39 protein-coding genes and 1 pseudogene (1 of these 40 cut by a window edge) are annotated in these 57,671 nt (G+C 69.4%); 19 read left to right on the top strand and 21 right to left on the bottom strand.

All coding sequences use genetic code 11. The features are described 5' to 3' along the window. On the top strand, nt 1–1,029 hold the 3' portion of the coding sequence (locus ABD810_RS12555; RefSeq protein WP_344938217.1) for an ROK family transcriptional regulator. It extends 228 nt beyond the left edge of the window; only the last 1,029 of its 1,257 coding nucleotides appear in the window; its start codon lies beyond the left edge, outside the window; its stop codon occupies nt 1,027–1,029. Here the strand turns inward: ABD810_RS12555 and ABD810_RS12550 are convergent. Then, a complete protein-coding gene (locus ABD810_RS12550; protein ID WP_344938215.1) occupies nt 947–1,669 on the bottom strand; it encodes a DUF2470 domain-containing protein in 723 nt (240 codons plus the stop codon). The two genes, ABD810_RS12555 and ABD810_RS12550, sit on opposite strands and share 83 nt — an antisense overlap. 91 nt (nt 1,670–1,760) lie before the next feature. Between ABD810_RS12550 and rpsD the strand changes: the two genes are divergently transcribed. Further along, nucleotides 1,761–2,375, top strand: a complete 615-nt coding sequence (gene rpsD / locus ABD810_RS12545) for a 30S ribosomal protein S4 (protein WP_344938213.1) — start codon at nt 1,761–1,763, stop codon at nt 2,373–2,375. A gap of 85 nt (nt 2,376–2,460) precedes the next feature. On the opposite strand, the gene ABD810_RS12540 is transcribed toward rpsD, so the two are convergent. Both ABD810_RS12540 and ABD810_RS12535 read right to left on the bottom strand, forming a co-directional pair. After that, a complete protein-coding gene (locus tag ABD810_RS12540; RefSeq protein WP_344938211.1) occupies nt 2,461–3,249 on the bottom strand; it encodes an ion transporter in 789 nt (262 codons plus the stop codon). A gap of 716 nt (nt 3,250–3,965) precedes the next feature. Beyond that, the gene (locus tag ABD810_RS12535; RefSeq protein WP_344938209.1) at nt 3,966–4,541 is read right to left on the bottom strand and encodes a nitroreductase family deazaflavin-dependent oxidoreductase; all 576 of its coding nucleotides are present in this window, start codon (nt 4,539–4,541) and stop codon (nt 3,966–3,968) included. Nucleotides 4,542–5,065: 524 nt separating this feature from the next. Between ABD810_RS12535 and ABD810_RS12530 the strand changes: the two genes are divergently transcribed. Together ABD810_RS12530 and ABD810_RS12525 are read left to right on the top strand one after the other, a co-directional pair. Continuing rightward, nucleotides 5,066–5,233, top strand: a complete 168-nt coding sequence (locus ABD810_RS12530; RefSeq protein WP_344938207.1) for a hypothetical protein — start codon at nt 5,066–5,068, stop codon at nt 5,231–5,233. 237 nt (nt 5,234–5,470) lie between these two features. Next, nucleotides 5,471–7,036, top strand: coding sequence for a hypothetical protein (locus tag ABD810_RS12525; protein WP_344938205.1), 1,566 nt, complete (start codon nt 5,471–5,473; stop codon nt 7,034–7,036). Between the two features lie 400 nt (nt 7,037–7,436). Here ABD810_RS12525 and ABD810_RS12520 read toward each other — a convergent pair whose 3' ends face one another. The 4 genes from ABD810_RS12520 to ABD810_RS12505 form a co-directional block, all read right to left on the bottom strand. Next, complete coding sequence (locus tag ABD810_RS12520; RefSeq protein WP_344938203.1) at nt 7,437–7,949, bottom strand: hypothetical protein; 513 nt, start codon at nt 7,947–7,949, stop codon at nt 7,437–7,439. 19 nt (nt 7,950–7,968) lie between these two features. Further along, the gene (locus ABD810_RS12515) at nt 7,969–13,785 is read right to left on the bottom strand and encodes a fibronectin type III domain-containing protein (protein ID WP_344938201.1); all 5,817 of its coding nucleotides are present in this window, start codon (nt 13,783–13,785) and stop codon (nt 7,969–7,971) included. Nucleotides 13,786–14,300: 515 nt separating this feature from the next. Then, a complete protein-coding gene (locus ABD810_RS12510; protein ID WP_344938199.1) occupies nt 14,301–16,271 on the bottom strand; it encodes a sensor histidine kinase in 1,971 nt (656 codons plus the stop codon). A gap of 313 nt (nt 16,272–16,584) precedes the next feature. Next, the gene (locus ABD810_RS12505) at nt 16,585–18,135 is read right to left on the bottom strand and encodes a glycoside hydrolase family 88 protein (protein ID WP_344938196.1); all 1,551 of its coding nucleotides are present in this window, start codon (nt 18,133–18,135) and stop codon (nt 16,585–16,587) included. A 392-nt stretch (nt 18,136–18,527) separates the two neighbouring features. Between ABD810_RS12505 and ABD810_RS12500 the strand changes: the two genes are divergently transcribed. The 7 genes from ABD810_RS12500 to ABD810_RS12470 all read left to right on the top strand — a co-directional run bounded on the left by ABD810_RS12500 (nt 18,528) and on the right by ABD810_RS12470 (nt 31,553). Further along, a complete protein-coding gene (locus tag ABD810_RS12500; protein ID WP_344938194.1) occupies nt 18,528–20,960 on the top strand; it encodes a PQQ-dependent sugar dehydrogenase in 2,433 nt (810 codons plus the stop codon). Nucleotides 20,961–21,039: 79 nt separating this feature from the next. Continuing rightward, complete coding sequence (locus tag ABD810_RS12495; RefSeq protein WP_344938192.1) at nt 21,040–22,446, top strand: glycoside hydrolase family 28 protein; 1,407 nt, start codon at nt 21,040–21,042, stop codon at nt 22,444–22,446. Further along, on the top strand, nt 22,443–23,678 hold the full coding sequence (locus tag ABD810_RS12490; RefSeq protein ID WP_344938189.1) for a CBM35 domain-containing protein: 1,236 nt from the start codon (nt 22,443–22,445) through the stop codon (nt 23,676–23,678). Before ABD810_RS12495 ends, ABD810_RS12490 begins: the two co-directional genes overlap by 4 nt. Before the next feature lie 11 nt (nt 23,679–23,689). Next, complete coding sequence (locus ABD810_RS12485) at nt 23,690–25,495, top strand: glycosyl hydrolase family 28 protein (protein WP_344938187.1); 1,806 nt, start codon at nt 23,690–23,692, stop codon at nt 25,493–25,495. A gap of 1 nt (nt 25,496) precedes the next feature. Further along, nucleotides 25,497–27,467, top strand: coding sequence for a glycosyl hydrolase family 28 protein (locus tag ABD810_RS12480; protein ID WP_344938184.1), 1,971 nt, complete (start codon nt 25,497–25,499; stop codon nt 27,465–27,467). A gap of 133 nt (nt 27,468–27,600) precedes the next feature. Then, the gene (locus ABD810_RS12475) at nt 27,601–29,766 is read left to right on the top strand and encodes a discoidin domain-containing protein (RefSeq protein ID WP_344938182.1); all 2,166 of its coding nucleotides are present in this window, start codon (nt 27,601–27,603) and stop codon (nt 29,764–29,766) included. A gap of 83 nt (nt 29,767–29,849) precedes the next feature. After that, nucleotides 29,850–31,553: an alpha-galactosidase D gene (locus ABD810_RS12470; protein WP_344938180.1), complete on the top strand. Its 1,704-nt coding sequence runs from the start codon at nt 29,850–29,852 to the stop codon at nt 31,551–31,553. Nucleotides 31,554–31,579: 26 nt separating this feature from the next. Here ABD810_RS12470 and ABD810_RS12465 read toward each other — a convergent pair whose 3' ends face one another. From ABD810_RS12465 to ABD810_RS12430, 8 genes are all read right to left on the bottom strand, one after another. Then, nucleotides 31,580–32,917: a glycoside hydrolase family 36 protein gene (locus tag ABD810_RS12465; protein ID WP_344938178.1), complete on the bottom strand. Its 1,338-nt coding sequence runs from the start codon at nt 32,915–32,917 to the stop codon at nt 31,580–31,582. After that, entirely contained in the window at nt 32,914–33,744 is an 831-nt protein-coding gene (locus ABD810_RS12460) for a carbohydrate ABC transporter permease (protein WP_344938176.1), read from the bottom strand. The genes ABD810_RS12465 and ABD810_RS12460 overlap by 4 nt, the downstream gene beginning before the upstream one ends. After that, nucleotides 33,741–34,685 (bottom strand): carbohydrate ABC transporter permease, encoded by a 945-nt coding sequence (locus ABD810_RS12455; protein ID WP_344938174.1) that lies wholly within the window; start codon nt 34,683–34,685, stop codon nt 33,741–33,743. The genes ABD810_RS12460 and ABD810_RS12455 overlap by 4 nt, the downstream gene beginning before the upstream one ends. A 3-nt stretch (nt 34,686–34,688) precedes the next feature. Then, nucleotides 34,689–35,981: an ABC transporter substrate-binding protein gene (locus tag ABD810_RS12450; RefSeq protein ID WP_344938172.1), complete on the bottom strand. Its 1,293-nt coding sequence runs from the start codon at nt 35,979–35,981 to the stop codon at nt 34,689–34,691. Further along, nucleotides 35,978–37,285, bottom strand: a complete 1,308-nt coding sequence (locus tag ABD810_RS12445; RefSeq protein ID WP_344938170.1) for an alpha-L-fucosidase — start codon at nt 37,283–37,285, stop codon at nt 35,978–35,980. The genes ABD810_RS12450 and ABD810_RS12445 overlap by 4 nt, the downstream gene beginning before the upstream one ends. An 80-nt stretch (nt 37,286–37,365) precedes the next feature. Continuing rightward, nucleotides 37,366–38,376 (bottom strand): LacI family DNA-binding transcriptional regulator, encoded by a 1,011-nt coding sequence (locus ABD810_RS12440; protein WP_344938168.1) that lies wholly within the window; start codon nt 38,374–38,376, stop codon nt 37,366–37,368. Between the two features lie 219 nt (nt 38,377–38,595). After that, nucleotides 38,596–38,823, bottom strand: coding sequence for a hypothetical protein (locus ABD810_RS12435; protein ID WP_344939021.1), 228 nt, complete (start codon nt 38,821–38,823; stop codon nt 38,596–38,598). 47 nt (nt 38,824–38,870) lie between these two features. Further along, on the bottom strand, nt 38,871–40,271 hold the full coding sequence (locus ABD810_RS12430; protein ID WP_344938166.1) for a S8 family peptidase: 1,401 nt from the start codon (nt 40,269–40,271) through the stop codon (nt 38,871–38,873). 233 nt (nt 40,272–40,504) lie between these two features. On the opposite strand from ABD810_RS12430, the gene ABD810_RS12425 reads away from it, so the two are divergent. The 3 genes from ABD810_RS12425 to ABD810_RS12415 all read left to right on the top strand — a co-directional run bounded on the left by ABD810_RS12425 (nt 40,505) and on the right by ABD810_RS12415 (nt 44,100). Continuing rightward, on the top strand, nt 40,505–42,484 hold the full coding sequence (locus tag ABD810_RS12425; protein ID WP_344938165.1) for a spermine/spermidine synthase domain-containing protein: 1,980 nt from the start codon (nt 40,505–40,507) through the stop codon (nt 42,482–42,484). 369 nt (nt 42,485–42,853) lie between these two features. Further along, nucleotides 42,854–43,207 carry a PadR family transcriptional regulator gene (locus tag ABD810_RS12420; RefSeq protein WP_344938163.1) on the top strand — a complete coding sequence of 118 codons (354 nt, stop codon included), beginning with the start codon at nt 42,854–42,856 and terminating at the stop codon, nt 43,205–43,207. Continuing rightward, on the top strand, nt 43,204–44,100 hold the full coding sequence (locus ABD810_RS12415; protein WP_344938161.1) for a hypothetical protein: 897 nt from the start codon (nt 43,204–43,206) through the stop codon (nt 44,098–44,100). Before ABD810_RS12420 ends, ABD810_RS12415 begins: the two co-directional genes overlap by 4 nt. A gap of 140 nt (nt 44,101–44,240) precedes the next feature. Here the strand turns inward: ABD810_RS12415 and ABD810_RS12410 are convergent. The 3 genes and pseudogenes from ABD810_RS12410 to ABD810_RS12400 all read right to left on the bottom strand — a co-directional run. After that, a pseudogene (locus ABD810_RS12410) lies at nt 44,241–44,822 on the bottom strand (IS30 family transposase); the annotation flags it as partial. 251 nt (nt 44,823–45,073) lie between these two features. Further along, nucleotides 45,074–46,660 (bottom strand): LCP family protein, encoded by a 1,587-nt coding sequence (locus ABD810_RS12405; protein ID WP_344938159.1) that lies wholly within the window; start codon nt 46,658–46,660, stop codon nt 45,074–45,076. Between the two features lie 325 nt (nt 46,661–46,985). Then, entirely contained in the window at nt 46,986–48,548 is a 1,563-nt protein-coding gene (locus ABD810_RS12400) for a neutral zinc metallopeptidase (protein WP_344938157.1), read from the bottom strand. A 201-nt stretch (nt 48,549–48,749) separates the two neighbouring features. Here ABD810_RS12400 and ABD810_RS12395 point away from each other — a divergent pair, with 201 nt between their 5' ends. Both ABD810_RS12395 and folP read left to right on the top strand, forming a co-directional pair. Next, nucleotides 48,750–49,619 carry a LysR family transcriptional regulator gene (locus ABD810_RS12395; protein ID WP_344938155.1) on the top strand — a complete coding sequence of 290 codons (870 nt, stop codon included), beginning with the start codon at nt 48,750–48,752 and terminating at the stop codon, nt 49,617–49,619. 83 nt (nt 49,620–49,702) lie between these two features. Next, nucleotides 49,703–50,539 (top strand): dihydropteroate synthase, encoded by an 837-nt coding sequence (gene folP, locus ABD810_RS12390; RefSeq protein WP_344938154.1) that lies wholly within the window; start codon nt 49,703–49,705, stop codon nt 50,537–50,539. Between the two features lie 48 nt (nt 50,540–50,587). On the opposite strand, the gene ABD810_RS12385 is transcribed toward folP, so the two are convergent. The 3 genes from ABD810_RS12385 to ABD810_RS12375 form a co-directional block, all read right to left on the bottom strand. Next, on the bottom strand, nt 50,588–52,015 hold the full coding sequence (locus ABD810_RS12385) for a pyridoxal phosphate-dependent decarboxylase family protein (RefSeq protein WP_344938152.1): 1,428 nt from the start codon (nt 52,013–52,015) through the stop codon (nt 50,588–50,590). A 92-nt stretch (nt 52,016–52,107) separates the two neighbouring features. Next, the gene (locus ABD810_RS12380; RefSeq protein ID WP_344938150.1) at nt 52,108–53,475 is read right to left on the bottom strand and encodes a sensor histidine kinase; all 1,368 of its coding nucleotides are present in this window, start codon (nt 53,473–53,475) and stop codon (nt 52,108–52,110) included. Further along, nucleotides 53,465–54,139, bottom strand: coding sequence for a response regulator transcription factor (locus ABD810_RS12375; protein ID WP_344938148.1), 675 nt, complete (start codon nt 54,137–54,139; stop codon nt 53,465–53,467). Before ABD810_RS12375 ends, ABD810_RS12380 begins: the two co-directional genes overlap by 11 nt. A gap of 216 nt (nt 54,140–54,355) precedes the next feature. Between ABD810_RS12375 and ABD810_RS12370 the strand changes: the two genes are divergently transcribed. From ABD810_RS12370 to ABD810_RS12360, 3 genes are read left to right on the top strand one after another with little or no spacing between them, the layout of a single operon-like run. Continuing rightward, entirely contained in the window at nt 54,356–55,525 is a 1,170-nt protein-coding gene (locus tag ABD810_RS12370; protein ID WP_344938146.1) for a LolA family protein, read from the top strand. Between the two features lie 59 nt (nt 55,526–55,584). Further along, on the top strand, nt 55,585–56,523 hold the full coding sequence (locus tag ABD810_RS12365; protein ID WP_344938144.1) for an ABC transporter ATP-binding protein: 939 nt from the start codon (nt 55,585–55,587) through the stop codon (nt 56,521–56,523). Then, nucleotides 56,510–57,484, top strand: coding sequence for an ABC transporter permease (locus ABD810_RS12360; RefSeq protein WP_344938142.1), 975 nt, complete (start codon nt 56,510–56,512; stop codon nt 57,482–57,484). Before ABD810_RS12365 ends, ABD810_RS12360 begins: the two co-directional genes overlap by 14 nt. Nucleotides 57,485–57,671 lie beyond the last annotated feature (187 nt).

Raw genomic sequence — 57,671 nt, 5'->3', positions numbered from 1 at the left:
GGAGGCGTCGTCCTGGTCGCGTCACTGGGCGCCAGCCGTACGCAGATCGCCCTGTGCGACCTCGCCGGGTTCGAGCTGGCCCGCACCGACCTGGAGATCGACGTCGAGAGCGGTCCGGGCGTGGTGCTGCCGCTGCTGATGGACGTCTGGGCCGACCTGCTGGCGGACCGGCCGATGCCGCAGGTCCGGGGGGTCGGCCTGGGCGTTCCCGCCACCGTCGAGTTCGCGGCCGGGCGCACCGAGAGCGCTCGCGTGATGGCGAGCTGGACCGGGGTGGAGATCCCGCCGCTCATCTCGGCGCGCTACCCGGTGCCCATCTTCGTGGACAACGACGTCAACGTCATCGCGATGGGGGAGTACCGCGCGGCGTACGCCCGCGAGGTGGCCGACCTGCTGTTCGTGAAGGTGTCGACACGCATCGGCGCCGGGGTGATCGCCGGGGGCGAGATCCTGCGCGGAGCGCTGGGCGCGGCCGGCGAGATCGGCCACATCCCGGTCCGCGACGGCGGGGGAGTGCTGTGCCGGTGCGGCAACATCGACTGCGTCGACTCGGTGGCCAGCGGGACCGCCATCCTGCGCGACCTGCGGGCCCGGGGGCGCGAGGTCCACTCGCTGTCCGACGTCGTCACGCTGGTGCGCGCGGGCGACGCCGAGACGATGACCGTCGTGCGCAGGGCCGGCCGGCTGCTCGGCGAGGTGATCGCCAGCGCGGTCAACCTGCTCAACCCGGCCGTGGTGGTGCTCGGCGGCGACGTCGCCGAGAACTTCCAGCCGCTGGTGTCCGGGGTGCGCGAGGTGGTCTACCGGCGCTCGACGGCGCTTTCCACCCGGAGCCTGCGCATCGAGCGCAGCCGGCTCGGGGCCGGGGCGGGCATCACCGGCTGCGCGCTCATGGTCATCGACAACGTCCTGGCCCCCGAGGTGGTCGACGCCTCCATCGACGCGATCAGCGGGGGCACAGCAGGCAGCTCAGGGCCTGCTCCAAGGCCTGCGGACCGTCGACCGGTGACGGCCAGGGCATCCGGATGAGCGTCGGGTCCTCGATGCCCGAGCGCATGGTCACTCCGTAGCGGTCGAGCTCCCACAGCCACACATCCGGAGTGGGCTCGCCGAGCAGGGTCTGGACGACCTTGCTGAGCTGGTCGCGGTGGGCCAGGTTCACGTGGCCCAGGATGCGCTCCGCGGTCTCCAGGACCGGGTCCGGCCCGGCGCCGAGATACTCCTCGGCGTCCAGCATCCCGGACTCCTGGCCGGTCAGGTAGATGACGTAGCCGACGTCGACGCGGAACAGGCGCGGGCCCGCCGGGTCGCCTTCCACGGCGGCGAACAGCGCCTCGTCCGGGAGGCGCCCGGCCACGGCCACCGCCGCGTCCCGCGCCTCCCCGGCCGGGACGGCCTGCGCCCAGCCGTGCACCTTCAGCAGGCCGCGCGGGTGCTCGACGCCACCGAGTGTGCGGGTGGCCGCGAGGTCCACGGTGACCACCACGTCGTCACGGTCCGCGACGGCGTGCAAGGGCTCTCCCGGCTTCACCAGCAGCAGTGGCCGTCCGCTGTCGTCGACCGCGCCCCTCGCCGCGTGCGCGGAGCCGTCGAGCGAGACATGGGTGGGAACGCAGGCCGTGGCCAGGCTCCGGATACGTTCGGAGATGGGAGGGACGGTCACGTGCATGGCGGGGCTCCTTGGGCTCGCGAGTGCGCGTCACAGCTAAATAAGGTTAGGCTTGCCTTAGTTACGAACACCTAATCACAGCGAGGTCATCGTGCGCTACACCGGTCCCAAAGTGCGCCTGTCCAGGCGGGCAGGCCTTCCGCTCACCAGGAAGGCCGTCCGCTACTTCGAGAAGCGTCCGTATCCGCCAGGTGAGCATGGGCGGAAGACCAACCGCCGTGCCGCCGGCGACTACAGCCTTCGGCGGATGGAGAAGCAGAAGCTGCGCTGGTACTACGACGTGTCCGAGAGGCAGATGAGGAGGTACTGGGACCTCGCGCTGCGCAGTCCGGGCCGTTCCGGGGGCGAGCTGGTCTCGCTGCTGGAGAGCCGTCTTGCCTCGCTGGTGCTGCGCTCCGGGCTGGCTCCCTCCATCTACGCCGCGCGCCAGTACGTCACCCACGGGCACATCGCCGTCGACGGCCGCAAGGTCGACATCCCGAGCTACCTCGTACGGCCCGGCCAGATCGTCACGGTGCGGCAGAAGTCGCGCTCGATGCAGCCCTTCGTGGCGGCGGCGGAGGGCGCCTACGCCGATCAGATCACCGCGCCCTACCTCGACGTGAACCTCGACGAGCTGACGTTCACGCTGCTGAGCAGGCCCGAGCGTCCGCAGGTGCCGGTGCTCGTGGACGAGCAGCTCGTCGTCGAGCACTACTCCCGCTGAGGTCGTCGAGCTTCGCTCCCGCCGGGGTCGTCGAGGTTTGCTCCCGCCGGGGTCGTCGGGCTTTGCTCCCGCCGGGGTCGTGAGGTCAGCGCAGGGAGGAGGCGTCCTGCGGTGCGGGCAGGGCCTCGCGCAGCGCCGCTATCTCGGCGCGCAGCGCGGCCAGCTCGAGGGCCACATGGTCGTCGGGACCATGCTCCCGCTGGTGCTCCTCCTCCATCGCGCTCACCACCACGGCGATGAACAGGTTCAGGACGACGAACGTGCAGATCAGCACGAATATCACGAAAAATACCCATGAGGATGGGTGCTGTTCCATGACGTCCCGGTTGATCTCCGACCAGCCGTCGCCGGTCATCGTCTGGAACAGCGTGAAGAGCGACGTGGGCAGGTCGCCGAAGTACTCAGGGGACGTCCCGCCGTACAACTTGGTGGCCATCACCGACGCCACGTAGAGCACCAGCCCCAGCAGCATGGCGATCGAGGTCATGCCAGGGACCGCGGTGAGCAGCGCCGCGACCACCCGCCGCAGGCTGGGCACCGCCGAGATCAGCCGCAGCGCCCGCAGGATCCGCAGGGCCCGCAGCACCGACAGCCCGCCCGCCGTCGGCATGAACGACACGGCGACGATGACCGTGTCGAAGACGTTCCACGGGTCGCGCACGAACCGCGCGCGGTAGACGTACATCTTCGCCAGCAGTTCGGCGACGAACACATACAGCGCGGCGTGGTCCACCACGTGCAGCACGACGCCGTACGACGCGACCGCAGAAGGCGAGGTCTCCACGCCCAGGGTGGCCGCGTTGAACAGGATGATGCCGATGATCGTGCGCTGGAACCACGTCGATTCGAGGATCTGACGAACACGATCACGCATGGGGGCGAGCACTCCTGGAGTCGGACGACCGAGATGCGCAAGATCCTAAGGTCTCCACGGACCTGGCACCGATCCGGCTCGGACCCTCCGGGAAGCGATCAGGCACGGTGTCGCTAACGGGGGGAGAACCTCTACGGCGAACCAGGGCAGGATGGGGTGAACGGCCAGAATGGGCCCCGACTCGCCCGCCCACCCCGGCTTCCCACCGCGCATGGCGCCAGGTACAGGGAACCGGGGCAGGATGGCGTGAACGGCCAGAATGGGCCCCGACTCACCCACCCACCCCCGGCTTCCCACCGCGCATGGCGCCAGGTACAGGGAACCGGGGCAGGATGGGATGAGCGGCCAGAATGGGCCCCGACTCGCCCGCCCACCCCGGCTTCCCACCGCGCATGGCGCCGGTACGTCCGCTCCCATACCCGCCGCCGCACCCGTGCCGCCGTCGCAGACAGCAGCCGACCGTCAAGAGCGATTAGGGGCGGTGTCGCTGACGGGGGAGAACCTCTACGGCGAACCGGGGCAGGATGGGGTGAACGGCCAGAATGGGCCCCGACTCGCCCGCCCACCCCGGCTTCCCACCGCGCATGGCGCCCGGGACGTCCGCTCCTACACCCGCCGCTGCACTCGCGCCGCCGCACTCGCGTCGTCGCACTCGCGTCGGCACCCGCGTCGTCGCACCCGCGACGCCCCGGTTGGGGGTGGCGATCTTCGGTGTGTTACGAGTTCGGTGTTTCCGCTGGTGACGGGGTGCGTGGTACTAGGCGGAAGACGCGGAGCTCGCGGCCGGAGCGTTCGGTGTAGTGGTCGTACACCGGCCAGTGAGCTTTGAGGGCGTCCCACGCCTGTTGGCGGTCGGGGCCGGTGAGCAGGCGGGCCGTAACCGGGACGACACGCCCCCGGATGGACACCGTGGCCTCCGGCGTCCTGATCAGGTTGCCGCTCCAGGCGGGGTGGTGTTCCTTGCCGAAGTTGCTTCCCACGATCAAGAAGGTGCCGTCGGCCTCTGGCAGGCAGGCGAGCGGGGTCTGGCGGGGCAGGCCGCTCTTGCTGCCGGTCGTGGTGAGCAGCAGGTGCGGGATCATCTGATCGCCCATGAGGACACGGCCGCCGCTGATCCGATTCAGAAAACGATCGGCCGGAGGGATGATCTTCGGTGCCACCCTGGAGAAGCCCCGGGTGGTCGTCAGCCACTGGAAGAACGGGCGGAGCGCGACGCTGACGCGCCTCATAATCCCGCCGTTGGGCGGCTGCTGCTGCGCCATGGCGACCTCACGTCCGGCTCCGGTACTCATCGGCCCGGCCACATTATCGCCCTAGCAAGCGCTAGTGCAAATCCTGCCGGATCCCCGCCAGGGCGCCCTAGCGCCAGGGGATACTGGCCGGCGCGAAAGGCGACTCGCCACCTGGAGCCAAGGGATCACCCGTCTGTGACACCGTGCCTGATCACCTCGGGCCGGCGGCCTCTTCAGTTGGATGGCGTCTGACGTGGTTCTGGCTCGGGCGGTACGGATGTGGTGCGGCATGGGTGCGGGCGACACGAGTGCCGTGGCGGATGAGGCGGCGGCGCGGGCGCGATGAGCCGGATGAGGAGCGCGTCTGGACGCGGTCGGGGTTCGGGTAGACGGCACGGTGGTAGCGGTAGGCGTGCGGCGGCGGGCGTGGGAGGGGACGTTCCGGGTGCCGTGCGCGGTGGGAGGCGGGGGTGGGTGGGTGAGTCGGGGCCTATTCTGGCCGCTCATTCCATCGTGTCTTGGTTCGCCGTAGAGGTCTTCTCCCGTTGGCGACGCCGTGTCTGATCCCGCCGGGGAAGGTCGCGTTGACGATCGATGGTGCCGCTGGAGAATGTCGCGCCGCCGATGTCGGCATCGCCGCCCGCAACCGCACGCCGACCAGTTTCAGGGAATTCACCAAGTACGGTCTCATCGTCACCTTCGTCACCGTCACGCTGGTGACGCCTTACGTATGGGTTCGCTACCTCATGTGAGAGCTGCGGCGTCTCCCGCATGGGTTCAGCCCTTGGAACTGCCTGGTCAGGCCGGTCTTATACGGAGGACACCGACTGACCATACGATTTACTGCCAGACAGGATTCGTATTCAACGCTATTTCGGCGGTGACGAAATCAAACCGAGATCAACGCTTTTGAAATTTCCTGTTTGACGCGGACTCGCGTGGTCATGTGGACGGCGCCTCATACACCCACGCGCAAGGTGGTGACGTTCATGCGTCTTGTGAGACGCGGAATACGAATTCTCGGCTGCGTCGGCGCGGCCGCCGTCATGGTGGTCGCGGGCGCCTCCCTCGCCTCGGCCACCGGCACCGTCAACGCGGCCGTGACGGCGGCGAATTCGGAGATCGGTGCGAAGATCCGGCCTTACGAGAAGCTCTACGAGCGGACGACCACAAAGACACGAGCGCTCCCCGCAGTGCCGAAGCAGGCGCTGCTCCAGGCGACCTCGGCACTCTCCGCCGAACTGGGATTCGTGCAGAGCCCCACCCAGATCCTCAACGCGGACCTGTCACCCGAGGTGGCGGGACGGCTGGCCAACGTGCTCACAGACCTGCTCGCCTGCCACCAGTTAACCAAGCCGGCCTACGCCGCGATCCCGCAGAACCTGCTCTCCGAGGTGCTCAGGACCGGTGGCGGCCTGAACCCGGCGGCCTACACCGGCATCCGGCTCTGCGGTGAGTCGGCCTGGCAGTCCACCAACGAGCTAGAGGTGGCCGTGGCCGACGAGCTCCCCAACGCCGCATCGCCCGACTGCCAGACGCTCAGCCAGGTCAACCTCGACATCTGGCCGGTGCTGCGGGTCGACGGCGCCTGCCGCGACAACCGCTACGACAACGACTACCTCCTCACGCTCGACATCGGCGGCAACGACACCTACGCCAATAACGCCGGCAGCAACATGGTGGACGTGAACTTCTCGCCGGTCGGCTCCACGGTGACCGGGCTGCGCGGCACCGGCCCCGCCAAGGGCTGTCAGCGCGCCATCCCCGGCCTCACGGCCCTCGACTGCGTCCCCACCGCGGCGGTCGTCCTCGACATTCAGGGCAATGATCTCTACGGCGTCAAGCAGACCCCCGACCACGACACCGGTTGCACCAACGACCTGGTGGTCCGCCGGATGATGACGGGCGGCGCCGGCTTCCTCGGCGTGGGCATCCTGCGCGACGTGGAGGGCGACGACACCTACACCGGCAAGACCGGCTCGCTCGGCACCGGTCACATCTTCGGTGTGGGAATTCTGTCCGACGGCGCGGGCGGCGACACCTACGACGCCGTGCGTAACAGTCAGGGTTTCGCACTGGTGGGGGGTGTCGGCGTGCTCCACGACGAGGCGGGCGACGACACCTACGGCTTCTCCATGCCCGCCCCCATCAACCCGGACGCGGCCAACCAGACCGAGGGCGCGGGCGGCGTGCGCGATGACGAGGGCGAGGGCCTCTGCGACCGGATCCCCCGGTTCACCCAAGGCACGGGCAACGTGGCGAGTGCGACCGGTATCTTCCTCGATGACGCGGGAGCCGACCACTACCACGGCGCGTTCGCCGGGGAGTTCGTCGGTCCGATCCAGGTTCCGAGCACCCGCGCGGGAAGCCTGGGGTTCGGCAACAACCAGGGCGTCGGGGTCTTCCTCGACCGGGGCGCCGCGAACGACCAGTACACCGTCGACGCTGAGCCGGCCGTCGCCGGGGTGCCGAAGCGCGGCGACAACGTGACCGTGCAGCCCAACAACGACAGCACGGGCTCGGGCTTCGGCCAGGGCCTCTTCGTCGACCAGTGATCACAGCGGGCGATTGATCGAGGCGTGGGTGTCCGGATCGCCGGGCACCCACGCCAGGTCAGGCGGTGCGCGGTGACCGGCACGTGGATACCCGGGTCGGCCGAGGAGCCCGCGAAGCGGGTTCTCCCGCGAATGGCCACCACCCAGGTCGTGCGGATCACCCAACCGGCCACACCCTACGAGTGACGCAGCCTGTCGCCGGCTCGGCTGAGCCGCGATCGCCTCGACCATCGCTGCGAATGGGGTCGCGCACACAATCGGCACGGCCGGACCACCTCGCCAATGCCCCGGACCGGGTCAATTCTGGCCGCGCGGGTGCGCGCGAATCTGCGTGCTCAACTCCTGCTCCAGGCCATGGTGTGCTCACCGGGGCATTTCGACGAGTAGAGCCCGGCTTGTCTCATTGTTCGGTGAAGTCCTGCTGGACCTGCCAGTTTTCTCCCAGGGGGAAGTCGGGAGGGAGGATCGGGCAGGAGATCTGCCGGGTGAGTACGTCGAGGAGAAAGCCAGTGAGCGTTCCTTTGTAGTGCCACCAGTGGAAGCGTTCGGCGATGACGACGGTCCAGCGTGCGGGGTCGGGGTCGGTGAGCCACATGCAGATGTCACCGTTTTCCGTGACCCCCCAGGGGAAGACCCCCTCCGGCTCGGGGTGGACGGGGAACGGCCCGGCCCTGTCCACCGGAATAGCGTTGTGCGGGGTGAAGGCGCTGAATTGCCGGGGCTGCCAGGATCGTACGATCTCCAGCACCTTCTCTCCCCATTCCTGCCGTCTGGACGCCGGATGGAAGACCGACATGAACTCGTCGATCACCAGGTCGGGATAGCGAGCCGCCAGAGCTTTGTAGTCGGACGGGAAGTCAAGTCCGTACCGGCGCTGGAGCTGATCCCAGTCGACCGCGGCCGGCCGTCCCAACGGTGGTCCGATGAGGCTTTCAAGCGTTGCAGGGGTTGTCATAGGTGACCGTGCCCCCTTCGAGATTGGGGATGCAGGCATCCAGGAAGAAGCCGTTTTCACCGCTGGCGACGAGGTGGATCTTGTCCGGCATACGGTCGTCCAGGTCTTCGTATGCGTCAGAGTAGACCGGGGAGACGTAATAGTAGACATCGTCTCTGTCCTTCACCTCTTCGGCGACCTTGTCCTCCTCCGGGTCCATCAGTACCCGGTTGGCGAGCTGGAACAGCGTGACCAGGTTGCGCGCGTCGGTGCCCGACCCTCCGAGTTGCTTGGCCAGAAGATGCCCGCGAGCGTATCGCCATTCGTCCGAGCCGGGGATTTTCTCATTCTCGATCGGCCAGCCGGGCGGCTTGATGCCCCTGCTCGCGGAGGATCCTTCAGGCATCGGGAAGCACAGTTTCACTCGTATTCCCGTCCTTCTATCGTGCTCGCCGATGTAGCCATAGTCGGGAACGTTGCATGCCGCCAGGCTTCCCCGGGTGCCGGGTACGTCATAGCGCTGGTACCACACGCCTCGCACACACTGACCCGAGCAGTTGCCGATGGATATGGTGGCGCTTCCGTCGTAGGAGACATCCTTGACAAAGCCCTGCGCCGACTCGATGCCGCTGCCGGCGACGGCATCGTAATATCCTCCCCTGGTGGACTGTGACCAGTAACCGATGAAGCGGCCGTACGTGCTCATCGCGGAAACGTAGCCTGGCGTCACATGGGTTCCCCATGCGCCTGTAGCCGTCACTTTCTTCACGTAGGCATCGAACTGCGCAAATCCGGTTTCAAACGAATAAGCGAGTGTCGACCCGTCCGGCGACAGTTTCGGGAAGTGCACGCCGTGATATCCGGGAGAGGCCGAGTGTCCGTAGACTTCGACGGAGGTTTCCGTCGTTTTTGTGCTGCTGTAGTAGATTCTTATCTCATGTCGATAGGTGCTGCGGTCCTCCAGCCAGGTTGAGGCCGCGTACGCGATGGTTTCACCGTCCGCGGCCATGTGGGCTCCAGAACCTAACGCCGCTCCTTCCGGCGTCTCTAGGAGGACCGTCTGCGAGGCGCCCCCGCGCTCGCGCCAGATCAGCTCGTCCCCGTAATTCGCGTTGTCGAGCCTCCAGAGCTCGAACAGGGCGATTTCGCCGTCACCGCTGATGGCACGGACGTACGCGGGTGCGACATCGGCATGGCCGTCGTAGACCAGCCAGGTATCGTCGGTGTCGACGTCGCTGACGATGAGATCGATGCTCTCGTCCCACCAGGTCGTCCCCCCGTCGGGCATGGTGATGTAGGCGGCTTTTGAGCCGTCCGACGCGACCGAAAGTCCCCTGTTCAGATCAACCGGTGCCGGAGTGTGACCGTCGGGACGGCGGGAGACCAGATCGATCTCTCCGGTTTCGATGTCCTTGCGGAGCACGTAGTTCGCGTCGCTGTCGGGGTCGAAGGCTTCTGGGGGCATCAGGTTGCTGCTGGCCTCGGCGGCGAAGAACGCATATCGCCCGTCGCCGGACAGGACCGCACCGTAGCCGCCGAGGTCTCGTTTGGTGTCGGGGATTCCGCCGGCGTCCACGGCGAGGTTCCTGGCATCGCCCTCCGGCATCAGCCCGCGCGAGGGTTTGACGGTGATCGTCTCTGAGGGCGGCCCGGTGCCATGCTGGCTGGTGGCGTACACGCGGAGGGCGTAGAGCACGTCGGGTGCGAGGTCGCGGACATCGAACGCACGGTCGGAGGAGCTGCCGTAGCCGGTGGTCTGCTCGTGGCCTGCCTCCAGCGGGGTGGCGACGATGGTGTAGCCGGTGATTCCGACCAGGGTGCCGGGTGGGGGTTGCCAGCTGATGTGTGCCGACAGCGGGCCGGCGGCCGCCTTGACATCGATCGGGGCGCCGGGGAGGTTCGGGTCCACCTCGACAGTGGCCTCCGCGGTCGGATCGTCGACACCGCCGTCCTCGCGGACGGCACGGACCACCGCATCACCGGCGGTGCCCGAGACGTACACGCCGTTCTGGTCGATCGATCCCGGACCCTCCACGACCTCCCAGCGAACCGGCCCGTTCGGCGCGTTGTGCGTGATCGCATTGAAATCGACCGGTTGTCCCCGGGTCGTGGTGGCGTGGCCGGGGGTGATCGAAATTCCGCGGAACGGCCCGTCGGCGCTTTTGAGGGTGGTCCACATATCCCTGGACAGCGCCGCGGGGGTGCACTGGTCGAACCAGGAGAAGCATTGCCGGATGACGGCACCTGCGCGTATCCACCACCACGGGTCGGCGTTGACGTCGGCCTTGGCCAACAGATAGGGGTTGACCTCGGCGCCCAGCCCGATGGTGCCGGCCAGCGATATGAACTGCCCCGCCGTGAGTTCGAGGCGAGCCGAGGCTGTTCCGTCGATCTGCGGTTGCTGCGCGACGGTGCGGTCCTGGAAGACCGGCCCCAAGGTCGCCTTCCACCCGGTGATCTCTGCCGCCACCCCGGCGGTGATGTCGGGACTCCCGGCCAGGGTCACCGCACCCGAGGCATCGGCCTGCGCCTTGGCGGTCAGGACGCTCGTGCCGACGACAGGGATCCTGCTTTTCCCGGCCTTGATCATCTTTACGAACTTCCACTTGCCGAGGTCGAACTGCTTGGTCCATTCCTCCTGCCGGGCCGCCTGCACCCGCAGGTGCCCGCTGAGCTGGTTGTGCAACGCCACGCGGCCGGACACCACACCCAAGCGGATCCGCAGGTTGTAGACCAGTTTCGGAGCGAGGACCAGATCGGCGTCCACGCGTCCGGTCTTGCCGATGCCGTAGTGCAGCGGGAAGCGCAAGGGGGCACCCACCGGCACTTCACCGGCCACTTCCGGCCGGGTCGCCGCCGACCCGGGCAGGGGATCGGCGAGGTCGTCCGCACCCATGGTCACCTGGCCGGTGAAGTCACCGTCGACGATGAAGTCGGTCAAGGACGCCGGCACGCTGGAGATGCGGATGCGGCTTCCGGAAGAGACGGTCTTCACGATCTTCCTGAGTAGGCCGTCCGGCGCGGCACGGGTCGGCGGGATGATCACATAACGCCCTGCGGTAAGTTCGGTGACCTCCTCAGGCGGGTTGTCGAACACCAGGATTCCATCGCCCGCCACCGAGGTGAGTGTGTCCGCGGCGACCGGCGACAGCTGCCAGGGTTCGGCCTTCAGATTGAGGTGCGGCCGGATGGGCGCCGTCGCCTCGCCGACGGCGCCCGTGCCGTCAGGGCTCACGGCGGCCACGGTGAAGGTGTGGTCGGCCGTGGGGTCCAGTTCGCCGATGGTCACGCTGCAGCGCTCCTGGCCGTCACAGGTCGTGGAGGTCGTGCTCTTGCCGCCTGGGCTCGCCGAGATGACGTACTCGCTGATCGCAGAGGTTCCGGGATCGGCGGGTGGCGACCAGGTGACCTCCGCCTGTCCGTGACCCGTGGCACTGGCCTCCAAGTCGACCGGGGGCCCGGGAGCACGATGCGCGGCGGGAATGTGATTCTCGGTGAGGGTCGGTGAGCTTGTCCCGTTCTTGTTGACGGCGACCAGCCGCACAGCGTACGCGGTGCCGTTACTCAGGCCGGTGAGGGACGCCGTGGTCGCCTCCCCCGGTACGCTCACCTGCGCCTCTCCGGGAGCCGCTGACAGCTTGTAGGCCGTCACCGGTGCGCCGCCGTCCTGGGTGGGCAGCCACCGTACGTCGATGCGGCCATCCTGCGGGATCACCCCGACGATCGTGGGCTGTAGCGGGGTCTGCCCCTGCCCTGGGGTGGCATACGCCGGCAGGGAGGGCTGGCCCGCTCCGTTGGCATTGATGGCGGTTACCGTGAAGCTGTAAGCGGTCCCGTTGACCAGGTCCTTGACCACGGCCTTGCCCGTTTCGGGCTCGATGTCGAGCGTCGTGCCACCAGGTTGCACGGCGATCCGATATTTGGTCACCGCACGCGCCCCCGTCGGCGGCGGAGCCCAGGCCAGCTCCACCCGAGCGTCGGCCGGCTGGGCGTCGGTGATGAACGGGCGTCCGGGGAGTGGCAGTGGTTGCGGAGTCACCGTGTTCGACAGTGCCGACCACACCGAATCACCGGTGGCGTTGGTGGCTTTGACCTCGAAGCTGTAGGGCTTCCCGTTCTCCAGGGCGGTGAACAGTGCCGTGGTCTCCCCGGAGGTGGTCACCGTTTTTCTGGTGGCGACCTCGGTGACGGTGTACTTGGTGATGGGACTGGTTCCCGTGTCGGCAGGAGCCTGCCATCCAACACTGGCACTGCCGTCGGCGGCGGCCGCGATCACATCGGTGGGCGCCCCGGGGACGCGCCCCGGCGTGACGGCCGGCGAGGGCTGGGAGGCATCGGAGGTGCCCACCGCGTTGGTCGCGGTGACGGTGAAGGTGTAGGCGGTGCCGTTGGTCAGTCCGGTGACGGTGGCCTGCAGCTGGGTCCCCGCGACGGTGATCGTCTGTTCGCCGGGAGAGGTGACCACGGTGTAACCGGTGATCATCGCACCGCCGTCGACAGGTCGCCCCCAGGATACGGTCGCCTGCCCCCCGCCCCCTTGCGCGGTCACGTTGGTCGGCGGGGAAGGGGCGGCCGGTGGCCTGTGGTAGCCGAAGGTGTCCACCGACAGGCTGATGGAGGCGCTGCCGGTGTTGAGGATGACGAACTTGCCGTCCGTGCCCAGCTTGACCGGGACGAAGGTGGACCAGTAGTCGCCGGCCTGATAGGAGAACGATCCGCCGCTGGGCACGCCGGACTGGCCGGAGGGATGGATGCGCAGCAGGCCGCTGCCGGTGCTGTTGGCCGTGATGTTGACCCCCACGCCACCGACCCCGCTCGCGGGAACGCCTGCCTTGCCCAGCGGTGCCACCGTGTAGGCGGCACCGGCGGCGACGGCGGCACCGGTCACGATTCTGGCGGGCGTCACGGGCACCGCCGCCGTCCCGGGCACCGAGGCAGGCGGCGCGGCGAAATACCCGGCCGCGTCCCCGTAGACCGTGAGCGCGGCCGCACCCCCGTTGTGGATGGTGATCTTCCCGTCCGGACCCGGTGCCACGATCACCAGGTTGGAGATGAACGCCGAGGGCCGGTAGTCGATGTTCGACCCCACCGGCTTGGTCGCCCCCGAGGGGTAGGCGGTCACCTGGCTGGCCGCGGTGCCCTTCACCACAAGGGTCAACGCGACGAACGCCACATCAGCCGATGGGATCCCTCCGATTCCGGTCACCTGGAACGAGGAAGCGGCGTTGGCCGGAACGCTCTTGTTGCTGATGAGCCGTGAGGTGTTCAACGGCACGTACGCGGCCCCGGCGGTCGCCGCGGCCGCCGCCACGGTGTAGCCGTGGATGTCGAGGTAGACACTGGCCGCGGCTGAACCGGTGTTCTTGACCTTGACCGAACCGTCGGACCCGGCCTTCACGATCAGCAGTTGATCGTCCCATACCCCTGACCGGTAGCGGGCTCCGGTGACGGCGGGGGCCGCGGTCAGTTCTGAGGGATAGACGACCAGCCCACCCGCCGCGCCGGCCCCACGGGCCGCCACGTTCACCGCGATCGAGGAGACTCCCGAAGCCGGTACCGTGCCCACCCCGGTCACTTTGACCGTCGAGGTCGCCCCGCCCGCGATGGACACGTTGTTCAACACGCGAACCCGCGCACCGTAGTACTGGCCCGGCCCGGGCTGCACAGCCGAAGCCGCCACCGATGATCCGGCCGCGCCGGCAACGCTGCCGCCGACCCTTGCCTGACCGACCGCCCTTGCGGGGTGGGTCGCCACGCCAAGGGACAGGACCAGGACGACAACACATAACAGCCGGGTGAGCAGCCGTTCTACCACGTCAATCTCCTTGTGTGCTGCCCGCCGATGGCGCAGGCCGCTGGCTGAGAGCCCGGAACAGGGCGCGCGAAAACAGAATTGAGCAAACTGGAGTCAGCAACTGTTGCCGCCGCGATACGCGGTCGGTGTTCTCCGGTGGCGCCATCTCGGGAACGGCGCCGGGTGACAAAGGATTTCCGGACCGGCGGCCCCCGAGATGTGAGGCTTCATGCTCACCTCGGGCAGGCCTGCATCAGATGTAGCCGCCATGGAGTTGTTCGACAATCCTTTTCTCAGGCCAAACAAAAACGCGCTGAGAGGGCGAGGTCGAGCGACTCGTCGACGCGACGATCGCGGTCGGCGTGGCGCACGGCGGCGTCGCGAAGTGGAACTGGGCCAAGGGCACCTTCGAGACGCGGCGGGCGCGTCTGAAGCAGATCTGAGTGCACGGTTTTCTAACGTTGGGTCATCGCGGGTCGGTGCTTCGTCCTGGCGGCCGCGCAAGGCCTGCAGGCGACGCAACTTGGCGGGGTGTCTCAAGCGTTGCTCGGGAGCGGGATCAGGGCCTCGACCACGGTTCCGCCGCCGGGCGAGGAGGTGGTCGTGCAGGTGCCGCCGAGCTCGGCCGCACGCTCGCGCATGGAGGCCGTCCCGACTCCGGCACGTACCGTCGAAGGCAGTCCGGCGCCGTCATCGCTGATGCGGACCCGCAGCGCGTCGGTTCGCGCCACCTCCACCTGGGCCGTGCCGGCGCGAGCGTGCTTGTGGATGTTGGTGAGGGCCTCCTGGACGATGCGGTAGACGGCCACCTCCACGGCGGCGGGGAGTTCGGCGAGGTCGCCCGACACCGTGACCTGAGTCGTGGGCGGCCCTCCGCCGGCGAGTGCCCGGATCGCCCCTTCCAGGCCGAGGTCGTCCAGAGCCGGGGGACGCAGGCCGTACACGAGCTCGCGGATGTCTCCGCCGACGGCGTCCATCCCGGTGCGCAGGTCAACGAGCAGTCTGTCCGCGGCCTTGACCGAGTCCTTCAGCGTGACCCTGGCGATGTTGATCGTCATGGCCATGGAGCTCAGCGTCTGGCCGAGGCCGTCGTGCAGGTCCCGGCGGAGCCGCCGGCGTTCCTCCTCCCGCGCGGTGAGAATGCGCTCGCGCGAGCGTTGCAGGTTGGCGGCCATCCGGACGGCGTGCGCCACGTCGGCGGCGTAGGGCGTGAGCGTGGCCAGGACACGGTCGTCGTGCGCCACGGCGAACCGGCGCGGCCCCTGCGGGCCGATGAGGAGGCTGCCCACCAGTTCGCCGTGCCAGACGAGCGGGATCCGCCGGGGATCGGTACCGACCACGCCGCTCTCCAGGTAGCGGGGCTGCCCGTCGGTGACCTCGACGGCGGTGCCCGTGACGCCCAGGCCGTCCCGGACGACGGTGATCACGGACGTCAGCGCCTCGGCCGGGTCGGCCCGGCGCAGCTCCTGGGTGAGCCGTTCGGCAAGCAGCCGGGGATCGCCGACGCTGCCGTACAGCATCCGGTCCACGCTGCGCTGCAGTGCGCGCCGCATCGGCTGGAAGAAGGCCCCGGCGAACAGCGCCGCGGCCAGCCCGCCCACCGGGTGATAGCCGGACACCACCAGGCTCGACACGGCGCCCGCGCCGAAGTAGACCGCGCCGACCGTGGCGAGCAGCCCGGCCGTGACGACGGTGCGGCTGATCACGGTATCGATGCCGTAGAGCCGGTACCTCATGACCGCGAACGCGATCGCGAACGGCAGCAGCCCCGTCCAGACGGTGACGGGCAGCCAGAAGTCCGGCCCGCCCAGGAAGAACATCATCAGGAAGACCACGTATACGGCGAAAGCAAGCGCCGGCCACGCGATCTGGCGGCGCACGACCCCGTCGGAGCGGCGGAACCGCACTCCCAGGGAGAGCAGCGCCGCCACCACCACGACGGCGACGCCCGAGGCCGTCACGTGGGTGATCGTGCCGAAGTACGGCGCGAGCGCCGGGATCTCCAGGGGGTTGGGGATGATCCGTCCATAGGGATGCGTGGTGGCCGCTGACGTGGGCCGGACGACGTCGCGCACGACTTCCAGCGTCCTGAGTCCGATGCCGAGCCAGGCCACCCACCGCCAGCCGGGAGACGGCAGGCGTCCGTCGGGCGAGTAGAGCGGGGCCAGGATGGCGAGCAGCAGTCCGCCGAACGCCCAGCCCGCGATGGCCGGGTAGCGCAGGTAGCCGGCGAGCGCAAGGTGCCCGTCCGCGGCGGCGCGCAGCATCAGGGCCGTGGCTGCGACGTTGAGTGCGCACATCAGGCCACCGGCGCACATCAGCCACGCCGTGACCAGGCGCGGCCGGTGTGCGATGAGAAACGCGGCCACGATCGGGAACATCATCCCGGCGGCGGTGTCGGGAATGACCGGCGGGACCGGGCGCCACGCCGGGGGAAGCGTGAAGGTGATGACGAGCGAGAGCAGTACCAGCGCCGCGGACGCGACGGCCGACGCGGTAACTGTCACGCGTCTTACTGTGACTCCCACCCCCTGCGCCGCGCTCCGATCCTGCTCAGCGTCATTTCGGCTACCTCCTGGCATGCCCTAATGACGCCAATGTGGGGGTAGAAGTTCACGCCTTGGACCGATTTATTCCGTGTGGGGCACCGACAGCGGCTCCGAGGTCGGCGCGCCGCTGGAACTGGTCGTACGCGATTCGAGCGACCGGACGATCGGCCGGCCGCCTCGCCGCCGTCCTCCATCACGACGGCCGTAGCATCGCCATGACCTGTCCTCTCGGCCTGCCCGTCTCCAAGCCGCGGAACGGGCTGCGAAGGCGTCAAGTTCGCGTCAGCTGTTCATTCATGATCAGAAATGCGCCAAGGCCGTGGAAGTCGTTCGTCGCCCGGGGGCGGTTGAAGTAGAAGCCGGTGACGTCGTCCACGTTGGTCCCGATGCAGATGTCCGAGACGTTGGTGCGGCCGTCGGAGCCGATGGACACCTTCTGCAGCACGCCCTGGTAGCCGCGGGTCGCGTTCGCCTTGTAACTCGCGTCCACGTAGCCGCGCTCGACGGCCCGCGAGATCGTGAACGTGTACATCGCCGAGCACGAGGTCTCGGTCCAGTTGCCGGAGTCGCTCCCCTGGTCGACGACCTGGAACCAGCGCCCGGTGGCCGGGTCCTGGTAGCGGGCGAACGCGGCGACCAGGTCGCGCACGACGCCGATCAGCGTGGCCCGCTGCGGGTGGGACGCCGGGAGGATCTCCAGCACGTCGCTCACGGCCATGCCGTACCAGCCGATGGCCCGGCACCAGGAGATGCCGTTGGTATCGCCGAACTCCGGATGCACCCAGCTCGCGGTGAGCCCCCCAGGTTCGTCGTACGCGTGGTAGAGCAGGCCCGAACTGCGCTTGAGGTGGGCGGCGTAGACGAGGAGTTGCCTGGCGACCTCGTTGTCGGCGTACGTGGAGTCGTTGAAGAGCCGGCCGTACCGGGCGAGGAAGGGGTTCACCATGAACACGCCGTCCGCCCAGAGCTGGCCCTGCCGGGAGTCGGAGGTGGAGTGCCAGAAGCCGCCATCGGAGGTGCGTGGATAGGTGTTGAGCCGGTTCCTGATCTTCTGTGCTGCCGTGCGGTATTTCGCCTGGCCGGTCTCCTGCCAGAGGATCAGCAGGACGTTGCCCGCCTCCATGCTGTCCAGATTGTTGAAGCTCTGCGAGATGTTCCCGCTGCCGTCCACGAAGCGGTCGGCCCAGTTCTTGATGTACTGCAGGTACCGCGGGTCGCGGGTGCGCTGGTAGACGAGGTGCTGGCCGTACAGGTACAGGCCGACCGGGTAGCTCCAGCCGCCGATCGACGACGGCGTGAAGCGCGCCATGGTCGACTCCACGACCGCCTTGGACCAGTCCGTCGCGGGCGGCGCCTGGTCGTCGACCGTCAGCGAGTCGACGTTAGGCCCGCCGTTGGCGGTGGTGGCGGTCGCCCGGATGTGGTTGTTCCCGGCGGCCAGTGAGACGGTCAGCGTGTTCGTCGCCCAACTCGTCCAGGAGCCGGTGCCGTTGAACGGCCGCGCGGTCGAGATGACGGTGCCGTTGACGCTGATGTCCATCGGGCGGTCGGTGGTGGTGCCGTTGGCGTACCGGAGGGTCAGCGTGACGGTCCTGGCCTGCGGGGAGTCGACGGTCCAGTCGACGTACGAGCCGGTGAGGTTGTCGTAGTTCACGAAGCCGGTGCCGGTGAATCCCGGATGGTCGGACTCGACGGCGCCGCGCGAGATGGTCGCGTCCTCCGCCTCGTACCGGGTGACCGCCGCCTGGACGGTCGTGATGTGCGCCAACGGCACGGCCAAGGTCGCGAGGGCGAGGGTGAGAGCCAGGCGCAACGTGGTCATCTCCTTACGTCAAAGGGCGAGGGCATGCCCATACATCCGATGTATCGGGCTTCGAATCTGATGCATCGCGAGTAACCGTTCAGGGTCACAACCCGCACTACAGCGACTTCTCAGAGTGAAGACCCGGAGTAAAGATCCAACCTCTTGGCTCAGGGTCCCGGTGAAATACATACGTCAACCACGGCCGTACGTCTAGGGTCCCTCGCGACATCCGCCAGACATCCAACCCTCGTGTGCCCTGCTCGCATCGAGTTCATGTTTCCGACGGGTGTCGCGGCAATTCGACACCACATTGGTAAAGATTATTGACAGTGCCGCCGTTTTGTGGGATCACAGTCGAAAGATCCAACCTTTGCCAGCACAGTCTCCCCCCAACTCGTGCAGGAGGATCGATGAGATCGCGAAGTCCAGGCGCGCCCGTGACGACGTGCGCCGTCGCGCTCGCGGCAGGATTACTTGCCGGACTCACCGGCGTGCCATCGGCCGCGGCGGCGACGCGTCACGAAGCGGAGGGCGCCACCATCTCGCAGGGCGTGGTGGAGTCCAACCACACCGGCTACTCCGGTACCGGCTTCGTCAACGGTGACAACGTCACCGGCGCGTACATCGAGTGGACCGTGAACGCCGCCTCGGCGGGCACGGCCACCGTCGCGCTGAGATACGCCAACGGCACCACCGCCAACCGCCCAATGGACGTGAGCGCTAACGGCACCGTGGTCTCGGCGGCGCGCGCGTTCAACGGCACCGGCTCCTGGGACACCTGGGCGACCAGCACGCTGACCGTCCCGGTGAACGCCGGCTCCAACAAGATCAGGGTGACCGCCACGACCGACAACGGCGGCCCGAACCTGGACTGGCTGGAGTTCGACGACGCCGCGCCGGCCGCCGACTACCAGGCGGAGGACGCGACGCTGTCCCAGGCGAACGTGGCCACCAACCACACCGGCTACACCGGAACCGGTTTCGTGGACTACGTCAACATCACCGGTGGCTACGTCGAGTGGACGGTGACCTCGGCCACCGCCGGCGCCTCGGCCGTCACGCTGAGGTACGCCAACGGCACCACGGTCAACCGCCCCATGGACATCAGCGTCAACGGCAACCTGGTCGCCGGCGACCTGGCGTTCGGCGGCACCGGGTCGTGGGACACCTGGCAGAGCGCGACCGTCAACGCGAACCTCGCCGCCGGGTCCAACAGGATCCGCGCGACGGCGACCACCGACAACGGCGGCCCCAACGTCGACCGATTGTCCGTGAGCGCTCACGGCGACACCGAGAGGCCGACGATCCCAGGTCAGCCATCATGTTCCGGCATCGGCGAGAACAGCCTCACCTTGAGCTGGGGCGCCTCGACCGACAACACGGGCGTGGCGGCGTACGACATCTACCACGACGGCAACAAGCTCAGCGAGGCGGCGGGCACCGCCACGTCGAAGACCCTCACCGGGCTCACCCCGAACACCGAGTACCGCCTGTCGGTCTTCGCCCGCGACGCCGCCGGTAACACCTCGCAGAGCAGCGCCCAGGCGATCTGCACCACCCTGGCAAGCTCCGACACCCAGCCGCCCACCGCGCCGTCCGGCCTGACCTCGTCGAACGTCACCTCGAACAGCGTCACCCTGACGTGGACCGGGTCGACGGACGCCCGCGGCGTGACGGCGTACGACGTCCGCAGCGGCACGACCGTCTACAAGACCGTCACAGGGAACCCGCCGGCCACCTCGACCACCGTCACCGGGCTGGCCTGTAACACGGCGTACACGCTGAACGTCGTGGCCAGGGACGCGGCAGGCAACACCTCGGGGCAGAGCAACTTGGTGACGTTGACCACGAGTTCGTGCAGCGGCGGCGTGCCGTCGAGCATCACCACGATCTCCACCGGCTGGTCGATCCCGTGGGGCATGGCCTGGCTACCGGACGGCCAGACGGCCCTGGTGACCGAGCGCGACACGTTCAGGGTCTTCAAGGTCACCCTGGCGGGGGCCAGAACCCAGGTCGGCACCGTGCCCAACGCCATGACCACCGACGGCGAGGGCGGCCTGCTCGGCGTCGCCGTCGACCCCAACTGGAACTCCAACCACTACGTGTACTTCATGCACACGGCGTCGGAGGGCAACCGGATCGTCCGGATGACCTACGACGGCACCGCGCTGTCGGCGTACACGGTCCTGGTCCAGGGCATCCGCAAGAACCGCTACCACAACGGCGGCAGGCTCGCCTTCGGCCCGGACGGTCTCCTCTACGCGACGACCGGTGACTCCCAGCAGAGCAACCTCGCACAGGACAGGGCATCGCTCAACGGCAAGATCCTGCGGATGAGGACCGACGGCACGCCGGCCCCCGGCAACCCGTTCGGCACGCTCATCTACAGCTACGGCCACCGCAACCCGCAGGGCATCGCCTGGGACTCCCAGGGACGCTTGTGGGAGGCGGAGTTCGGTAACAGCCAATACGACGAGCTCAACCTCATCAAGCCGGGGCTCAACTACGGCTGGCCGACCTGCGAGGGCACCTGCGGCGTCTCCGGCATGGAGAACCCCAAGCGGCAGTGGTCGGTGTCCACCGCCTCGCCGAGCGCCATCGCGATCGTCCGTGACGTGGTCTACATGGCCGCGCTGAGGGGCGAGCGGATGTGGCGCATCCCGATCGGCAGCGGGGAGAGCACCGGCACGCCGACCGCCTACTACGTCGGGACGTATGGGCGGCTGCGCACCGTGATCAAGGTACCCGGCGCCGACCAGATGTGGCTCTCCACCACCAACGCCGACAACAACGGCGGCGAACCCGACGGCTCGGACCGCATCTTCCGGGTCACCGTCTCCTAGTCCCGAAGCACCCCGATCGCGCGGGCGCACGGCCGACCGCCCGCGCGATCGGGACCCCTCATCGCCTGGAGTGCCCCCTATGTCATCCCGAAGGGATTTCCTCAGGACCGGAGGAGCCGTCGCCGGCGGCCTGCTGCTGCCCGGCCTCGGAGCCCGTGCGTCGTACGGATCCTCGGCGGCCTCGCCCTGGGACCAGGTCCCGGCGATCCTCGCGAGGATCAGCCCTCCGACCTTTCCCGACCGCACCTTCGACATCACCGACTACGGCGCCAAGCCCGACAACAGCACCGACTGCACACCGGCGTTCCGTAACGCGATCGCCGCGTGCAACGCGGCCGGCGGCGGGACCGTGCTGGTGCCGGGGACCGGCAGGTTCCGGACCGGCAAGATCCACCTGCTGTCCAACGTCAACCTGCACGTCAACGCCGGAGGCACGATCCGCTTCCGGTCCGACGCGGGATCGTACCTGCCGACCGTGTTCACCCGCTGGCAGGGCATCGAGTGCTACAACTACTCGCCGTTCATCTACGCGTACGGGCAGGCCAACGTGGCCCTGACCGGGCCCGGGACGATCGACGGCAACGCGGCGGCCGGCCCCTGGTTCGGCTTCGACGACCGGCGTGGGCCCGACTGGGACCGGCTGCAGCAGATGGCGGTGGACGGTGTGCCGGTCGACCAGCGCCGGTTCGGCGACGGGCACTACCTCAAGCCCAACATGATCCAGTTCTACAACTGCACGAACATCCTGGTCGAGGACCTGAACATCCGTAACCCGGCGATGTGGACGATCCACCCGGTGCTGTCGCGCAACGTCACGGTACGCAACGTCAAGGTCTACAGCCGGGGCGCGATGGTGGACGGGTGCGACCCCGAGAGCAGCTCGGACGTCCACATCACCGGGTGCGCCTTCGACACCGGTGACGACGGCACGGTCATCAAGTCGGGCCGGGACATCGACGGCCGCAGGGTCGGTGTGCCCAGCGAGAACATCGTCATCGAGGACAACACCTACCTCGGTCGCTGGGGTGCGATCACCGTGGGCAGCGAGATGTCCGGCGGCGTGCGCGACGTCTTCGCGCAGAACAACAGGATCCAGGCCGGGTCCGGCTACCGCTCGTTCTACGCCGTCTACATCAAGACCAACAACCGGCGCGGGGGAGTCGTCGACGGAATCCACGTACGGAACCTCACCGGGGGTCCGTGTGACAGGGGCGGGTTCTACATCGACATGAACTACAGCCTGACCGGCCCCGGCTACGGCCCGATCGTCGACCCGACCATCCAGAACCTCACGGTCGACGGCCTGGTCATCGACGACTCACCGTTCGCGATCAAGCTCTCCGGGTCGAGCGCGAGCCACATCAGGAACGTCGCGGTCAGCAACAGCACCTTCACCCGCATGGACAGCGGTTCGGTGTCGATCAGCAACGCCGACAACGTGACGCTCACCAACGTGAAGATCAACGGAAAGGTGGTGTCGAGATGAGGCGGCCTGTGCTGACAGCCCTCTGCGCGGTGGCGCTCCTCGCCACAGCCGCCCCCGCGCCTGCGACGGCCGCCCCCGCGCCTGCGACGGCCGCCCCCGCGCCTGCGACGGCCGCCCCCGCGCCGGCGATGGCCGGGCAGCGGGCGGCGGCCACCTGGCAGCAGCGGTGGTCGCCGAGCGCGAGCCAGGACGGTCTGGACGCCTTCGAGACCCTTGAGGACGACCGCGCCGACTCCCACCCGGCCGGGCAGCCGCACATCTTCACCGAGGGGAACAACTTCCGCTTCACCATGCACATGGTCGACCGCGATACCTCGACCGACCGGCAGCGCCAGGAGGTCACCGGCATGCGGACCCCGGCTGGCGGGCCGTACCTGGTCATGAAGTACGGCGAGACCTGGCGGTTCACCTACTCGATGTACATTCCGGGCTCGCTGAAGGCCACCACGACCTTCACCCACATCATGCAGCTCAAGCAGCCGGGCACGGGCACCCTGCCGATGATGACGATGTCGCTGCGGCGGCACGGCAGCACCCCGATGATCGATCTGAACGCCGTGACCTCCGACAGGCTCGTCGGCCAGACCCCGCTGACGCCGCTGCAGAACAAGTGGATCGACGTCGAGGTGGAGGTCAAGATCGGCGACTCGGACGGCTCGCTGCGGTTCGTGGTGCGCGACGCCGGCACCACGGTGGTGGACTCCACGGCCACCGGCGTGGATACCTGGCTGGCCGACCGGGTCCGCCCCAAGTGGGGCATCTACCGCTCGCTCGGCGACTCCTCCGGCTCGCTGCAGGACTGCTACCTGCTGATCACCAACATGCGGGCGTACCAGCTCGTGTCGTCGGGCTCGGCCCGGTACGAGGCCGAGGACGCGACGATCTCGGGTGGCGTCGTGGAATCCAACCATGCGGGCTTCACCGGGACGGGGTTCGTCAACTTCGACAACGCGGTGGGCGGCTACGCCCAGTTCAGCGTCAACGCCGCCCAGGCGGGCAACGCCACCCTCACCCTGCGCTACGCCAACGGCACCTCCGCCAACCGGCCGATGGACATCACGGTCAACGGCGCGCTCGTGGCCGACGAGAAGGCGTTCGCCGGCACGGGCGCCTGGACGACGTGGCAGACCACGACCGTGACGGTCCCGCTCAAGGCGGGCGCCAACACCATCAGGACCACCGGGTCCACGGCGAACGGCGGTCCCAACCTCGACAACATCACGATCGGTTAGGTGGCTCCGGCATGCGTTCTTCCCGACGTGACTTCCTCAAGGCCGCCGGCGTGGTCGCGGGCGGCGCCCTGCTCCCGGTGTCGCTGGAGGCGACGGCCGGCACCCGCGCGAGCTCCGCGGCGCGGACCGCGCTGCTCGCGTCCCCGTGGGACCAGGTCCCGGCGATCCTGGCCAGGATCGTGCCGCCCACCTTCCCCGACCGGACCTTCGACATCACCGGTTACGGTGCGGCGGGCGACAACAGCACCGACTGCACCGCCGCCTTCCGCGACGCGATCGCCGCGTGCAACGCGGCCGGCGGCGGGACCGTGCTGGTGCCCTCGGGAACCTTCCGGACCGGCAAGATCCACATGCTGTCCAACGTCCGCCTCCAGGTCGACGGCACCATCCGGTTCCGTACCGACCACGGGTCGTACCTGCCCAACGTGTTCACCCGCTGGGAAGGGATCGAGTGCTACAACTTCTCGCCCTTCATCTACGCCAACGGCAAGACCAATATCGCGATCTCGGGCACCGGCACGATCAACGGCAATGCGACCGCCGGCGACTGGTCGTCGATGGGCAGTGGCGGCGCATCGCGGGACCGGCTCCGGCAGTACGGCGCCGACGACACCCCCGTGTCCCAGCGGCAGTTCGGCGAGGGCCAGACCCTGCGACCGAACATGATCGGCTTCTACAACTGCACGAACGTCCTGGTCGAGGGGGTCACCCTGACCAATCCGGCGATGTGGTCGCTGCACCCGGTCTACTGCGCCAACGTGACCGCGCGGGGCCTCACCTTCCGCACCACCAACTCACAGGGCGACGGGATAGACCCCGACTCCTGCACCGACGTTCACATCCACGACTGCGACTTCGACACCAACGACGACTGCATCCCGGTCAAGTCGGGCCGCGACCGCGACGGCCGCCGCGTCAACCGGCCGAGCCAGAACATCGTGGTCCGCGACTGCAAGTTCAGCGGCCGGTGGGGCGGCATCACGATCGGCAGTGAGATGTCGGGCGGCGTACGGAACGTCTTCGCGGAGGACTGCCAGGTCAACCCGGCCGATTTCCCCGGACGCTACCCGTGCAAGTACGCGCTGTACGTCAAGACCAGCTTCAACCGGGGCGGGTTCATCGACGGGGTGCACCTCCGGCGTTTCACCGGCGGCGACCTGGAGCGCGCGGCGCTCTACGTCACGCTCAACTACGAGACGAGCGGCTCACTGCCGCCGGTCGTGCAGAACATCACGGCCGACCAGATCACGATCGACGGCGCGGGCCAGGCGTTCAACCTCGACGGCCGCTCGGCCGACCACATCAAGAACGTGACGATCACCAACAGCACGTTCACCGGCGTCACGACGGCCACGCCGACCGTGAATTACGTCGACAATCTGGTGCTCACCAACGTCTCGGTGAACGGCAAGGACATATCGAACACCCAGCCCCCACCCGCCGATCGGTACGAAGCGGAGAACGCGACCATCTCGCAGGGCGTCGTCGAGTCCGACCACGCCGGATTCAGCGGTACCGGCTTCGTGAACGCCGACAACGTCACCGGCAGCTACGTCCAGTTCGCCGTGCCGGCCGCCGCGGCGGGCAGCAGGACGCTCCGCATCCGGTACGCCAACGGCACCACCACCAACCGGCCCATGGCCATCGCCGTCAACGGCGCCACGGTGGCCACCCGCGGCTACAACGGGACGGGCGCCTGGACCACCTGGGTGACGGACACGCTCACCGTTCCGCTCACCGCGGGCTCCAACACGATCCGGCTCACCGCCACCACGGCGGGCGGCTGCCCCAACCTCGACTACATAGAGGTGGCGTGACATGAGAAGAACGGCCATCCTCCTGGCTCTCCTGCTGGCGGCACTGGGCCTGCAGTCGCCCGTCTCGGCGCTCGCCGAGTTCAACGTCCGCGACTACGGCGCCACCGGCAACGGCTCCACCAACGACGACGACGCCATCGACCGCGCCATCAACGCCGCCAACGCCGCCGGCGGCGGCACCGTCGTCTTCCCCTCCGGCCGTTACCGCTCACGGACCATCCACCTGAAGAGCGACGTCACCCTCCGGCTCGACTCCGGCTCGGTCATCCTGGCGGCGTCCAGCGGAATGGACGCCGCCGAGTCGAACAGCTACGACGACTACCAGGACTACGGGCACAGCCACTTCCACAACGCGCTGATGTGGGGCAACGGCCTCACCAACGTCCACATCACCGGCGTCGGCACCATCGACGGCGACGGCAATCTGATCACCGGCACGCCGGACTCCGGTGAGGCCGACAAGGCGATCGTCCTGACGGAATGCTCGAACGTCAGCCTGACCGGCGTGACCATCCGCCGCGGCGGCCACTTCGCCGCCCTGATCAACGGCTGCCACGACATCCTGATCGACGACCTGAAGACCATCCACACCGACTCGGGCGTCCGGGACGGCATCAACCTGATCAACAGCTGGAACGTCACGGTCACCGACAGCCGCATCGAGGCGAGCGACGACGCGCTGGTCTTCAAGAGCGACTACGCCCTCGGCCACACCTACACCAGCCGGAACGTCCGGGTGCGGGACACGACGGTGTACTCCCACGAGAACAACGCCCTGCAGTTCGGCTCGGAGACCTGCGGAAGCTTCCGGGACTTCCGGTTCGACGACATCACCGTCCTCGGCGCCGGCAAGGCCGGCATCGGGATCGTGACCATGGACGGCGCGATCATCGAGGACATCCACTACGACCACATCTCGCTCACCAAGACCACCTCCCCGATCTTCATGAAGATCGGCGAGCGTAAACGCTGCCCCGGCTCGCCCCCGGCCGGCCGGATCAGGAACATCACCATCAGCAACGTGACCGGGACCAACCTCACCGCGCCCGTGGTGACCGGGACGGTCGGCGCGTCCGACTACTCCAGCACGTTCACCGGCACCCCGGCGGTCGACCTCGGGCCGGGCATCACGCTCGACAACGTCGACCTGACCGTCCCCGGCGGGCACCCGGCCTCCGAGGCCACCCGCGTGCCCGGTGAGTTCCCGACCACCTACCCGCCGCGCGACTACGGCCCCCGCCCGTCGTACGGCTACTGGATCAGGCACGCGACAGGGATCACGCTCAACGGCGACCTGCGTTTCAGCTCGAACGACGGACGCCCCGCGGTGATCGCCGACGACGGCTCGAACATCGTCCTCGACGGTGTGGTCGCGCAGCGCGGCTCGTCCAGCGCCTACGACATCGGGTTCAGCGGCGTCAACGGCTACGCCGTGCGCGACAGCACGAACACCGGCGGCGGCGCGCTGCGGATCAGGGCGACGAACTCCACCCCGCTGCCCTCGGGCCCGGCCGTCACGGTCGGGACGGAGGCCGAAGGCGGCACCGTCACCGCTCCGATGCAGAGGGCCGCCGACAGCGCGGCGTCCGGCGGCTCGTATGTGGCCGTCGCCTCGGGCAACAACAGCCAGTCGTCGGCGCCGTCCACGGGGCACGCCACCGTGACCGTGAACGTCCCCTCGGCCGGCACCTACAAGGTCATGGGCCGGGTCGTCGCCCCCGCCGACACCGACGACTCTTTCTGGGTCAGGGTCGACGGCGGCGCCTGGGTGAACTGGAACGACATCGCCCCGGGCGGGTCCTGGCACTGGGCGAACGTCACCGACGACGCCGCCTCCAACGCCCTCGCGACGTACAACCTCGCCGCGGGCGACCACTCGCTCACCTTCGCCTACCGGGAGGACGGGGCGCGGCTCGACCGGGTCCTGGTCACCACCGACCTGGCCCTCGCCCCGACCGGGACGGGCCCGTGATCGCGGGTCCTGGCCGGTCCCTCTGAGCAGCCGCCTGCGTCCTTACCGCCTCAATGGGGCGTAGGCGGCACCGGCGACGAACGGTCGCGCCGACCTCGGGCGCGGCCCACCCCTCAACCCCGAAGGAGCCCTCATGGCCGGTCCACCGACCCGAAGGAGACGGCGCGCCGCGGCACTCGTCGCGGTGGCGTCTCTGATCCTCGGCATGTCGCTCGTGAGCCCCGCGCGAGCGGACCTCCAGCATCCCCGCCAGGCGTACCTGCGCAACTCGGTCGCGGGGCTGTTCCTGCACTGGGGCCAGCGCACGTCCCCCCAGCACACCAACTGCGCTCAGTGGGAGGCCGACGTCACCAACGGCGGCTGGACCCCGGACTACTGGGTCTCCGAGGCCCAGAAGCTGCACGCGCAGTACCTCGTGCTGGCCACCTTCCACAGCCGTCTGGGGTACGCCCGGCCGTGGCCGTCCTCGATCCCCGGAAGCTGCCGCACCACCAGGGACTTCCTCGGCGAGCTGATCACGGCCGCGAACGCGCGAGGACTCAAGGTCATCCTTTACATGACCGACGACCCGCAGTGGCACAACGAGGGACTGAGCTCAGGAAGCTGGCTGAACTCCTCGGCCTACTCGGGCTACAAGGGTCACACCGTCGACCTGACCACCCGCGACGGCTTCGGCGAGTTCAGCTACGACAACTTCTTCGAAGTGGCGAATCGCTACCCGAACCTGTCCGGGTTCTGGATCGACAACGACAACGCGTACTGGGAGAGCCACAACCTGTACGGGCAGATCTACCAGCTCCGGCCGAACTACACGATCAGCAACAACAACGAAGACACCCCGATCATGGACATGATCAGCAACGAGCAGAAGACCGGGATGTCACCGAACTACGACTACCCGCAGGCGGTGTACACGGCGGCACCGCGGCTCATCGAGGCGGACTTCAAGCTCCCCTCCTCCGGCGCGTGGTGGTACGACGGGTCCAACCCGACGGTCGACCGCAGGCTCACCCTCGGGCGGCTGATCACCAACGCCGGATCCTCGGTCAAGGCGCTCATGGCCGAGACCGCGCAGGTGAACGGTAGGTTCCCCTCCAACCAGGAGTCGTTCAACGACTTCGCCGACGGCTACCTCGACCAGATCTGGGAGTCGCTGAACGGTACCGAGGGCGGCGGATACATGTACGGCGGCCTCAAACCCGGCTTCTGGAACAACGGCGCGCATGGCGTGACGACGATCAGCAAGACCAACCCGAACCTGCATTACATCCACGTCGTCACCCCGCCCTCGGGCAGCACGCTGCAGGTGCGCGACAACGGCTACCGGATCACCTCGGTGACCAACCTGCGCACCGGCGCCGCGCTCGGCTTCAGCCAGGCCGACGGCACGCTGACGATCAACGGCGTGTCCGGCTGGGACCCGTACGACACGGTCTTCAAGGTCACCAGCAGCGGCCGCGAGGGCATCTACTCGGGCGTCACGGTGGGCGCGACCGCCTCGGCGAGCGGGCACGCCGCGTCGGCCGCAGGCGACGGGAGCTACCTGACCTACTGGGACAGCGACAAGACCACCCCGGTCTCGCTCACCTTCGACCTGGGCTCCGCCAAGGCCGTGAAGTACATCGGGATCAACCAGCGAGAGGACTCGGTCGCCTACGCACGGTCGGGCACGGAGCAGTCGGCCCGCATCCGTGACTATCGGGTCTACGTCTCAAGCAACGGCACGAGCTGGGGCAGCCCGGTCAAGACCGGTACGTTGCCCAGCCACCGCGGGGTGCAGTTCGTCGACGTGGCGGCCACGACCCGGTACATCCGGCTGGAGGTGGTCAACACCCACGCCGCCTCCTCCGACTCCACCCGCTACAAGCGGCTCCGGGTCGACGAGGCGTGGATCGGCGGCGGCTACGCAGGCGGCGGGGGCGGCGGCGACACCACCCTGGTCGAGGGCGAGAGCGGCACGCTGAACGGGTCGGCCGCCGTGGCGAGCTGCTCGACCTGCCTGGGCGGGGCGAAGGTGCGGTTCATCGGCGGCAACGCGAACAACCACGCCACGCTGACGGTCAACGCTTCCACCGCCGGGAGCAAGCAGGTCAGGGTGTACGCCGAGGTCAACGGGACCCGGTCGTTCCTCATCAGCGTCAATGGGGGCGCCGGGGTGGAGGTGCCGGTGACCGGCACCGACTGGTACAGCCCGGCCAGCGTCGCCGTCACCCTCTCCCTCAACGCCGGAGCCAACACGCTCCGCTTCTACAACAACGGCGCCAACGCGCCCGACCTGGACCGGATCACCGTCGGCTGATCCCGGGGGCCGGTGCGCACGGCCGGCCGTACCTCCCCGGCCGTGCGCACCGCGCCTGAACCCCCCGACCCCTGGAGCTGAGCATGTTCCGACGATTGATGATCGTGCTGACCGCCCTGTGCGCCGCCACCACGGTGGTCACGGCACCGCCCGCGTCGGCCTCGGACAACGGCCTGTCCATCCGGCCCGCGATGGGCTGGAGCAGTTGGAGCTTCGTCCGCAGGTGGCCCGACGAGGCCAAGATCAAGGCTCAGGCCGACGCCTTGGTGAGCAGCGGCCTGGCCGGCCACGGGTTCGTGCACGTCAACCTCGACGACTTCTGGCAGAAGTGCGACGCCAACGGCTTCGTGGTGGACTCCTACGGCCGCTGGGCCGTCGACACCGCGAAGTTCCCCTCCGGCATCAAGGCGCTCGCCGACTACATCCACGGCAAGGGCCTGAAGTTCGGGTTCTACGTGACGCCGGGGATCGCCAAGAACGCCGTGACGGCGAACACGCCCATCGAAGGCACGCCGTACCACGCCCGTGACATCGCCGACACGACGCGCACCGAGAAGAACTACAACTGCAAGAACATGTACTACATCGACTACGGCAAGCCGGGCTCCCAGGAGTTCGTCAACTCCTGGGCCGACCAGTTCGCCTCGTGGGGGGTGGACTACCTCAAGATCGACGGCGTGGGCGGCGCCGACATCCCGGACGTGCAGGCCTGGGACAGAGCGCTACGCCAGACCGGCAGGCCGATCAACTACGCCCTCTCCAACAACCTGCCGATCGCCAACGCGACCACCTGGCGGCAACTGGCCAACAGCTGGCGCACCCAGGGCGACGTGGAGTGCTACTGCGGACCCGGCCCGAACGGCAGCGGCTTCCCCCTGACGGACTGGTCTCACGTCAGCAGCAGGTTCACCTCCGCGGCGAACTGGCAGCCGTACGCCGGACCCGGCGGGTGGAACGACCTGGACTCTCTGGAGATCGGCAACGGCGACCAGGTGGGCCTGACCGCCGACCAGCGACGGTCGCACTTCACCCTGTGGGCGATGGCGGCCTCGCCGCTGCTGCTCGGCACCGACCTCACCGACCTGACCTCCACCGACCTCGCCATGCTGACCAACGATCGCCTGATCGCCGTCAACCAGGACGGGGTCGCCGCCGCCCGTATCGTCAACAGCGGCGTCAACCAGGTCTGGCGCAAGCGCGAGGCGAACGGCGACCACATCGTGGCGCTGTTCAACACCGGAACCTCGGGCAACTCCACGGTCAGCGTGAGCTGGTCGCAGGTCGGCTTCAGCGGGAGCGCCAACGTCACCGACCTGTGGTCGGGGGCGAACGTGGGGACCGTCTCCGGCTCCTACAGCGCGACCCTGCGCCCGGGGGAGACCCGCCTGATCCGGGCCGTCCCCACCTCGGGCGGTGGCTCGTCGTCGTACGAGGCCGAGAGCGGCGCGCTCAGCGGCTCCGCGGCCGTCGCCTCCTGCTCTGGCTGTTCGGGCGGGCAGAAGGTGCGCTTCATCGGCAACAACGCCGGCAATCACGAGACCATCAGCGTCACCTCGTCCAGCGCCGGCACCCGGACGCTGACGATCGACGGGCTGGTGGACGGGACCCGATCGTTCTCGATCAGCGTCAACGGCGGGGCCGCGCGGACCGCGACCCTGACCGGGACGAGCTGGAGCACCCCCGTCACCACCACCATCTCGGTGCCGCTCAACGCCGGGTCCAACACCGTGAGGTTCTTCAACGACTCCGCCTACGCGCCCGACCTCGACAGGATCACGATCAGCTGACCCTTCAGCGGAACCCCCGCCTCCGGCTACGGTGCGAAGGGCGTGGGCGGGGGAACCGTCGAGAGCAGCCGCCGGGTGGTCTCCAGCCCCCAGCCGTCGAGGTCGGCGATCCTGTCGGAGGATGCCCGCAGGCCCCCGTGTCGTTCGACGATCGCCGCCCAGTCCGCCCGGCGCTCCACGGCCGGCCGTACGATCAGGCAGTCCGGATCGTTGACCCAGAAGCGGCCGTGCTGCCAGGAGCGGCCGATCGTCGAGAGCGTCGCCGCGCGCTGCCCCGGGTCGGACAGGTCGCCGGTTCCGGCGTCGAAGTGCGGCGCGATGTCGGGGGAGACCCGCATCGCGTCCACCAGGCCGACACTCGGCAGGATCGGACCGCCGCTGCCCAGCAGGTACGGTCGTGGCCCGATGGCCTCACGGATGAGCGCCATCCCTTCCCGGTAGGCGGCGATCGGCGACGCTCCCGAGTGACGCTCACCGGGCAGTGCGCCGGCGTACAGGAAGTCGAGTTTGAAGTAGTCGAACCCCCATTCGCACAGTGTCCGGAAGACCTCGCGCAGGTACCCGGCCGCCCCCGGGTGGGTGACGTCCAGGCCGTACAGGTCCTGGCCCCAGTTGTGCCCGGCGTCGCCCCGCAGCCATTCGGGATGGTCGCGGGCGAGCCGGCTGCGCGCTCCGACGACGAACGGGGACAGCCACAGCCCCGCCCGTCTGCCGTCGGCCTGCACGCGTCTGGCCAGCTCCGGCAGTGAGGAGAAGCGCCCGGACGGCGTCAGCCAGTCGCCGACCTCCTCCTCCCAGCCGTCATCGACCTGGATGACGTCGACCGGCAGATCGTGCTCGCCGACGGCCCTGAGGTTCTCCAGCACGTCGCTCTCGGTGACACTCTCGAAGTAGTGGTACCAGGAGCACCACACCGTGGGAGGCCTGCGCAGCGCACCGACCCCGGCCTGGACGGCGAAGTCGTCGGCGAAGGCGGCCAGCGCACCGTCGATCGGGCCGGGCAAGGTCCTGTCCACGATGTCATCTGGCAGGTGGGCCGTGATCAGGAGCCGCTCTCCCACCAGGTGGGCACGGATGGAGGGGACCTCGGCGCGGCCGTCTCCGGCGGCGAACACCCGTGTCGGGCTGTCCGGTCCCGGCGAGACCGCGAGCAGCCCCTCGCCCTGGAAGCCGTCGGCGGGCCCGGGACGTTCCGGCCGGTAGCGCATCGTCTGCATGACGGGTTCCACCGGGCGGAAGCCGTACTCCCCGACGGGAAGCGTGGCGGTCGGCGTCCAGCCCTGCCAGCCGTGCGCGTGCACCAGCCCACGCACCGGGTCGACCGGTATTTCGGCGATCGGGTGAAAGGTCTGACGTCGGGTCATCCTTTGGTCGCCCCTCCTGTGAGGCCCTTGACGAACTGCTTCTGCAGGAACAGGTAGAAGATGAGCACCGGCAGCGTGGCCATGAACATGAGGGCGAAGACCGTGCCGAAGTCCGCCTGGTACTGGCCGATCGACCGGTAGATGCCCGTGGTGATCGTGGTCCCCTGAGAGGGCCCGAGGATGACCAGCGGATCGATGAAGTCGTTCCAGATCCACACGCCCAGGAAGATCAGGACGCTCGCGGTCGCCGGACGGAGCAGCGGGAACACGACCCGCCAGAAGACGCGTGACCGGCTCGCGCCGTCGATCGCCGCGGCCTCCTCCAACTCGATCGGGATGCCCCGGAGGAAACCGGTGAACACGAAGACGCCGAACGGGATGTAGTACCCCACGTTGAACAGCACGAGCCCCTGGAGCGTGGTCATCAGGCCGAATGCCCGGAGCACCTGGGTGATCGGCATGAGGATCACCTGTGGCGGGATCATCAGGCCGGAGAGCAGCAGCAGCATCGCGACCCGTGCCCACCTGCTCCGGGACCGGGCGAGATAGTGCCCGAGCATCGCCGACAGGACCGTGAGCACGATGACGGACAGCGTGGTGACGACGACGCTGTTGGCCAGGCTGGCCCAGAACAGGTTGTCGGAACGGGTGAGCAGGCCGGTGAGGTTGTCGAGCGTCGGCGGGACCGGCAGTGCGGCCGGCTCCTGGGTGATCTTCTCGCCCTGCTTGAACACGTTGACGAGGATCATGTAGAGCGGCACCAGGAAGAACGCACTGATCATCAAGGCGGCGACCGGCCGCAGCCACGGTACGCGTACCTCCTTCACAGGTTCACCTCCCGCCGGTTGAGCACGCGGAGCGTCACCGCGGCGGCGACCGCGATGATCAGGAGCATCACGATCGCCATCGCCGACGCGTACCCCTGCCGGTTGGCCACCAGGCCGGTCTGCAGGACGTTGTAGGCGATGGTCGCGGTCGTCCCCGTGCCCGGACCACCGTGCGTGATCACCTGGATGTGGTCGAAGATCTTGAATGCGGAGATCAGCAGGACCACCGTGTTGATGGTCAGCGCCGGGGCGAGCAGTGGCCACGTGACCGACCGGAACCGCCGTATTGGACCGGCGCCGTCGATCTCCGCCGCCTCGGTGAGCTCGCGGGGCACTCCCTGCAGTCCCGCGAGGTACACCACGACGCAGAAGCCGAGCATCTGCCACGACAGGATGCTCGCGATCGAGTACAACGCGAGCCCGGGATCGGACAGCCACCCCGGCGGCCGGTCCACCCCGATGGCGCGCAACGCCTGGTTGACGAGGCCCTCATCGTCCAGCATGCGGGTCCACACGATGCTCACCACCACCGAGCTGAGCACCATCGGGGTGAAGAACACGGTCCGCATCGCGTTGTAGAACCAGCCTCTGCGGTCCAGCAGTACGGCGATGCCGAGACCGGCCACGTTGGGCACGACCACCACGATGACCGTGAGGATCGTGGTGACCCGCAACGAGGTGAGGAACTCCTCATCGGTGAAGAGCATCCGGTAGTTGCGCAGGCCCACGAACTCCGTCGGTGGATTGAACGGATTGTGGTCGGTGAGGCTGTACCCGAAGCTGATCGCGATCGGGGCGAGGACGAAGCAGGCGTAGACCAGCAGGCCCGGTGCGCCGAACAGGGTGAACGAACGGATCCGTTCGGCGGACCGGCTGCGCGACCTTCGCGACCGGTGGGTCGCGGAGGTGCGCACGGGGGTGGACTTGACGTTCACGGCCATGGGTCAGGACGCCTTGGCCCACTCGTCGTCGAGGGAGGCGGTCACCTGTTCGACGGTCCTGCCACCGGTGATGAGGTCCTGCGCCGCGGCCCGCCACTTGTCGACCAGCCCGGGCGGCATGCCGTCGTCCCCGGCCTCCCAGCCGAAGGCCTGGACCACGCTGTCGTTCCGCACGCCCTGCTGGTAGAGGTCGTATCCGAGCTTGAACACCGCCCCCGTGTCCGAGGGAGGCGTATATCCCTTGATCGCGGGATACAGGCCGTCATTGTGGACGGAGTTGTCGAGGTTGGCCTTGTCCAGCGTGTACGCCAGGGCGAACTTCTTGGCCTCGGGCAGGTTCTTGGCCGTCGCGCTCACGGAGATGCCGCCGCCGGTGAACGCGGGGACGACCGGGGCGCCGTCGTCGCTCGGCCAGTTGAAGGCGCCGATCTCCCACTTGGGTTTGCGCTTGGCGTCGTCGCCGGCGGCGGCGAACCAGTTGCCCATCGGGTACATCGCGCCCTTCCCGTCGAGGAAGGCCTGCTCGGTGGCCGCGTAGTCCCGTGAGATGTCCTTCTTGTCGATGTAGCCGTTCTTCGCCAGGTCCGCGAACTTGTTCGTGGCCTTGACGAAGTCCGGGTCCTGGAACGTCACCGTTCCGGCGCGCCGCTTGGCCATCCAGTCGGGCGTCCTGGCGTACAGGTCGGTGGCGAGGGTCGCCGTCCAGGCGAGCGTGGAGGCGAAGGGATCCTTGCCGCCGCCGACCACGAACGGGGTGATGCCCTTGGCCTTGAGTTTCGCCGAGGCGTCGAGCAGTTCGGCGTACGTCTTGGGGGGAGCGTCGATCCCGGCCTTGGCGAACAGTTCCTTGTTGTAGTAGACGACCGGGATCGTCTGGGTGTTGGTGGGAAGCTGATAGACCTTGCCCTTGACGGCGCCGTTGTTCGGGAAGGCGAAGTCCTTGAGCTCATCCGGGGTGAAGGGCGCCATGGCGCCGCTCTCGGCGAATCCCGCGGGGGAGACGGCGATCATGACATCGGGGAACTGGCCGGAGGCCAGGAGCTGCTTGGCGTAGGAGACCCGGTCCTCGCTGGGGGAGACGAGCTTCTTCACCGAGATGCCGGGGTACTTGTCGGTGACCCGCTTGATCGCCGCGTCCCAGACCTGTGGCGTGAGGTTGGGCGTCTCGAAGACCAGGAAGGTGATCTCCTTCTTGGCCGTCGCGTCGCCGCTCTGCTGGATGTCACCCTGGCCGACGCTGCACGCGCTGAGCACGACGGTGGCGGTCAGAGCCGTCAGTAAAGCCTTGTGCTTCATGACGAGGTGCCTTCCGATGAATTGTGGGGGGTGTTTCCCGGCGCCACCGCATGCGGCAGGGCGCGGGCCGTTCTCAGCGCGAACACCGTGTCGTACGGATCCCATGTGGTGATCCCGCTGATCGTCAGATGGCCGCCGGACTGCGTGAACGCCAGGTGTTCCCTGGTCCGCACGTCGCGCACCTCCAGGACCCGGCGGCCGTCGTCCCTGACGCGGACCGTGTCCCCCGACGGTCTGGTCAACAGGTGGAGGTAGTACCGGCAAGGATCGTCCCGGCGCACCGTGGTGACGGCGGCGGCGCCCTCGCCGTCGAGGTCCGGCCGTGCTCCGTCATGGGGAGCGCGGCCGTGAGGAGAGCCGCCGCCCTCGGTTCCGCCGATCGATTCCCAGATCCCGTCCAGGTAGGTCGCGGCGAATCGGGTGAATGCCTCCTGGTTCTGCGGAAACCGCCCTCCGTGCCGCGCCCCGAACGCGAGCAGCGACTTGGTGGACGAGCCCGCGTTGGCGACGATGCGCGCGATGACCCGCCCGTGGTCCACCGCTGGATCCCCGCCGGCGTGCCACCAGCTCCCGGCGACGGTGAAGCAGGACTCCGTCAACCGCGGAACGGGGGCAGCGGCGGTGACGCCCGCGCTGACGACGTCCATGGTCGCGTCGGCGGGAAAGCTGTCCTGGTCGTTACTGGACAGGATCCATTCGGGCCGTTCCGCCCGGATCCGGGCGTACAGGCCGCTCCGCCTCCAGTGGCCGTTCTCCTTGTCGATCCAGAATCCCGCCAGATCCGGATAGCGACGCATGACCTCGACGAAGTTGTCGGAGGCGAACTCCCCGAAACCGTCGCGCGTGGTCAGGTCCACGGGCCTGCCCTTGTGCGCGGAGTAGCCCGCCGAGTCGAGGAACTCGACACCGTTCTCGTCGTGCCACCGGGGATCGTCGGTCATGTAGAGCAGGATCTTCTGACCTCTGGACCTGGCCGCCGAGACCAGCTCGCCGAGGAAGTCGCGCCGGGTGGCGGGGCTGCCGGGGATCTGCGACGGCCAGGTGCGGACATAGCCGAGACGGCTGTGGAAGGACGCGAACACCAGGTAGCCGGCGTGGAGTTCCTCGGCCTTGTCGAGCCAGTAACCGGGGGTCCATCCGTCGTTGGTGACGCGGTCCTCCCACGCGCGGACATCTGTGTACGGAGGCCAGGTGCCCATGCCCCAGTGAAGGAAGAGGCCAAGGCTGCTGTTCCGCAGCCATTCCTGGCGAGAACGGGCCGCCAGGGCTTCTTGCCCACCGATCGCCCCACCCGAGCCGGCCATTCCGTCTCCAATCGTGATCGCTCACGTGAGCGGTAACGGAGACGTTCTTCCAACCAGACGAGAATGTCAAGAGTGAGCAGTCAGGTCGAGGCCCGCACGATGAGTTGCGGTTCGATGACGGCCTCGGGGATCTCGCCCTCGTCGGTCCCGCCGAGCAGCAGCGCGGCCTGCTCCACGGCGACCTCGCCCAGGCGTCGCTTGTCGATGTGGAGCGTGGTCAGCGGGGGTTCCACCAGTTCGCCGACGCTCAGTCCGTCGAAACCGAGGAAAGCGCAGTCCTCCGGCACGCGCAGGCCGAGCTTGCGCGCCCTGAGCTGGGCGCCTATGGCGATCATGTCGTTGTAGGCGAACACCGCCGTGACGTCTCGATGGGCCGCCAGCAGCCGCTCCATCGCCGCCGCTCCACCCTCGACCGAGTTGTGCGCGGGCTGGATCCAGCCGGCGTCGACCGTTATCCCACGCTCGTCCATGACCTTGAGATACAGCTCCCGCCGCGTGTTCGGCGCCTCTGACGAGAGGTACATCTCATCGTCCAGCATCGCGATCCGGCGATGCCCGCGGGAGATCAGATACTCGAGGCCCTGCCTCGTCCCGCTCTCGAAGTCGATCCGCACGCCCGGCAACGCCGGCGCCCTGCCGCCCGTGTCGAGCAGGATGAACGGCAGGTTCGCCCCCGCCGCCTTGGCGATCGCGTCATTGTGGAACAGGAAGGCCACACCCACGTCCACCTGGTCGAAGAGCATGTCGATCACCTCCAGCTCCTTGCGGTACTCAGAGCCGGTGTTGTAGACCACGACCTGCCACCCGCGCCGCTCGGCGGCTTGCAGCACCCCTGCCGTCACCTCTGGGAAGAACGGGTTGAGCACGTCGGCGATCACGAGACCGATGGTGATCACATCCTGACGAACCAGGCCCCGGGCAAAGCGGCTCGGGCGATATCCCATCGCCCTGGCCGCGTCGAGAATCCGCTGCCGGGTCTCCGGATCGATCTCGGTCTTGTTGTTGATCGCCCGAGACACGGTCTGCCGGGACACCCCGGTCGCCCGCGCCACATGGTCGATGGTGACCCGGGGCTTTCTGTTGGTCGGCACGATGGGACTGTAACCTCCCCGGCGGCCTTTGGTTATGTCGCGCACGGCGGGGGGCGGCACGGATGTGGCGGCGGCACGGGTGAGCCGGGTGCCGTGCGCGGTGGGAGGTCGGGGTGGGTGAGTCGGTGCCCATTCTGGCCGGTCGTTCGTTCAGGTGCCGGTTCGCGATTCGGGGCTCGTGTCTGCGGGGCGGCGTGGGGGAGTGGTCGTGGGGTCGTGTCAGTGGGGTGGGCCGTAGGGCTCGATGGGGGGATCGGCGAAGGGGCCCGCGGACGGGGGGACGCGGGCGCCCGCCTCCTCGCTGACACGCAGGACGTACAGGCCCTCGACGGGATCGAGCGCGACGAGCCCGTAGGCGGTGTCCACCTCGTCCTCGGTCAGGCCGAGCCGCCGCATGGCCTGCTCGAGGGTCGCCCTCTGCGGAAGTCGTACCGTGACCAGGACCATGTCCCCCACGCTACGCGTCCCGCCTGCGCCCGTACACGGCAGCCTGCTCACAGCCCCGTTCTGGCGGCCCGCCGCTTCAGCGTCCTCAGGACCGCCGCCGTGTCGGCGATGCCGTACCCGTAGTCGTAGTCGAAACCCACGTCGCTGCGATCGTCGGCGGTGCGGTGGAGCAGGGTGCGGAGCTGGCTCGGAGGGAGCTGGGAGGCGGGCCAGCGGGTGCGGATCGCGGCGACGAGCCCGGCGGCCACCGGGCAGGCCGCCGAGGTGCCCGAGTCGGGCTTGTCATCGCCGAAGGCCTTCGAACCGGAGAAGTGCGTGTAAGAGCAGATGTCGGGCTTGCGGTCGCTCAGCCGTCCCGGCCCCTGGGAGGAGTAACCGACCCTCTCGCCGTTGGTGTCGACCCCGCCGACGGACAGGACCTGCGGGTGGGAGTTGGCGCCGACGATCGGCCGGCCGGGGTAGGCGCACCGCCGGTCCCTGCACTCGACCCCGCAGTTGCCGGCCGCGAACAGGATGTCGGCACCGGCCTGTTCGAGACTGCCCACGATGATGTTGAACGGATGGGCGGCGTTGTCGGAGTAGTTGCCGGGCTGCCCGGGAGCCAGGTCCCACAGCGGGGAGAACGACCCCCAGCTGTTGCTGACGACCAGCGCCCGGGTGGCGACGGGCTGCGCCTCCAGGACCGTGCGCAGGTGGGCGAACGCCGCGACCGCGTCGGACAACAGGCCGTCTATGGCCGTGCCTCCCTGCCGTCGTGACAGCAGCACCGGGATGTCGATGAGGGACGCCCGCGGCGCGGCGATCATGGTGTCGAATGCGCACATCGTGCCGTGGTCGACCTCGAAGCCTCCCGCCGAGCCGGAGACGCCGCCGGGATTCCAGCTGCGGCCGTGGTCGATGGTGATGTCCCTGCCCAGGTGGCGGGTGACGTGGGCGGCGTTGATGCCGGTGTCGCAGACCGCCAGCGCCACGCCGGTGCCGTCGTACCCCTCGGAGTGGAGCTCGGGCGTGCCGAGGAGACGGGCGACGTCCTGCCAGGTGCCCACGGGCGGGGTGCCGCCGCAGGTGAGGCTGGTCTCGATGACGGGGTCGGCGTAGACGCCCACCACGTCGCGGTGCCGGCCCGGCAGCAACGTCATGCGCGTCGCGCTGTCGTCGTCGGAGATCTCCCCCCTGACCAGGACCGACGCCTCATCGGGCGCCATGGAGAACACCAGCGGCTGGTGCAGCGACAGCGGGTCGCCTCCCGCGGTCGCCGGCTGCGCCTGGGGGAGCGCCACGGGCGTGAACGAGTGGTCGAGCGCGACCCCGGGAAGCCCGTCGGTGACGTCCGCGGTCGTCGCGGTCAGATCGGGGGCCGCCACGGCGGCGACGACGTCGGGAGAGGGACGGAGCTGGATCAGGACCCGCATGAGGACACCACCTGAGATCGCGAAGACGAACGTCACCACGTTCCTGCATCCGCCTGACCACGTCCACCAGCAGAAATGCCGTGTCACCCGGCATTCGACCACCAAAACGGGTGAACCACCGCCCGGAATTTCCGTGTGTCCCCTGTCGCGATGTGGTCGCGTGTAAACCTTTCGCGGAAGGCGGCGGATTGACTACCTTGAGAGCCATGATCGCCGAGGTAGACACGCCGTCTCGTCCCGAATCCAGCGCCGCAGAGCATCGGATTCCTGTGCGCCCGAGGCTGGTGATCGCCAGCGCGTTCATGCTCTTCCTGGAGCTCGCGCTGATCCGCTGGACCGGCTCCAACATCGTGCACCTCAGCTACTTCACGAACTTCGTGCTGCTCGGCTCGTTCCTCGGCATCGGCCTGGGCTTCCTCCGGGTCGGGCGCACCAGCGCCCAGCCGTACTACTCGCCGGTCGTCCTCGCGGGGCTCGTGCTGATCGTGTTGTTCTTCCCGGTGACGGTGAACCGCGAGACCGAGGGCGTCCTCTACTTCACCAGCCTGTCCACGAGCGGCCCGCCCGCCTGGGCCATCCTGCCCGTGGTGTTCGCCGCGGCGGCGCTGGTGCTGATGGGGCCGGCGGAGCTGGTCGGCAGGTGCTTCCCCGAGCTTCCCCGGCTGGAGGCCTACCGCTACGACCTGATCGGCAGCCTCACCGGCATCGCGATGTTCTCGCTGCTGTCGTTCGCGAGCGCGCCGCCGGTCGCCTGGGGCCTGATCACCGCCTGCGCGTACGGCGCGCTGCTCCAGCCCCGCAGCCTCACGCGCTATGTCGCCCTGGTCGCCGTGCCCTCGCTGGTCATCGTCGGCGCCCTGGCGATGGAGACCTTCACCGCGGGCGCGCTGTGGTCCCCGTACTACAAGGTGACCTCCAAGCGCTTCGACTTCAGCGGCGTTCCCATCATGGACATCTCGGTGAACGGCATCCCGCACCAGCAGGCGATCCCCGCCGTGAACCGGCTGCAGTGGGAGCGTCAGTACGCCCTGCCGTACGAGCGGGCGGCGGTCACCGGCCTCGACGACGTGCTGATCGTGGGCGCGGGAAGCGGCACCGACGTGGCCATCGCCCTGTCGAAGGGCGCGAAGCACGTGGACGCGGTCGAGATCGACCCCAAGCTGAGAGAGCTCGGCGGCACCTACCACCCCGACCAGCCCTACAGCGATCCGCGCGTCACCACCCACGTCACCGACGGCCGGGCCTTCCTGGAAGGCACCGGCAAGAAGTACGACCTCATCCTGTTCGCCCTGCCCGACTCGCTCACGCTGGTCTCCGGCGCCAGCTCGCTCCGCCTGGAGAGCTACCTGTTCACCCAGGAGGCCATGCGTGCCGCCCGCGACCACCTCAAGCCGGGCGGCGCCTTCTCGATGTACAACTACTACCGCGAGCAGTGGCTCGTCGACCGGCTCGCCTCCACGGCGCAGGCCGCCTTCGGGCACAAGCCCTGCGTCGACGAGGTCGGTTCCGGTCAGCAGGCCGTGATCACCGCGGGGGTGACCGCCGACGCGCAACGCTGTGTCCAGGCCTGGGCGGGCGCCAAGGCCGACACGCCGCCCCCCGCGATCGACGACCGCCCGTTCCTCTATCTCCACGGGCGTGACATCCCGTCCATCTACCTCATCGCGCTCGGGCTGATCCTGCTGGTGAGCGTGGTCGCGGTCCGCGCGGTCGCCGGGCCGTTCCGCCGGATGCGCCCCTACGCCGACCTGTTCCTGCTGGGAGTGTCGTTCCTCCTGCTCGAGACCAAGAACGTCACCGGGTTCGCGCTGCTGTTCGGCACCACGTGGGTGGTCAACGCCATCGTGTTCGCCGGGGTGCTCCTCGCCGTGCTGGCCGCGGTGGAGGTGACCCGGCGCTTCCGCACGCCGCCGCTGCGGGTGATGTACGCCATCCTGCTGGGCGGGCTGGTGCTGGCCGCCCTGGTGCCGAACTCCTGGCTGCTCGGCCTTCCCCTGCCGCTGCGGGCGGTGTGCGCGGTGGTGGTCGCGTTCCTGCCGATCTTCGCGGCCAACGTGGTCTTCGCCAAGCGTTTCGCCGAGACCGCCGACGCGACCGTCGCCTTCGGGGCCAACCTCCTCGGCGCCATCCTCGGCGGCTGCCTCGAGTACCTCTCCCTGATCTCCGGCTACGAAAGCCTCCTGGTCGTCGCCGCCCTGCTCTACCTCGGCGCCTTCGTCCTGCTGCCCCGGACCGCCAGAGCGCTGTGACGGCGAACGGCCCGCCCCCCGGGGGCGCATTCCAGGGGTCGTCGCAACACTGTGATCAATGGTTGGCTGCGAGAAGCATAGCGAGACGCTCGGCTGGGATACCCCCGCCGAGCGTCTTTCGTGGTCTGGCTGATCGGCGCTTGCGCTCAGCCCTTAAGCCCACTCTCCAGCAGGCTCATGAGGGCCATGTCATGCATCGGTCCCGACGTGGTCGGGAAGCCGTCAGCGTCGCGAATGTCGGTCGGGCTGTTGCTCGCCGCTGTCCCTTAAGCTCCCTGCCCCACCCGCGGCTGGGGCAGGGGGTGCCCGACAACCTGATTTTCACGCTCTAGTTGCACCATACTATGATCATCGGTATATATAGACGGCATGAACAGTAGGTCGATACAGGAACCGACATTCCTGATCCTCACGGCTTTGGCGGCCGGGCCGCAGCACGGCTACGGCATCATCACCGATGTCCTGGAGATCTCCGGTGAACGCGTGCGGTTGCGCGCCGGCACGCTCTACTCCGCGCTCGACCGGCTCCAGGGCGAGCAAATGATCGAGACCGACCACGAGGAGGTCGTGGACGGCCGGGCCCGGCGCTACTACCGTCTCACCGCCGAGGGCACAGCCCGGCTGTCGGCCGAGGCCGAACGGCTGCGCCGGCACGCCGACACCGCCGCCGCGCGGCTGCGCCGCGGCCCGGCCGCGCGGCCGTCCCTCGGCGGGGCGTTGTGACCGCGCTGGAACGGCGCTACCGCCGGTTACTGGCCTGGTATCCGAAGGACCACCGGGCGCGGCACGAGGAGGAGATGCTTGCCGTGCTGCTGGCGACCTCGACTCCGGGCCAGAATCGCCCGGCCAGGCGGGACGCGCTTGACGTGGTGCGCGGCGGCCTAGCGATCCGGCTCCACCGGGTCGCGCCGCCCGCATCACGGCGGCACTGGCGGGCCGCCATCGACCTGGCCGCCCTCCTCGCCCCGCTCACGCTGTTCGGCGCTGGCCTGTTTCGCGCCGCCGGGTACGCCGGACGGTTCGCCTTCGACCAGGCTCTCCCGCATCTCGTCTATGCCTTGCCGTACGGTCTGATCGTGCTGCTGGCGTGGCTGGGGCGGCGTTGGGCGGCGATCGCTTGCGCGTGGGCCATGGCGGCGCTGAGCGCGGTCGAGCAGGTCCTGCTGCTGTCCCTGCCCGTAGAGACCAGAGTGGTGGGCGACGTGGTTCTCATCTCCGCGAGGCCGATGATCGGTGCAAGCATGCTGCTGTCCACCCTCCCGTCATGCGTCTGCGCGGTGATGCTGACCCTAGCGCCGTCGCCTGGTCCCGGCCCTATGGGGGCGCGGCGGCTGCTGGCCTGGGCGAGCGGGGTGCTGGCCGCGTGCCTCGTAGGCCTCCTGCTGCCCAAGGTCTTCGGGGCTGTCCTGATGCTGGCCGCCCTCGGCACGGTGGCCGTGATGGCACTGCGCTCCCTTGTGGGCCGCCGCACGGCTGCCATCTTGACGCCGTTTCTCGTTGTCGCTGTCATGCCGTCGTGGTTCAGCGATCTGGCGAGTCTGACGGCGGTCGCCGTCGCGACGGCGACGCTGCTGGGCGTCACGGCATGGCTTGCCCGCGCGGGGAAACCCGCCTGACGCCCGTGCAGCAATGGCCCAAGATCGCTGACACATAGCCCAAGTTTCCGCGCGGGAACTTCCGCTACCGCTACCAGCCGCCCACTGCCGCCACCGCCGCAGACTAATCTGCCCATCCACACCTTCCGGGCGCCGAACGATCACCTGTTGGCGGCGAGCAGCATGGTGAGACGCTCGGCTGGGGTATCCCAGTCGAGCGTCTTTCGTGGTCTGGCGTTGAGTTCGGCAGCGACGGCGTCGAGGTCCTCGCGGGTGTGGACGGACAGGTCAGTGCCCTTGGCGAAGTACTGGCGTAGCAGGCCGTTGGTGTTCTCGTTGGAGCCGCGCTGCCATGGGCTTGCCGGGTCGCAGAAGTAGACCGGGATGTCGGTTGCGAGGGTGAAGGCGCCGTGGGAGCCCATCTCTGATCCCTGGTCCCAGGTGAGGGATCGCAGCGGGTGGCGTGGCAGGGTCGTAACGGTCTGGGTGAGAGCCTCACGCATCAGTTCGGCGCTGCGGCCGTACGGAAGGTGGACGAGCATCACGTAGCGGGTACTGCGCTCGACGAGCGTGCCGATGGCGGAGTTGCCGTTCTTGCCGATGACGCAGTCCCCTTCCCAGTGGCCGGGCACGGCTCGGTCGTCGGCCTCGGCAGGGCGCTCGCCGATCATGACCATGGGTGTGCTGTAGCGGGGCCGGCGCTGCTGGGCCAGGCGACGGGGCTTGCAGATGGTCCTGAATGTATGCCCGTAACTCAAGGTTTTCTCGTCCGGTCCGGAGGTTGATGCCGACGATCCGGCACGCCTCCTTGTTGCTCAAGCCCTGCTGCACGAGCCGCAAGTATGCTGCCCGCTCGCGGGAAAGCGCCCTGCGACCCCGAGCGCGTTCCCGGTCCCCCCGGATCTCGAAGTCCATCGCATCCCCTCAACTGAGGTGTTGCGACGACCACTAGAAGAGAAGGGCTGAGGGGCGGGCCGTTGCCGGGCGGGGTGGGTCAGAAGCCGCAGGCCTCGGCGAGCGTCTTGGCGGCGGCCTTGTTCTGCTGGTTGGGCGTCGGGGTCAGGAGGGGGGTGGAGGCCCTCGGAGTGCGGGCCGGGGTGGAGGCGATCGCGGATCCGCTGGGTGTGGGGGACGCGGTGAGCCCTCCGGAGCCTGACGGGGTGGCCCCGGGGCTGGCGGTGACGCCCGCGGCCAGGGGGACGCGGCCGACCCGGCGCTCGGAGTCCTTGATGGCCGCGGCGGTCAGGCGGCGGATCTTCACCCAGTCGGCGGCGCCCGGCCAGACGGTCGGGGGCACGAACTGCAGGCTGGTGGTCTTGCCGTCCTTGACCTTCAGGGCCAGCGGCACCAGGTGTTCCAGCAGGTCGCGCGGGATGTCGGTGCGGAACATGTGCCGGGTGGCGGTGGCGATCTTGCCGAAGTTGGCGAGCACCACGCTGGGCGTGGCCTGGTTGAGCAGCGCGCCCATGACGCAGCGCTGCCGCCCCATCCGGGTGAAGTCGTCGCTGCCGACGCGGGAGCGGCCGTACCAGAGCACGTGCTCGCCGTCGAGCTTCTGGTAGCCGGCCTTGATGGTTCCGGCGGTGCCGAAGTGGCCGCCCCACGGGACGTCGCGCTCCACGCGGATCTTGAGGCCGCCGATCGCGTCGATGAGGGCGGCGAAGCCGTACATGTCGACGATCGCGTAGTAGTCGACCTTGAGGCCGAGGGTGTGGCCGATGGCGTTCTTGAGCTCCTGAGGGCCCTTGCCCTTGCCGACGTGGTCCTCGGCGTACTGCCAGACCTCGTTGAGCAGGCCCTGCCCGGAGTCGCCGGTGAAGCCGTTGGGGAACCTCGCGGCGAGCGGGTCCCCCTTGGGGAAGCGCACGAACTGCAGGTTGCGCGGGAGGCTGAACATGACCGCGTTGCCGGTCCTGACGTCGACGCTGGCCACGGTCATGCTGTCGGTCCGCACGCCGGTCCTGTTGCCGGCGGCGTCACCGCCGACGAGCAGGAAGTTGACCCGGCGCCGGCCGTTCCACGGGTCCTCCTGCTTGATGGGCGCCGCCGTCGTGCCGGCCTGGTCGCTCGGGAAGATGGCGTCGGCGGTCTCGCGCACGGTCATCATGCTGCTCGCGGTCAGCGCGAAGGGCGCCATGACGCTCACGCACAGGATGCCGACCACGATGCCCGAGACGATCTGGCCCGTCTGGGGGAGCCGGTCGGGGCCGAGCGCGATGTAGGACAGGATGACGAGCGCGAACCAGGCCAGTGCGCAGACGGCCGCCACGACGGTCACCGCCACCAGGGTGCTGTCCTTGACGGCAAGGCCCAGGTTCGTGCTGATGACGACGGCGCCGACGACGCCCAGAACAAGAAGGAGGCCGAAGATGCCCAGCAGGATGAAGCCGGTGCGCCGCTGGCCTGCGCGGAGGTGGGCCGCGCCGGGGATCAGCGCTGACAGGGCCGTCCATCCGATGACCGATGCGGCGGTGGGGGCCTTGGCGTAACGGGGAGGCGTGGCGGGCTGCCGCTTCGGGGTGGGATTCTCTCGGCCGTCGCCGGCCGGCTCCCCCACGGTACGCCCCACAGGCGTGGTCACAAGCGCTCCCTCATGACTCTCGGAATCCAGCCGCCAACCAGGAGAAACCCATCGTCGGCCCCCCGCACGTTCACGGATTTCCAGGATTCTAACCCCCATACTTGGACATCACTGACGCAAAGCCAATATCGGGGAATCGGACGGTAACAAGTGTCTTAACTCAGATGATCCTTGACACATGGTGTCAAGACCGGCAAGGCGGGTGTCAGGCCGGTCGTCCGGCCCCTCGGCGCCGGTCATCGCTCTCAGGAGCCAGGCGGAGACCACCCCTAGAACCGGTCGCAACAGGCCGGTCGCCCGGCCCCTCAGGGGCCGGGCGCCGCTCTCAGGAGGTGGTGGAGGCGGGGGCCAGGAAGGTGTTGCACTGGTAGGCCTTGTTGCGTTCGTATCCCTGCCGGAACCATCGGCCGCTGTTGGCCGGCCTGCCGTGGTCACGGGGGTAGCCGGGGTAGTCCCCGACGTTGGAGAAGAAGTAGTACAGGTTGTTGCGGCGGGCCGGCGGGATCGGGTAGCTCGCCGCCACCGACCGCATCCACATGCCGCTCAAGCAGTTCGCCTGGAGCTCGTACTGGCGGCTCAGCGCGTTCCTGCCGCTCTCAGATCGCGAGGCCAGGTGCTTGGTCCACCGCGCGTTGGCGAGCCCGGAGAGCATCTGGACGTGGTGACCGTATTCGTGGGCCATCATGCCGATGATCGCGCCGTGCCAGCTCGAGAGCGAGCCGTATCCGCGTGAGTTGCCGTTGCCACGTGCCATCGCCCTGGTCGAGGCGTAGATCGTCATGTTCCTCGGGCAGTAGTAGGGCACCATGCTGCCCCGCTGCGGGAAGTCGCCGCACGCGCCCCGGCCGCCGCGCGTCGTGATGGCGTACCCCGGCGGGGAGAAGCCGATGCCGACCCGCTGCAGCGCGGGGGCCCACGTCCGGCCCATGCACTTCCCCGTCCTGAGGATCAGCGACTTCAGCTGGGCGTCGTTGAAGATGTTCGTCGCGGGCGCGCGGCAGGAGACGCGCGGCAGCGTGCCGACCCGGTAGACCGTGTTCGCTTTCAGGGTGGTGTTCAGCGCCGGGCGGGTCGTCTGGGTGTTGGTGCTGGTGTTCGACTGCGAGGTGTCGCGCCGGGGCGTCGCCGACGTCTCGGGCCGCTGCGTGGGCCGCGTGTCGACGGGCGAGGACACCGTGGACTCCGGGCTCGGCGTGTACTGGTTGTAGCTCGGCGGCGTGTACGTCGGGATCGCGATGGGCGAGGTCGGGTCGGGGTGCCTGGCGCTCTTCAGCGCCGCGGACCCGATCACCAGCAGGACGAAGACGGCGGCGATCACGCCGAGCAGGCCGCCGATGACGGCCCCGGCGCTCGACTTGCGCTTCGGCGGGTGCCAGTTGGGCGCCAGATGGCCCGGCGACCCGTACGGGCCGGCAGGCGGGCCGGGCGGGCCGTTCCATCCGGGCGCGGGAGGCTGGTACGGCGCCTGGCCGCCCGGCGGCGGGGGTGGAGCCTGGTACGGCGGCTGGGAAGGTCCCGGCCCGTACGGCTGGCCGTAGGGCTGTCCGGGCCCCTGCGGTGGATACGGCTGCGCGGGTCCCTGCGGCGGGTACGGCTGCGCGGGGCCCTGGCCCGGGGGGTACGCGGGGCCCTGCCCCGGATACGGCTGCTGCCCCGGGTAGGGCTGCCGGCCGGGGTACGGCTGCCCCTGCGGGGGCGGTGCCGCGGGCGGGTATCCCTGTGGCGGGTATCCCGGGGGCGGCTGCTGCGATCCCCGGGGCGGGTACGGCTGCGCGGGAGGCGCCTCCTGCGGTCCGGGACCGGCGTGCCGGCCCGGATCCTGCGGGGGTGGATAGGGATGGCGTCCCCCCGGCGGGGGTGGTGGTGGATGGTGTCCACTGGTAGCCATTAATGCGCCCCCTTCCCGGCCTCACAGGGCCGAGCGTTCTCCCCAGTCACAAGATCCACATTCTGGCGCATTTAGGGCAGAACTGTACTCATTTCTCAGTAGTCACGCATGTAGCCGTATCTGGTTACATTCTGAAATCATCCAAGGTGATCTCTGCGATGTTCCGGAATCGCCGCACCCCTCTGCCCTAGCTTCGAACCCATGAATCTGCAGCAGCTCCGTTATGTGGTCGCCACTGCGGAGCACCGCACCATGACCGACGCGGCCAGATCGCTTTACATCGCGCAGCCCGCGCTTTCCCGCGCGATCCGCGACTTGGAACGTGAACTCGGCATGACGCTTTTCGCTCGTTCGGGCCGGGGCGTCGTGGTGACGCCCCAAGGCCGCCGCGTCGTCAAACTCGCCAAGGAAGCCCTCGACGCCGTGCATGAGATCGAGGCGCTGGCCACGCACACGCATTCGGGGGGAAGCGAACTGCGCATCGCCTCGCCGCCGAGCCTGGAGTCGGGGCTGGCGGGCCGCCTGCTTCCCGCCTACGTCTCCGAGCATCCGGGCGTGCGCGTGCACATCGTCCGGTGTGACGGGCGTGACGGTGTCGTGAACGCGATCAGGGAGCAGCGCGCCGATCTCGGGCTGACCGATTTACCGGTTCCGGCCGATCTGGTGAGCCATCCCCTGGAACGGCAGGAGATCGTGCTGATCTCGCCGCCCGGGCTCGATCTCCCCGAGTCGATCCCGATGATCCGCATGAACGGCATGAGGCTGGTCCTTCCGCTGCCGGGCAGCGCGCGGCGCAGGGAGTTCGACCAGCTGTTCGCCACCTACGGCGTGCGGCCCATCGTCGCCGCGGAGACCGACGAACGCGGTGGCTGGCTGTCGACGATCCGTTCGGCCTCGGCGTCCCTGCTGGGGTATCGCGGGATGGCGGAGCAGGCGGTCAGGGCCGGGCTGGTGGTCCGCTCCCTCGACCCGCCGCTGCGTCGGATCATCGCGCTGGTGCACGCGCGCAGGCGCCTTCCGGGCATGGCACAGGACTTCCTTACCGTGGCAGAGAACAGATCTGCAGTCTGAGCCGTTTTGGAGCGTTCCCATGGCGCTCCGCACCGGCCGGAAGCGTCCGTGCCCTGCCGGCGAAGCGGCGTAGGCTTGCCGCGATGCCTACTTTGCGCCTGCGCGACCGCGAGTTCCGGCCAGGCGAATTCGCCGTCATGGCCGTGGTCAACCGCACCCCCGACTCCTTCTACGACCAGGGCAGGACATTCGGCTTCGACGCCGCCCTGGCGGCCGTCGGCGAGGCGGTCCGGTCCGGGGCCGACATCGTCGACATCGGCGGGGTGAAGGCGGGCCCGGGTGACATCGTGGACGCCGACGAGGAGATCCGCAGGGTCGTCGACCTGGTCCGCGCGATGCGCGAGACCCATCCCGATCTGGTGATCAGCGTGGACACCTGGCGAGCCGAGGTCGGCGAGGCGGTCGCCCAGGCCGGGGCCGACCTGCTGAACGACACCTGGGGCGGCCCCGATCCCGGCCTGGCCGAGGTCGCGGCCAAGCACGGCATCGGACTGGTGTGCGCCCACGCCGGAGGCGTCACCCCGAGGACCCGGCCGCACCGCATCGCCTACGACGACGTGGTGGCCGACGTGATCTCCCACACCCTCCGGCTCGCCGAGCGCGCCGTACGGGCCGGCGTGCGCGAGGACGCGATCCTCATCGACCCGGCCCACGACTTCGGCAAGAACACCTGGCACTCCCTGGAGGTCGGCCGCAGGCTCTCGGAGATGGTCGCCACGGGGTGGCCGGTGCTCGTCGCCGTCTCCAACAAGGACTTCGTGGGCGAGGTGCTGGGCGGGCTTCCCGTCGCCGAGCGCCACGCGGGAAGCCTGGCCACGCTCGCCGTATCGGCGTGGCAGGGAGCCAGGGTCTTCCGCGTCCACGACGCCGCCTCCGCCAGGACCGCGCTCGCCGCCGTCGAGCGCCTCAGGCGCGGCTGAGCCGGACGGGACGCCTCCCGGGCACAAGGAAGTCGCGGTGGCCCGCGCTCAGCTGTAGATGACCGACAGGAACCTGATGAGGATCGCCTCGCGGGTCTCGGCGGGCAGGGCGTCGAGGACCGTGTTGACCGTCGCCATCTCCGGCTGCCCCTCGCCGCCGAGCTCCACCCCGACGGACGCGGCCAGCTCGGTGAACGTCGCGTCGTCCAGCGCGTCCAGGTCGAGCGTGGCCAGGATCTCGGTCAGCCCCTCGGGGATCCGCGCCGGGCCCCTCTGCCTGGCGGCCGCCGCCGACGCGGCGATCACCTCCAGCATCGCCTCCACACCGGCCAGGGTGACCCCGGTGACCGTGACGTGCAGGTTCGCCGGGATGCCCGCGTAGGACAGCTGGGGCTGCAGGAACCAGCCGAGCCTGCGCGCCTCGTCCGACAGCACGAACACGTCCACGCCGTCCTCACCGGCGAACGCCACGAGCGACGACTCCGGCTCGCCCAGGACGCGCAGGCCCGGGATCTCCCCGATGCCCTCGACGAGCCTGCGGGTGGCCTCCAGGGTGCTCTTGGCGAGCTCCAGGTAGCCGCTGCGGCCCAGCGCGTTCAGGGTCGCCCACGCGCCGCCGAGCGGGCCCGCCGACTTCGAGCTCTGCACGGTGGCGTTGATCACCGTGTACCCCGGCCAGGCGGCCGAGGCGAAGTACGCGGCGCGGCGCAGCGCGGGGTCGGCGAACAGCACCACCGAGGCGCCCTTGGGCGCGTAGCCGAACTTGTGCAGGTCGCAGGAGATGGACGTCACGCCGGCCACCGACAGGTCGAAGGGCGGGACCGCCGCCCCCGCCTCCGCCAGCCACGGCAGCAGCCAGCCGCCGACGCAGGCGTCCACGTGGCACAGCACACCGCGGGAGGCGGCGAGCGCCGCGATGTCGGTGACCGGGTCGATGACGCCCTGCGGGTAGGAAGGGGCCGAGACCACGACCAGCACGGTCTCGGGCGTGATCGCCGCGGCCACGGCGGCCGGGTCGGCACGGAAGGTCACGGCGTCCACCGGCACGGGCACCACCTCGACACCGAGGTAGTGCGCAGCCTTGTGGAACGCCGGATGCGCGGTCACCGGCACCACGATCCGCGGCGTCCCGGCGACGGGGCGGGTGTCCCTGGCGGCCTTCACGGCCAGCATGATCGACTCGGTGCCGCCGCTGGTGAAGATGCCCGGGGTGTGCGGGCCGCCGCCGAGGAGGTCGGCCACCGCCCCGACGACCTGCTTCTCCATCGCGACGATGCTCGGGAACGCCGTGGGGTCCAGGGTGTTCACTTCGAGCATCTCGAAGTAGGCCCGCGCGGCCGCCTCGTGCACCTCGGGACGGCCGGTGTCGTAGACGTACGCGGTGACCTTGCCACCGCGAACCTGCAGGTCGTCGCGCTTGAGCCGGGCGATCTCGGCGAGGAGCTCGTCGGCGGGACGGCCGTTCTCGGGCAGCACGGGTCCTCCCTTGTGCACGGTGGCACCGGCGGTGCGGGCGTCACCGCGCACACACCAGCCCAACTCGGTCGGCGAGGGACATTACCACGCGATCACGTGGCGGAGAGCGGCAGCCGTACGACGGCGCGCAGGCCGGGGGAGGCGTCCTCCAGGTGGACCGAGCCGCCGTGGGCGCGGACGGTCTCGCGGACGATGGCCAGGCCGAGCCCGGCCCCGCCGTCGTCGCGGCTGCGGGAGCTGTCGAGCCGGGTGAACCTGTTGAACACGCGCTCCCTGTCGGCCTCGGGGATCCCCGGCCCGTCGTCCGTGACCGTGATCACCGCTTCGGCCCCCTCCGTGCTCAGCTCCACGCCCACCTGCGAGCCCGCGTGGCGCACGGCGTTGTCCAGCAGGTTGACCAGGACCCGCCCGAGGTCCATGGCGTCGCCGTCGACCACCGCCGGCCGCGCCACCGTGACCTTCACGAGGACGTCGCCGTACCGCTCCGCCGTGGCGCCGATCAGCTCGCCGAGGTCGACGGGCTGCCGGCGGGCCGGGCTCCGCCGCTCGTCGAGGCGCGCCAGGGTGAGCATCCCCTCGGCGAGCCGGCTGAGGCGCAGCGTGTCCTCAAGGACGCCCTCCGCCGTCTCGGGCCACTCCTGCCCATCCGGGTGGCCGAGCGCGACCTCCAGTTGCAGGCGGATGCTGGCGAGAGGGCTGCGCAGCTCGTGGGCCGCGTCCGAGATCAGCGCGCGCTGCGAGGCCTCGGCGGCCTCCAGCCGGGCCAGCATGTCGTTGAGCGTGGTGGCCAGCTCGTGCACCTCGTCACGCGCCTCGGGGACCGGGAGCCTGCGCGCGCGGGCGGTCCCGCTGATCTCCGCCGCGCCCCGGCGCAGCGCCGTGATCGGCCGGAGCGTACGCCCGATGATCAGCCAGCTGGCGGCGCCGAGCAGCAGGAGCAGCACCGGGGTGCCGATGACCAGCATGTGGACGGTGGTGGTCAGGCTGTCCCCGACGTCCTTGAACGACCGCGCGACGATCACCGTCCTGCCGCGGTCGGCGCGCAGGACGACCACGCGCAGCGGCCCCGGAATGCCGTACGGGCCGCCGTCCACGAACCGGCCCTGGCCGTCGGGCAGCACGGACTCCCGCGCGCGGGCGCCCACCAGCGGGACCAGGCGGTCGGCGCCGAGGGTGACGTGGCTGATGCGGCCCCGGGAGTCGAGCACCTGGACGATCGTGCCGTCAGAGACGGGGACGGGGTCGGACAGCCGGCCGTCGTCCGCGAGCGCGACCACTTCCCTGGCCCGCTGGTAGGCGACCTTGTCCGTGGAGGCGATCAGCGCCTGGCCGAGCACGCCGACCAGCAGCCAGGCCGCCACGGCCAGCGCCAGCGCCAGGACCGCCGAGGCGGTGGCGGTCAGCCGGAAGCGGAGGCTCTTGCGCCGCCACCAGTTCAGCGGCGACCGGTCAGCCTCCATCGCCCACCAGCCGGTAGCCCGCTCCGCGCACGGTCTGCAGGGCGTTACGCCCGAACGGGACGTCGATCTTCCTGCGCAGGTAGCCGACGTAGACCTCGACCACGTTGGGGTCGGTGTCGTAGGTGTCCCAGACGTGCTCCAGGATCTCGGACTTCGACACCACCTCGCCGGGACGGCGCAGCAGGAACTCCAGCAGGCCGAACTCCCGCGGCGTCAGCTCGATCGCGGTGTCGCCGCGCGTGACCGTGCGGCCCGCCGGGTCCAGGGTGAGGTCCCCCGACCGCAGCACCGCAGGGCGGCGGCGCGCGCCACGCCGCATGAGTGCCCGCAGACGGGCCACCAGCACGACGTAGGAGAACGGCTTGGTGAGGTAGTCGTCGGCGCCCAGGTCGAGGCCGTCCGCCAGGTCGTACTCCCCGTCCTTGGCCGAGAGCATCAGGATCGGCACCCAGTTCTCCTCGGCCCGCAGCCGCTTGCACACGTTGTAGCCGGAAAGCCCGGGCAGCATGATGTCGAGCACGACCACGTCGTAGTCGCCCTCCCTGGCCAGGTGCAGGCCGTCCTCGCCGTCGTGGGCCAGGTCGACCGCGAAGCCCTCGGCCTGCAGCCCGCGCCGCAGCGCGGCGGCCATCCGCCTCTCGTCCTCGACGACGAGCACGCGCATCCGGACCTCCCGAGAAGTGACACCTGTCCCGCCATCTTGGCCTGTCCCCCCTGAGACCCGGCTGAGAGCCGGCGGCGGCCCCAGACCTTCCCACCTGCGGAAGCCGCCGGGGCGGGTCGCAGCTGAGAGCCCTCTCAGTCTGTCTCAGCTTCGGCACAGGCTCCGCACGGCAGTCTGCGGATGTCGGATCAGGAAGACATACCGTTAAGGAGTGACATGTCGCCCCAGTCGAGAAGAGCACGCGCCGTGAGGTGGGGAGTCCCGGTCGCAGCCATCGCCGTGGTGGGAGCCGCGGTCGGCGCGGGGCCGGTCATCGCCGCCGTCCAGGGCGATCCCTCCCTCCCCGACCGCACCGCCGAGCAGTTGCTCGCGGAGGTCGCCAAGGCGGCGCACGACAGGCAACCGCCCGCGATGTCGGGCACCCTGGTGGAGACGGCTTCCCTCGGCCTGCCCTCGCTGCCGATCCCCGGGGGCACGAGCAGCTCGCCGCTGTCCCTGCTGTCGGGCTCGCACACGATCCGGGTCTGGTACGGCGGGGACGGCCGGGTACGGCTCGCGCTGCCCGGCCAGATGAGCGAGACCGACTTCATCTCCACCGGCAAGGGCGAGGCCTGGGTGTGGGAGAGCACCTCCAACACCGCCACGCGCTTCAAGCTGCCGGCGGGGGCCAAGGCCACCGGCCTCGAGACCGCGCACTCCGCCCTGCCCACCGCCACGACCCCCAACGAGCTGGCGGCCCACGCGCTGAAGGCGGCCGAGACCAACACGGCCGTCACGGTCGAGAACGGCCAGCACATCGCGGGCCGCGCGGCCTACCAGCTCGTCCTCACGCCCAAGGACTCCTCGTCCCTGGTCAAGGAGGTCAAGCTCGCGCTCGACGGGGAGACCTACGTCCCGCTGCGCGTCCAGGTCTTCGCCAAGGGCGCGGCCGAGCCGGCGTTCGAGGTCGGCTTCACCCAGGTGACGTTCTCCGCGCCCGCTCCGGAGAACTTCGCCTTCACCCCGCCGGCCGGCGCCAAGGTCGAGGAGAAGACGATCGGCGCCGCAGGCAAGGACTCCCATGAGCTGGGGGCCGACCACGGCCCACTGGCCAAGGAAGCGGACAAGCCCCGCATGTCGGGCAGTGGCTGGGGGACCATCGTCCAGATGCCTTTCTCGATCGACGACCTCGCCAAGCAGGAGGCGGGGCGCGAGAACGGGCGCGGCGGTGACCCGGCCCAGATGGTCAACTCGCTGCTGAAGTCGGCCAAGCAGGTCTCCGGGCCCTGGGGGAGCGGCAGGGTCGTCCAGAGCAAGCTGGTCTCCGCGCTGCTCACCGACGACGGCAGGCTGCTGGTCGGCGCGGTGACCCCCGAGGCGCTGGCCGAGGCGGCCGGCCACAAGTGATGACGACGACGATGGGGGAGGGGGCGCACGAGGCGGCGCCCCCTCAAGGGGCCCCGCACATGCCTGGCGACTGCTCGATCGTGTCGCGAGGGCTGACCAAGCGCTTCCGCGGCGGGCAGGTCGCCGTCGACGATCTGCACCTCGCGGTGCCGCGCGGCTCGGTCTTCGGCTTCCTCGGCCCCAACGGTTCGGGCAAGACCACGACCATCCGCATGCTGCTCGGCCTGATGAACCCCACCAGCGGGGGCTGTGAGGTGCTCGGCCAGGCCATGCCCGCCGGGCTCGCCGCCGCCCTGCCGAAGGTCGGAGCCCTCGTCGAGGGGCCGGCCTTCTACCCCTACCTCTCCGGCGAGGCGAACCTGCGCCGCTACGACGCCGCGGACCCGACCGCCGACCCCCGCACGGTCACCGGCAGGGTCGGCGTCGCGCTGGACCGGGTAGGGCTCGGCGCGGCGGCCGGGAAGAGGTACCGGGCGTACTCCCTCGGCATGCGCCAGCGCCTGGCCATCGCCGCCGCGCTGCTCGGCCCGCGCGAGCTGCTCGTGCTGGACGAGCCGACCAACGGGCTGGACCCGCAGGGCACCAGGGAGGTGCGGTCTCTGATCAAGGACATCGCGGCGGACGGCACCACCGTCTTCGTCTCCTCCCACCTGCTGACCGAGGTGGAGCAGATGTGCACCCACGTCGGCGTGATGCGCACCGGGCGGCTGGTCGCCCAGGGGCCGATCGCCGAGCTGCGAGGCGGGCACGCTCCCCGCGTCCGCGTGGAGAGCCCCCATCCCGGCCAGGCGGCGGACGTGCTGCGAGGCCTCGGCCTCGCCGACGTGCGCACCGGGGAGCAGGAGGTCACGGCCGAGCTCGGCGGCCTCGAGCCGGAGCGTGTCTGCGCGGAGCTCGTGAGGGACGGCGTCGCCGTACGCGGCTTCGCCGTCACGCGGCCGAGTCTGGAAGAGCTGTTCGTGGGCCTGACAGGAGAGGGATTCGATGTCGACGGTTAGAACGGCGCGGACCGCCACGCCGGTGGCCGCCCCCACGCCCCCGGTGGATCGGCCCGCCGAGCAGCCCGCCGAGCAGCCCGCCGAGCGGTCCACCGGGCGGCCTGCCGGGCCTGGCGCGGCGGTGATGGCGCCCGGGAGCCGGGGGCCGGTGCGGGCGGCGCTACGGCTGCTGCGCTCGGAGCTCGGACTCACCTTCCGCAGGCCGCGCAACATCGCGATGCTGGTCGTGCTCGCCTTCGTCCCGGTGCTGATCGGGATCGTGCTCCGGGTCGTCGACTCGGACGCCGAGGCGCCCTCGATCATCACGCAGGTGGCGGGCAACGGGCTGATGCTGACCTTCGCCTCGCTGACGCTGCTGGTCGAGCTGCTTCTCCCGCTTGCCGTCGCGGTCGTCGCGGGCGACTCGATCGCGGGGGAGGCCAACGGCGGCACCCTGAGGTACCTGCTCACCGCCCCGGCCGGGCGCACCCGCCTGCTGGTCGTGAAGTTCGCCAACGTGGCCGTCTTCGCGCTCGCCGCGTGCTCGGTCGTCGCGGTCGCCGCGCTGGTCACCGGCTTCGCGCTGTTCCCCGTGGGCCCGGTCACGCTGCTTTCCGGTACGACGGTGCCGCTCGCCGACGGGCTGCTGCGCGTCCTGATCGTCACCGGGTACAGCGCCGCGGGGATGGCGGCGCTCGGGGCCGTCGGCCTGGCCGTCTCGACGCTGACCGAGGTGCCGATCGGCGCGGTCGCGGCGACCGTCGTGACCGTGGTCTTCTCGCACGTCTTCAGCCTGATCCCGCAGCTCGAGGCGGTGCAGCCCTACCTGCTGACCTCGTGGTGGGGTGCCTTCGACGGCGCGTTGCGCGACCCGGTCGCGAGCGACGTGATGACCCAGGGGCTGCTGGTGTTCGCCGCCTACGCGGTGGTCTTCGGCTCGATCGCCTGGGGCCGCTTCTCCGGCCGCGACATCACCAGCTGAGCCGGGTCCGGGCGCTCGCGCACCAGGACCCGGTCACCAGGTCACGCGCCGTCCCGCCCACCGGCCAGCGGCGGGAAGGCCCGCGGGCCGGCGGCGGAACGGCCCGCGGGTCAGTGGCGGGGACAGGCCCGCGGGCCGGCGGCGGAACGGCCCGCGGGCCGGCGGCGGAACGGCCCGCGGGTCAGTG

The sequence above is a fragment of the Sphaerisporangium flaviroseum genome (assembly GCF_039537005.1).
Taxonomy (GTDB): Bacteria; Actinomycetota; Actinomycetes; order Streptosporangiales; family Streptosporangiaceae; genus Sphaerisporangium; species Sphaerisporangium flaviroseum.
The sequence above is the reverse complement of the archived record's forward strand: the minus strand, read 5'-3'. Positions and strand labels throughout refer to the sequence as shown.

Bases quoted from the DNA above. Each gene is read 5' to 3' on its own strand.
- ABD810_RS12550 (WP_344938215.1), bottom strand. From the start codon at position 1,669: ATGCACGTGACCGTCCCTCCCATCTCCGAACGTATCCGGAGCCTGGCC.
- ABD810_RS12540 (WP_344938211.1), bottom strand. From the start codon at position 3,249: ATGCGTGATCGTGTTCGTCAGATCCTCGAATCGACGTGGTTCCAGCGC.
- ABD810_RS12535 (WP_344938209.1), bottom strand. From the start codon at position 4,541: ATGAGTACCGGAGCCGGACGTGAGGTCGCCATGGCGCAGCAGCAGCCG.
- ABD810_RS12525 (WP_344938205.1), top strand. From the start codon at position 5,471: ATGCGTCTTGTGAGACGCGGAATACGAATTCTCGGCTGCGTCGGCGCG.
- ABD810_RS12505 (WP_344938196.1), bottom strand. From the start codon at position 18,135: ATGACCACGTTGCGCCTGGCTCTCACCCTCGCCCTCGCGACCTTGGCC.
- ABD810_RS12500 (WP_344938194.1), top strand. From the start codon at position 18,528: ATGAGATCGCGAAGTCCAGGCGCGCCCGTGACGACGTGCGCCGTCGCG.
- ABD810_RS12495 (WP_344938192.1), top strand. From the start codon at position 21,040: ATGTCATCCCGAAGGGATTTCCTCAGGACCGGAGGAGCCGTCGCCGGC.
- ABD810_RS12490 (WP_344938189.1), top strand. From the start codon at position 22,443: ATGAGGCGGCCTGTGCTGACAGCCCTCTGCGCGGTGGCGCTCCTCGCC.
- ABD810_RS12485 (WP_344938187.1), top strand. From the start codon at position 23,690: ATGCGTTCTTCCCGACGTGACTTCCTCAAGGCCGCCGGCGTGGTCGCG.
- ABD810_RS12480 (WP_344938184.1), top strand. From the start codon at position 25,497: ATGAGAAGAACGGCCATCCTCCTGGCTCTCCTGCTGGCGGCACTGGGC.
- ABD810_RS12475 (WP_344938182.1), top strand. From the start codon at position 27,601: ATGGCCGGTCCACCGACCCGAAGGAGACGGCGCGCCGCGGCACTCGTC.
- ABD810_RS12470 (WP_344938180.1), top strand. From the start codon at position 29,850: ATGTTCCGACGATTGATGATCGTGCTGACCGCCCTGTGCGCCGCCACC.
- ABD810_RS12465 (WP_344938178.1), bottom strand. From the start codon at position 32,917: ATGACCCGACGTCAGACCTTTCACCCGATCGCCGAAATACCGGTCGAC.
- ABD810_RS12455 (WP_344938174.1), bottom strand. From the start codon at position 34,685: ATGGCCGTGAACGTCAAGTCCACCCCCGTGCGCACCTCCGCGACCCAC.
- ABD810_RS12450 (WP_344938172.1), bottom strand. From the start codon at position 35,981: ATGAAGCACAAGGCTTTACTGACGGCTCTGACCGCCACCGTCGTGCTC.
- ABD810_RS12445 (WP_344938170.1), bottom strand. From the start codon at position 37,285: ATGGCCGGCTCGGGTGGGGCGATCGGTGGGCAAGAAGCCCTGGCGGCC.
- ABD810_RS12435 (WP_344939021.1), bottom strand. From the start codon at position 38,823: ATGGTCCTGGTCACGGTACGACTTCCGCAGAGGGCGACCCTCGAGCAG.
- ABD810_RS12420 (WP_344938163.1), top strand. From the start codon at position 42,854: ATGAACAGTAGGTCGATACAGGAACCGACATTCCTGATCCTCACGGCT.
- ABD810_RS12400 (WP_344938157.1), bottom strand. From the start codon at position 48,548: ATGGCTACCAGTGGACACCATCCACCACCACCCCCGCCGGGGGGACGC.
- ABD810_RS12395 (WP_344938155.1), top strand. From the start codon at position 48,750: ATGAATCTGCAGCAGCTCCGTTATGTGGTCGCCACTGCGGAGCACCGC.
- folP (WP_344938154.1), top strand. From the start codon at position 49,703: ATGCCTACTTTGCGCCTGCGCGACCGCGAGTTCCGGCCAGGCGAATTC.
- ABD810_RS12380 (WP_344938150.1), bottom strand. From the start codon at position 53,475: ATGGAGGCTGACCGGTCGCCGCTGAACTGGTGGCGGCGCAAGAGCCTC.
- ABD810_RS12375 (WP_344938148.1), bottom strand. From the start codon at position 54,139: ATGCGCGTGCTCGTCGTCGAGGACGAGAGGCGGATGGCCGCCGCGCTG.
- ABD810_RS12370 (WP_344938146.1), top strand. From the start codon at position 54,356: ATGTCGCCCCAGTCGAGAAGAGCACGCGCCGTGAGGTGGGGAGTCCCG.
- ABD810_RS12365 (WP_344938144.1), top strand. From the start codon at position 55,585: ATGCCTGGCGACTGCTCGATCGTGTCGCGAGGGCTGACCAAGCGCTTC.
- ABD810_RS12360 (WP_344938142.1), top strand. From the start codon at position 56,510: ATGTCGACGGTTAGAACGGCGCGGACCGCCACGCCGGTGGCCGCCCCC.